Origin of the sequence: Kitasatospora sp. NPDC049285, assembly GCF_040678815.1 — a bacterium.
Lineage (GTDB): Bacteria > Actinomycetota > Actinomycetes > Streptomycetales > Streptomycetaceae > Kitasatospora.
Genome location: NZ_JBFAQR010000016.1, coordinates 1 through 56,838, shown reverse-complemented (window position 1 = coordinate 56,838; position 56,838 = coordinate 1). Strand labels below are relative to the sequence as shown.

The 56,838-nt window shown below is 72.9% G+C and carries 51 protein-coding genes and 1 riboswitch (1 of these 52 only partly in view); of the genes, 13 read left to right on the top strand and 38 right to left on the bottom strand.

All coding sequences use genetic code 11. The annotated features are described in order from the left end of the window. The 13 genes from AB0K51_RS13645 to argC form a co-directional block, all read right to left on the bottom strand. Nucleotides 1-609, bottom strand: the 5' portion of a protein-coding gene (locus AB0K51_RS13645) for a GNAT family protein (protein WP_363453943.1). Its footprint begins 18 nt before the window's first position; 609 of the gene's 627 nt are visible here — the first part of the coding sequence; the start codon lies at nt 607-609; its stop codon lies beyond the left edge, outside the window. Between the two features lie 147 nt (nt 610-756). Beyond that, nucleotides 757-1,593 (bottom strand): MetQ/NlpA family ABC transporter substrate-binding protein, encoded by an 837-nt coding sequence (locus AB0K51_RS13640; RefSeq protein ID WP_363453941.1) that lies wholly within the window; start codon nt 1,591-1,593, stop codon nt 757-759. A gap of 73 nt (nt 1,594-1,666) precedes the next feature. Then, the gene (locus tag AB0K51_RS13635; protein ID WP_363453939.1) at nt 1,667-2,407 is read right to left on the bottom strand and encodes a methionine ABC transporter permease; all 741 of its coding nucleotides are present in this window, start codon (nt 2,405-2,407) and stop codon (nt 1,667-1,669) included. After that, nucleotides 2,404-3,429: an ATP-binding cassette domain-containing protein gene (locus tag AB0K51_RS13630; protein WP_363453937.1), complete on the bottom strand. Its 1,026-nt coding sequence runs from the start codon at nt 3,427-3,429 to the stop codon at nt 2,404-2,406. The genes AB0K51_RS13635 and AB0K51_RS13630 overlap by 4 nt, the downstream gene beginning before the upstream one ends. A gap of 417 nt (nt 3,430-3,846) precedes the next feature. Continuing rightward, on the bottom strand, nt 3,847-4,341 hold the full coding sequence (locus tag AB0K51_RS13625) for a GNAT family N-acetyltransferase (RefSeq protein ID WP_363453935.1): 495 nt from the start codon (nt 4,339-4,341) through the stop codon (nt 3,847-3,849). A 294-nt stretch (nt 4,342-4,635) separates the two neighbouring features. After that, the gene (locus AB0K51_RS13620; RefSeq protein ID WP_363453933.1) at nt 4,636-6,012 is read right to left on the bottom strand and encodes an FAD-binding oxidoreductase; all 1,377 of its coding nucleotides are present in this window, start codon (nt 6,010-6,012) and stop codon (nt 4,636-4,638) included. Nucleotides 6,013-6,345: 333 nt separating this feature from the next. Next, nucleotides 6,346-7,767, bottom strand: a complete 1,422-nt coding sequence (gene argH, locus AB0K51_RS13615) for an argininosuccinate lyase (RefSeq protein ID WP_363453931.1) — start codon at nt 7,765-7,767, stop codon at nt 6,346-6,348. Nucleotides 7,768-7,847: 80 nt separating this feature from the next. Then, nucleotides 7,848-9,041, bottom strand: a complete 1,194-nt coding sequence (locus AB0K51_RS13610) for an argininosuccinate synthase (RefSeq protein ID WP_363453929.1) — start codon at nt 9,039-9,041, stop codon at nt 7,848-7,850. A gap of 106 nt (nt 9,042-9,147) precedes the next feature. After that, a complete protein-coding gene (locus AB0K51_RS13605; protein ID WP_363453927.1) occupies nt 9,148-9,699 on the bottom strand; it encodes an arginine repressor in 552 nt (183 codons plus the stop codon). A gap of 25 nt (nt 9,700-9,724) precedes the next feature. Further along, nucleotides 9,725-10,924, bottom strand: a complete 1,200-nt coding sequence (locus AB0K51_RS13600) for an acetylornithine transaminase (protein ID WP_363453925.1) — start codon at nt 10,922-10,924, stop codon at nt 9,725-9,727. Then, on the bottom strand, nt 10,921-11,853 hold the full coding sequence (gene argB / locus AB0K51_RS13595; RefSeq protein WP_363453923.1) for an acetylglutamate kinase: 933 nt from the start codon (nt 11,851-11,853) through the stop codon (nt 10,921-10,923). Before argB ends, AB0K51_RS13600 begins: the two co-directional genes overlap by 4 nt. A gap of 19 nt (nt 11,854-11,872) precedes the next feature. Next, the gene (gene argJ, locus AB0K51_RS13590) at nt 11,873-13,027 is read right to left on the bottom strand and encodes a bifunctional glutamate N-acetyltransferase/amino-acid acetyltransferase ArgJ (protein WP_363454051.1); all 1,155 of its coding nucleotides are present in this window, start codon (nt 13,025-13,027) and stop codon (nt 11,873-11,875) included. Nucleotides 13,028-13,047: 20 nt separating this feature from the next. After that, nucleotides 13,048-14,076 carry an N-acetyl-gamma-glutamyl-phosphate reductase gene (gene argC, locus AB0K51_RS13585; protein ID WP_363453921.1) on the bottom strand — a complete coding sequence of 343 codons (1,029 nt, stop codon included), beginning with the start codon at nt 14,074-14,076 and terminating at the stop codon, nt 13,048-13,050. Nucleotides 14,077-14,180: 104 nt separating this feature from the next. Between argC and AB0K51_RS13580 the strand changes: the two genes are divergently transcribed. Next, nucleotides 14,181-14,960 (top strand): class I SAM-dependent methyltransferase, encoded by a 780-nt coding sequence (locus AB0K51_RS13580; protein ID WP_363453919.1) that lies wholly within the window; start codon nt 14,181-14,183, stop codon nt 14,958-14,960. 35 nt (nt 14,961-14,995) lie between these two features. Here AB0K51_RS13580 and AB0K51_RS13575 read toward each other — a convergent pair whose 3' ends face one another. Then, complete coding sequence (locus AB0K51_RS13575; protein ID WP_363453917.1) at nt 14,996-16,498, bottom strand: hypothetical protein; 1,503 nt, start codon at nt 16,496-16,498, stop codon at nt 14,996-14,998. 84 nt (nt 16,499-16,582) lie between these two features. Further along, nucleotides 16,583-17,002, bottom strand: a complete 420-nt coding sequence (locus AB0K51_RS13570; RefSeq protein ID WP_363453915.1) for a hypothetical protein — start codon at nt 17,000-17,002, stop codon at nt 16,583-16,585. Nucleotides 17,003-17,157: 155 nt separating this feature from the next. Here AB0K51_RS13570 and AB0K51_RS13565 point away from each other — a divergent pair, with 155 nt between their 5' ends. Then, nucleotides 17,158-18,378 carry a beta-ketoacyl-[acyl-carrier-protein] synthase family protein gene (locus tag AB0K51_RS13565; protein WP_363453913.1) on the top strand — a complete coding sequence of 407 codons (1,221 nt, stop codon included), beginning with the start codon at nt 17,158-17,160 and terminating at the stop codon, nt 18,376-18,378. 148 nt (nt 18,379-18,526) lie between these two features. Here AB0K51_RS13565 and AB0K51_RS13560 read toward each other — a convergent pair whose 3' ends face one another. Then, nucleotides 18,527-19,495: an ADP-ribosylglycohydrolase family protein gene (locus AB0K51_RS13560; protein ID WP_363453911.1), complete on the bottom strand. Its 969-nt coding sequence runs from the start codon at nt 19,493-19,495 to the stop codon at nt 18,527-18,529. 490 nt (nt 19,496-19,985) lie between these two features. Between AB0K51_RS13560 and AB0K51_RS13555 the strand changes: the two genes are divergently transcribed. Together AB0K51_RS13555 and AB0K51_RS13550 are read left to right on the top strand one after the other, a co-directional pair. Continuing rightward, nucleotides 19,986-21,197 (top strand): methyltransferase, encoded by a 1,212-nt coding sequence (locus tag AB0K51_RS13555; protein WP_363453909.1) that lies wholly within the window; start codon nt 19,986-19,988, stop codon nt 21,195-21,197. Between the two features lie 208 nt (nt 21,198-21,405). Next, nucleotides 21,406-22,350, top strand: a complete 945-nt coding sequence (locus AB0K51_RS13550) for a rhomboid family intramembrane serine protease (protein ID WP_363453907.1) — start codon at nt 21,406-21,408, stop codon at nt 22,348-22,350. Nucleotides 22,351-22,439: 89 nt separating this feature from the next. Here the strand turns inward: AB0K51_RS13550 and AB0K51_RS13545 are convergent, their stop codons facing one another. Further along, nucleotides 22,440-23,819, bottom strand: a complete 1,380-nt coding sequence (locus AB0K51_RS13545; RefSeq protein ID WP_363453905.1) for a PLP-dependent aminotransferase family protein — start codon at nt 23,817-23,819, stop codon at nt 22,440-22,442. A gap of 113 nt (nt 23,820-23,932) precedes the next feature. On the opposite strand from AB0K51_RS13545, the gene AB0K51_RS13540 reads away from it, so the two are divergent. From AB0K51_RS13540 to AB0K51_RS13525, 4 genes are all read left to right on the top strand, one after another. Continuing rightward, complete coding sequence (locus tag AB0K51_RS13540) at nt 23,933-24,370, top strand: EamA family transporter (RefSeq protein WP_363453903.1); 438 nt, start codon at nt 23,933-23,935, stop codon at nt 24,368-24,370. Continuing rightward, nucleotides 24,319-24,873 (top strand): EamA family transporter, encoded by a 555-nt coding sequence (locus tag AB0K51_RS13535; RefSeq protein ID WP_363453901.1) that lies wholly within the window; start codon nt 24,319-24,321, stop codon nt 24,871-24,873. Before AB0K51_RS13540 ends, AB0K51_RS13535 begins: the two co-directional genes overlap by 52 nt. Before the next feature lie 64 nt (nt 24,874-24,937). Next, nucleotides 24,938-25,771, top strand: coding sequence for a polysaccharide deacetylase family protein (locus tag AB0K51_RS13530; RefSeq protein ID WP_363453899.1), 834 nt, complete (start codon nt 24,938-24,940; stop codon nt 25,769-25,771). A gap of 79 nt (nt 25,772-25,850) precedes the next feature. Next, nucleotides 25,851-26,846 (top strand): 2-dehydropantoate 2-reductase N-terminal domain-containing protein, encoded by a 996-nt coding sequence (locus AB0K51_RS13525; protein ID WP_363453897.1) that lies wholly within the window; start codon nt 25,851-25,853, stop codon nt 26,844-26,846. Between the two features lie 29 nt (nt 26,847-26,875). Here the strand turns inward: AB0K51_RS13525 and AB0K51_RS13520 are convergent, their stop codons facing one another. Next, the gene (locus AB0K51_RS13520) at nt 26,876-27,691 is read right to left on the bottom strand and encodes an SDR family oxidoreductase (protein ID WP_363453895.1); all 816 of its coding nucleotides are present in this window, start codon (nt 27,689-27,691) and stop codon (nt 26,876-26,878) included. Nucleotides 27,692-27,947: 256 nt separating this feature from the next. Here AB0K51_RS13520 and AB0K51_RS13515 point away from each other — a divergent pair, with 256 nt between their 5' ends. Further along, on the top strand, nt 27,948-28,811 hold the full coding sequence (locus AB0K51_RS13515; protein ID WP_363453893.1) for a 3-hydroxybutyryl-CoA dehydrogenase: 864 nt from the start codon (nt 27,948-27,950) through the stop codon (nt 28,809-28,811). Between the two features lie 114 nt (nt 28,812-28,925). Here the strand turns inward: AB0K51_RS13515 and AB0K51_RS13510 are convergent, their stop codons facing one another. Then, complete coding sequence (locus AB0K51_RS13510; RefSeq protein ID WP_363453891.1) at nt 28,926-29,762, bottom strand: chitosanase; 837 nt, start codon at nt 29,760-29,762, stop codon at nt 28,926-28,928. A gap of 220 nt (nt 29,763-29,982) precedes the next feature. On the opposite strand from AB0K51_RS13510, the gene AB0K51_RS13505 reads away from it, so the two are divergent. Next, the gene (locus AB0K51_RS13505) at nt 29,983-30,471 is read left to right on the top strand and encodes a GNAT family N-acetyltransferase (protein WP_363453889.1); all 489 of its coding nucleotides are present in this window, start codon (nt 29,983-29,985) and stop codon (nt 30,469-30,471) included. Between the two features lie 212 nt (nt 30,472-30,683). Here the strand turns inward: AB0K51_RS13505 and pheT are convergent, their stop codons facing one another. The 7 genes from pheT to infC form a co-directional block, all read right to left on the bottom strand. Further along, nucleotides 30,684-33,191: a phenylalanine--tRNA ligase subunit beta gene (pheT, locus tag AB0K51_RS13500; RefSeq protein ID WP_363453887.1), complete on the bottom strand. Its 2,508-nt coding sequence runs from the start codon at nt 33,189-33,191 to the stop codon at nt 30,684-30,686. Beyond that, entirely contained in the window at nt 33,191-34,312 is a 1,122-nt protein-coding gene (gene pheS / locus AB0K51_RS13495) for a phenylalanine--tRNA ligase subunit alpha (RefSeq protein WP_363453885.1), read from the bottom strand. Before pheS ends, pheT begins: the two co-directional genes overlap by 1 nt. A gap of 127 nt (nt 34,313-34,439) precedes the next feature. Continuing rightward, nucleotides 34,440-35,546 carry an ATP-binding protein gene (locus AB0K51_RS13490; protein ID WP_363453883.1) on the bottom strand — a complete coding sequence of 369 codons (1,107 nt, stop codon included), beginning with the start codon at nt 35,544-35,546 and terminating at the stop codon, nt 34,440-34,442. A gap of 50 nt (nt 35,547-35,596) precedes the next feature. Next, a complete protein-coding gene (locus tag AB0K51_RS13485; RefSeq protein ID WP_363454049.1) occupies nt 35,597-36,457 on the bottom strand; it encodes an RNA methyltransferase in 861 nt (286 codons plus the stop codon). Between the two features lie 109 nt (nt 36,458-36,566). Continuing rightward, on the bottom strand, nt 36,567-36,953 hold the full coding sequence (gene rplT, locus AB0K51_RS13480) for a 50S ribosomal protein L20 (RefSeq protein ID WP_363453881.1): 387 nt from the start codon (nt 36,951-36,953) through the stop codon (nt 36,567-36,569). Between the two features lie 104 nt (nt 36,954-37,057). Further along, nucleotides 37,058-37,252 carry a 50S ribosomal protein L35 gene (rpmI, locus tag AB0K51_RS13475; RefSeq protein WP_030268653.1) on the bottom strand — a complete coding sequence of 65 codons (195 nt, stop codon included), beginning with the start codon at nt 37,250-37,252 and terminating at the stop codon, nt 37,058-37,060. 131 nt (nt 37,253-37,383) lie between these two features. After that, nucleotides 37,384-38,115, bottom strand: coding sequence for a translation initiation factor IF-3 (gene infC, locus AB0K51_RS13470; protein ID WP_363454047.1), 732 nt, complete (start codon nt 38,113-38,115; stop codon nt 37,384-37,386). Between the two features lie 461 nt (nt 38,116-38,576). Between infC and AB0K51_RS13465 the strand changes: the two genes are divergently transcribed. Next, on the top strand, nt 38,577-38,966 hold the full coding sequence (locus AB0K51_RS13465; RefSeq protein ID WP_363453878.1) for a DUF1844 domain-containing protein: 390 nt from the start codon (nt 38,577-38,579) through the stop codon (nt 38,964-38,966). Nucleotides 38,967-39,081: 115 nt separating this feature from the next. On the opposite strand, the gene gcvP is transcribed toward AB0K51_RS13465, so the two are convergent. Continuing rightward, nucleotides 39,082-41,952: an aminomethyl-transferring glycine dehydrogenase gene (gene gcvP, locus AB0K51_RS13460; protein ID WP_363453876.1), complete on the bottom strand. Its 2,871-nt coding sequence runs from the start codon at nt 41,950-41,952 to the stop codon at nt 39,082-39,084. A 217-nt stretch (nt 41,953-42,169) separates the two neighbouring features. Next, nucleotides 42,170-42,274, bottom strand: a riboswitch (glycine riboswitch). A gap of 189 nt (nt 42,275-42,463) precedes the next feature. Here gcvP and AB0K51_RS13455 point away from each other — a divergent pair. Both AB0K51_RS13455 and AB0K51_RS13450 read left to right on the top strand, forming a co-directional pair. Next, complete coding sequence (locus AB0K51_RS13455; RefSeq protein ID WP_363453874.1) at nt 42,464-43,570, top strand: PRC and DUF2382 domain-containing protein; 1,107 nt, start codon at nt 42,464-42,466, stop codon at nt 43,568-43,570. A 161-nt stretch (nt 43,571-43,731) separates the two neighbouring features. Continuing rightward, nucleotides 43,732-45,207: an MFS transporter gene (locus tag AB0K51_RS13450; protein ID WP_363453872.1), complete on the top strand. Its 1,476-nt coding sequence runs from the start codon at nt 43,732-43,734 to the stop codon at nt 45,205-45,207. A 142-nt stretch (nt 45,208-45,349) separates the two neighbouring features. Here AB0K51_RS13450 and AB0K51_RS13445 read toward each other — a convergent pair whose 3' ends face one another. The 11 genes from AB0K51_RS13445 to AB0K51_RS13395 form a co-directional block, all read right to left on the bottom strand. Next, nucleotides 45,350-46,720 (bottom strand): DNA polymerase IV, encoded by a 1,371-nt coding sequence (locus AB0K51_RS13445; protein ID WP_363453870.1) that lies wholly within the window; start codon nt 46,718-46,720, stop codon nt 45,350-45,352. A gap of 35 nt (nt 46,721-46,755) precedes the next feature. Further along, nucleotides 46,756-47,502 (bottom strand): ElyC/SanA/YdcF family protein, encoded by a 747-nt coding sequence (locus tag AB0K51_RS13440; RefSeq protein WP_363453868.1) that lies wholly within the window; start codon nt 47,500-47,502, stop codon nt 46,756-46,758. 60 nt (nt 47,503-47,562) lie between these two features. After that, nucleotides 47,563-48,240: a MerR family transcriptional regulator gene (locus tag AB0K51_RS13435; RefSeq protein ID WP_363453866.1), complete on the bottom strand. Its 678-nt coding sequence runs from the start codon at nt 48,238-48,240 to the stop codon at nt 47,563-47,565. Between the two features lie 259 nt (nt 48,241-48,499). Further along, a complete protein-coding gene (locus tag AB0K51_RS13430) occupies nt 48,500-48,973 on the bottom strand; it encodes a bifunctional nuclease family protein (RefSeq protein ID WP_363453864.1) in 474 nt (157 codons plus the stop codon). Nucleotides 48,974-49,058: 85 nt separating this feature from the next. Further along, entirely contained in the window at nt 49,059-49,799 is a 741-nt protein-coding gene (locus AB0K51_RS13425; protein WP_363454045.1) for a MerR family transcriptional regulator, read from the bottom strand. A 62-nt stretch (nt 49,800-49,861) separates the two neighbouring features. Continuing rightward, nucleotides 49,862-50,404, bottom strand: coding sequence for an FHA domain-containing protein (locus AB0K51_RS13420; RefSeq protein ID WP_363453862.1), 543 nt, complete (start codon nt 50,402-50,404; stop codon nt 49,862-49,864). Between the two features lie 511 nt (nt 50,405-50,915). Further along, complete coding sequence (locus AB0K51_RS13415; protein WP_363453860.1) at nt 50,916-51,896, bottom strand: DUF881 domain-containing protein; 981 nt, start codon at nt 51,894-51,896, stop codon at nt 50,916-50,918. A 9-nt stretch (nt 51,897-51,905) separates the two neighbouring features. Further along, the gene (locus tag AB0K51_RS13410) at nt 51,906-52,238 is read right to left on the bottom strand and encodes a small basic family protein (RefSeq protein ID WP_043908904.1); all 333 of its coding nucleotides are present in this window, start codon (nt 52,236-52,238) and stop codon (nt 51,906-51,908) included. Further along, complete coding sequence (locus AB0K51_RS13405; RefSeq protein WP_363453858.1) at nt 52,235-53,290, bottom strand: DUF881 domain-containing protein; 1,056 nt, start codon at nt 53,288-53,290, stop codon at nt 52,235-52,237. The genes AB0K51_RS13410 and AB0K51_RS13405 overlap by 4 nt, the downstream gene beginning before the upstream one ends. A gap of 166 nt (nt 53,291-53,456) precedes the next feature. After that, a complete protein-coding gene (locus AB0K51_RS13400) occupies nt 53,457-55,952 on the bottom strand; it encodes a mannose-1-phosphate guanyltransferase (protein WP_363454043.1) in 2,496 nt (831 codons plus the stop codon). A 125-nt stretch (nt 55,953-56,077) separates the two neighbouring features. Then, on the bottom strand, nt 56,078-56,689 hold the full coding sequence (locus AB0K51_RS13395) for a CDP-alcohol phosphatidyltransferase family protein (protein ID WP_363453856.1): 612 nt from the start codon (nt 56,687-56,689) through the stop codon (nt 56,078-56,080). Between the last annotated feature and the right edge of the window lie 149 nt (nt 56,690-56,838).

The following is a 56,838-nucleotide window of genomic DNA, read 5'->3' as shown; positions in this document are numbered from 1 at the left end:
GCGGCGGTCGCCGGGGTGGGTGCGGGCGGGCGGGTCGAGGTCCTCGGGGAGCAGGCTCCAGAGGATCAGGTCGGTGCGTTCCGCCGGTCCGGGGCCCCATTCGCCGCCGTGGACTATGCCGGCGCTGCGCAGCACGCCCTCGCTGATCGCGCCGGTCTTCTGGGCGACCTGCTGGGCGGCGGTGTTGCCGGCCGCGGTGCGCATCTCCAGGCGGAGGAAGCCGCGGTCCTCGAACAGCCACTGGGCGGTGCCGGAGACGGCTTCGGGGGCGTAGCCCTCGCCGCGGGCCCAGGGGGCGGTGACGATCTGGAGTTCGGTGCTGCGCAGTTGCCAGTCGGTGCGGTCGAGTTCGAGCAGGCCGACCATCCGCTGGGTGAGGTGCTCGGTGACGGCGAAAACGATTCCGCGGCCCTCGGTGCGCCGGGCGGGAGCCTGACGGGTGATCAGTTCCCGGGCGCGGGCCTCGGGGTCGGGGCCGTGGTGGGCGGTCCAGGTCTGGACGAGTTCGTCGGCCAGCAGCGCGGCCAGGCTGGCGGCGTCGTGGTCCTCAAGGGCGCGCAGCAGCAGCCGTTCGGTGCTGATGGCTGTCTCGGGGAAGCTCGCAACCATGCCGTCTCTCCTCGCCGGGTCGTGGACACACCGTACGCCCCGCCCTCCCTCGGGCGTGCCAGCGTACCGGCATTACACCCGACGGCTCGTCAGGACAGCGCCCCCGGCGGTCTGCCGGGGGCGCTGCGGGGCGGTGCTGAGGGCGGGTCAGAACGCCGGGATGACCGAGCCCTGGAAGGTGTCGTCGATGTACTTCTTCACCTCGGCGGAGTGCAGCAGCTCGGCGAGCTTCTGCACCCGCGGGTCGTTCTCGTGGCCCTTCTTGACGGCCAGGATGTTGGCGTAGGGGTTGCCCTCGGCCTTCTCCAGGGCGATCGCGTCGGTGGCGGGCTTGAGGTTGGCCTCGAGCGCGTAGTTGCCGTTGATGACGGCGGCGTCGACGTCGGCCAGGGCGCGCGGCAGCTGGGCCGCCTCCAGCTCCTTGAACTTGAGGTTCTTCGGGTTGGAGGCGATGTCCTGGACGGTGGCGGTGGTGCCGGCGCCGGACTTGAGGGTGATGACGTTGTTGTCGGCGAGCAGCTTGAGCGCCCGGCCCTCGTTGGTGGCGTCGTTGGGGACGGCGACCTGGGCGCCGTTGGCGAGCTCGCCGAGCGACTTGACCTTCTTGGAGTACAGGCCGAGCGGCTCCAGGTGCACCGGCTCGACGGCGACGATGCTGGTGCCCTGCTTCTTGTTGAAGTCGTCGAGGTAGGGCTGGTGCTGGAAGTAGTTGGCGTCCGCGGAGCCGTCCTGGACCGAGGTGTTGGGGGTCACGTAGTCGGTGACCACCTTGATGTCGAGGTTGAGCCCGGCCTTCGCCGCCAGATTGTCCTTCACGTACTGGAGGATCTGGGCGTGCGGGGTGGGGCTGGCGACGACGGTCAGCGCCTTGTTGGGGTCGGCGGAGGCCCCGGAGCCGGAGGATCCGGACGAGCAGGCGGCGAGCGCCAGGGCGAGTCCGGCGGCGGTGGCGGTGACGGCGGTGGTCTTCAGAACGTTACGCACGAAAAGTGCCTTTCTGCGGGTTGCGTACGGCCCTGGTGGGGCCGGGGTGCCCGTCCCTGGTGGGGGCGGGAAGTCAGTGCGAGGAGAGCAGGTCTTCCTCGGTGTCGTCCGGCTTGGCGGTGGCGCTGCGGAACATCGCCAGCGGGCTGCGGTAGTCGCCGCGGTGGGAGAGCCGGCGGGCGGTGAAGTCGCCGACGGTCTGCAGGACCGTCACGATGATCACGATCTCGGCGACGATCACCCACATGAAGGCGGTCTCGAACCGCAGGTAGCCGTAGGTGACGGCGAGGTTGCCGAGCCCGCCGCCGCCGACCGCGCCGGCCATCGCGGAGTAGCCGATCAGCGCGATGACGGTGGTGGTGAGGGAGGCGACCAGCGAGGACAGCGCCTCGGGCAGCAGGGCCTTGCGGACGATGGTGGCGGTGCCGGCGCCCATCGCCTTGAGCGCCTCGACCAGTCCGGGGTCGACCTCGCGGACGGAGGTCTCCACCAGCCGGGCGAAGAACGGGATCGCGCCGATGGCGAGCGGCACGCTGGCGGCCTGCCAGCCGAGCGTGGTGCCGACCAGCCACCGGGTGAACGGGATCAGCGCGATGATCAGGATGATGAACGGGATCGACCGTCCGACGTTGACGATCACGCCGAGCACCCGGCTGACCGCGAGGTTCTGCAGCAGCCCGCCCCGGTCGGTGAGCACCAGCAGCAGGCCGAGCGGCAGCCCGATCACGATGGTGGCGACGGTGGCGATGCCGACCATCCCGAGGGTCTCCCAGGTGGCGGGCCACATCAGTTCCCACATCTGGTCCCAGGTCATGCCGCCGCTCCGTTCGCCGGGTCGAGGACGTCCACCTGCAGGCCCTGCTCGCGCAGGTAGCCGATCGGCACCACGTTGTCGGTGTGGCTGCCGGGCAGTTCGACCCGCATCCGGCCGACCATCCGGCCTGCGATGGTCTCCACCGCGGCGCCGAGGATGTTGATGTCGATCTGGTAGGTGCGGGCGAGCTGGGAGACGAACGGCTGGGCCGGGGCGTCGCCCTGGAAGGTGATCTCCAGGACGGTGCGGCCGACGTGGCCGGAGGCGAAGTCGCCGAGCGGGAACAGGTCCCGGGCGATCTGCGAGCGGCCGTCCGCGAGCAGATCGGTGAGCCGGCCGGACTCGACGACCCTGCCGCCGCGCATCAGCGCCGCGGAGTCGCAGACCGACTTGATCACCTCCATCTCGTGGGTGATCAGCAGCACGGTCAGGCCGAGCCGCTCGTTGAGCTCGCGCAGCAGCTTGAGGATCGAGCGGGTGGTCTCCGGGTCGAGGGCGCTGGTGGCCTCGTCGGAGAGCAGCACCTTGGGGTCGCCGGCCAGCGCACGGGCGATGCCGACGCGCTGCTTCTGGCCGCCGGAGAGCTGGCTGGGGTAGCTGCGGCCCTTGTCGGCGAGGCCGACCAGGTCGAGCAGTTCGGCGGCCTTGCGGCGGCGCTCGCGGCGGTCCAGGCCGATGATCTCCAGCGGCAGTTCGACGTTCTGCTGGACGGTGCGCGAGGCGAGCAGGTTGAAGTGCTGGAAGACCATGCCGATCCGGCGGCGGGCCTCGCGCAGTTCGCGCCCGGCCCGCTCCTCGCCGCCGGAGAGCGCGGTCAGCTCCACGCCGTCCACGGTGACGCTGCCCGCGGTGGGGCGCTCCAGCAGGTTGACGCACCGGATCAGGGTGGACTTGCCGGCGCCGCTGGTGCCGACGACGCCGTAGACCTCGCCCGGTTGAACGTGCAGGTCCACGTCGTCCAGCGCGCGGACCTCGCGGCCGCGGGAGCGGTAGACCTTGGTCAGGCCCTTGGTGGTGATCACAGCTGCTTCCGTTTGTCCTCGGCGGACCGCCGGTGGGGCGTCCGCGGCAATGGCGGGGTCGGGCACCCGCGGGGCCCGGGGAAGAGGTGGTTCCTGCCGTCGTGTCGATCATGGCCGCCGGTCGGGCGGGCCGCGCGTGGGCGTGGCCCTAACGAGTCATCAGCGGACGGGACGTCAGCAGGCGCTGGGCGAAGGCTCTCAGCGACAACACATTCGACGGCACATGCGTCGCTCACCTGCCGGCGTCGCGCCGGTCGGGGTGCATGTCATCGTCGAGGTCATGGAAGCAAGTAAATCAGACAATTGGTCCACGTCCCAGTTTCCGGGAAACGGCGTCCGGATAGTGGACACGGCCCTTGCAGGACAAGCACTGCGGCGCCCGACCCCTCGTTCGGGTCGGGCGCCGCAGTCACGGTTTCAGGCCGCCAGTGAGGCCGCCACGGGCTTGGCCATCGTCACGATCGACAGCCGCCGGGACACCTCGCGCACCTCGGTCTCGCGGTAGCCCAGGCGCTGGTACAGCCGCAGGTTGCCGAGGCTGCGGTGGCCGGTGAACAGCTCGAAGCCGCCGCTCGCGCCGTCCTCGGTCAGTAGCGCCTCCATCGCGGCCAGCAGGCGCCGGCCCAGGCCGTGCCGCTGCATCCGCGGATGCACCACCAGCCGGCCGATCTGCCCGACGCCGGCCTCGTCCACCCAGCCGCGTACGGTGCCGACCACCTCGTCGCCGAGCCGGGCCACCAGCACCCGGTGCTCGGCCAGTTCCACCTGGAGGCTCTCCAGGGTCTGGGTCAGCGGGTCCAGGGTCCAGTCGCTGTACAGCTCCGCCTCGCTCTGGTAGCCGAGGTACTGGAGCTTGAGAATCTGCTCCGCTTCATCCGGTCGTGCCGCTGCGATGATCACACTCATGCCCATGTGCGGGGGCCTCCCCATCGTTAAGTGCCCGGCGCGCGCGAGTGAGGGTCTCGCACCGGTCTCCTGTCCGAGGTGTGCCCGGGCGGGGATCGGCCCGGCCCGGGGCTAGCGCGACGCGTCCCGCCCGACGGTGGTCCGGCGTCCGGGGACTGTCACGCTCAGTATCCGGGCAGCCGGGCGACCGTCAAGGAGACGTTCGCCACCGCTCTACCCAGGAGACCACTGTTCTCAATCTTCCGGACGCCCCAACGTGGCGAGCGCCACACCCGGCCGGCGCAGAACCTCCACACACCGTCAGGCGCTCGGCCGGATGTTCTGGTTGACCCGGAAGAGATTCCCCGGATCGTACCGGTCCTTCAAGGCGACCAGCCGCTCGTACTTCGCCAGCCCGTACGCCTCCACCACCCGCGGCTGCCCCTCCTGCCCCAGCAGGTTCACGTACACCCCGCCCGAGGAGAACTGACGCATCGCCTGCCAGAACCGCCGCGCCCACGCCACCTCCCGCTCCCCCGACCCGCGCTCCCAGCGCGCCAGCACGTTCAGCAGGTACGGCGCCGTCCGGTAGGTGTACGCGGTGTCCTCCGGCCCGACCCGGGCGATCGCCCCGCCCAGGAACGCCAACTGCACGTCCGAGTACGGCGAGCCCATCGCCGCCACGTGCTCCGCCAGCCGGTCGATCGCCGCCCCGTCCAGCACCGACAGGAACTCGCTGCGCCCGTAGTTCCCCGCGCCAGGGCCGCGCCCCGGATCCAGCATCTGCTGCCACAGCGTGTACGGCCGGGTCTGCACGGTGTCCGCCACCACGCCCGGCAGCGCCCGCAGCGGCGCCACCACCTCCCGCCCGCGGTCCGCCCGGCCCGCCCAGCACATCCCCACCCGCACCAGCGTCCGCTCCCGGTACCTCTCCGGCAGGTGCGCCGCGGCCCGGGCGCGCCCGAACTCGCAACACACCGTCAGCCCGTCCGGCGCCGTCGCCATGAAGTCCCGCACCGCCGCCACCGTCGGCGCCAGCACCTCGGCCGGCAGGTACACCGCCCCGCACAGCACGTGCGGCCCCACCTTGTGCAGCCGGTACGTGAACGAGGTGACCACCCCGAAGTTGCCGCCGCCCCCGCGAATTCCCCAGAACAGGTCCGGATGTGACGCCGAGTTCACCGTCAGCAGCCGCCCCTCGGCGGTCACCACGTCCGCCTCCAGCAGGTTGTCGCAGGTCAGCCCGTACGCCCGGGCCAGCCAGCCCAGCCCCCCGCCGAGCGTCACCCCCGCGATCCCCGCCGCCGACCACGGCGCCCCCGGCGTCGCCAGCCCGAACGCCTGCGTCTCGTGGTCGAACCCGCCCCACACCACCCCCGGCTGCGCCCGCGCGATCCGCCGCGACGGATCCACCCGGACGCCGCGCAACTGCGACAGGTCGATCACCATCCCCCCGTCGCAGACCCCCAGCCCCGCGACACTGTGCCCCCCGCCCCGCACGGCCGCCAGCAACCCGTGCTCCCGGGCCACCGCCACCGCCTGCAGCACGTCCGCGACCCCGGTGCACCGCGCCACCACCTCCGGTCGCCGGTCCACCGCCCCGTTCCACACCGCCCGCGCCGCGTCGTACCCCGCGTCCCCGGGCACCACGATCTCGCCCCGGAACCCTTCGGCTAGCGCCATGGCTGCTTTGGCCATGCCACCAGGCTAGGCCGAACCGCCCCACCCGGCTCGGGGAACCTCAAGCCCGGGCGAAGCCAGGCGCCCGGGCGAGCCCAGGGGCCCGGGGAACGGCGGGGGTGCGTGGCGGACAGGGCCACAGGGCGCGACAGGTCCGGTCGCGCGGAGGTCTCCCCGGCGCCCGGCCGCCGCCTCGCAGTTCCGCCCCTCGGAGCCCCTGCCAGTCCTCCCGTCCGCGAGGTCCCGCAGAGTCGCGACACCGGTCGTATCCAGGCGGGGCGCCGGCCACACGCACATCACCGGACCGGCTGACGGTGTGTCAACCGGTCCGGCGTGCAGCGAAGTCGGCGTTCAGCCCACCCAGTCCTGCTGGGTCGCCAGGTCGGCCTTGATCTCGGCGAGCTGCACCGCGACGGCGGACGGTGCGGTGCCGCCGCGGCCGTTGCGGGAGGCGATGGCGCCGTGGACGGAGAGGACCGAGCGGACCTCCGGGGTCAGGTGCGGGGAGACCGCGGCGAACTGGGCGTCCGTCAGGTCGGACAGCTCGATGCCCTCGGCCTCGCAGACCTTGACGCAGGCGCCGGCCACCTCGTGGGCGACGCGGAACGGGACGCCCTGCTTGACCAGCCATTCGGCGATGTCGGTGGCGAGCGAGAAGCCGGCCGGGGCGAGTTCTTCGAGGCGCTCGCGGTGGACGGTCAGGGTGGCGACCATGCCGGTGAAGGCGGGGAGCAGGACTTCGAGCGTGTCGCAGGAGTCGAAGACCGGCTCCTTGTCCTCCTGGAGGTCGCGGTTGTAGGCGAGGGGGAGCGCCTTCAGGGTCGCCAGCAGGCCGGTCAGGTTGCCGATCAGGCGGCCGGACTTGCCGCGGGCGAGCTCCGCGATGTCGGGGTTCTTCTTCTGCGGCATGATCGACGACCCGGTGGAGAAGGCGTCGTGCAGCGTGATGAAGCCGAACTCCTTGGTGTTCCAGATGATGATCTCCTCCGCGATCCGCGAGAGGTTGATGCCGATCATCGCGGTGACGAAGGCGAACTCGGCGACGAAGTCGCGCGAGGCGGTGCCGTCGATGGAGTTGCCGACCGAACCGCGCTCGAAGCCGAGGTCCGCGGCGACGGCCTGCGGGTCGAGGCCGAGCGAGGAGCCGGCCAGCGCGCCGGAGCCGTACGGCGAGACGGCGGTGCGGGTGTCCCACTGGCGCAGCCGCTCGGCGTCCCGGCCGAGGGCCTGGACGTGGGCGAGGACGTGGTGGGCGAAGAGCACCGGCTGGGCGTGCTGCAGGTGGGTGCGGCCGGGCATCGCCGTGTCGGGGTGCGCCTCGGCGAGGCCGACCAGGGCGTGCTGGAGGTCGAGGATCAGGCCGCCGATGGTCTTCGCGTGGTCGCGCAGGTACATCCGGAACAGGGTGGCGATCTGGTCGTTGCGCGAGCGCCCGGCCCGCAGCTTGCCACCGAGGTCGGCGCCGAGCCGCTCCAGCAGGCCCCGCTCCAGGGCGGTGTGCACGTCCTCGTCGGCGACCGTGCCGACGAACGCGCCGGACTCCACGTCGGCCAGCAGCTGGTCCAGCCCGGCCAGCATGCCGGCCAGTTCCTCGTCGCTGAGCAGGCCGGCCTTGTGCAGGACGCGCGCGTGGGCCTTGGAGCCGGCGATGTCGTAGGGGGCGAGCCGCCAGTCGAAGTGGACCGAGGCGGAGAGCTTGGCGAGGGCCTCGGAGGGGCCGTCGGCGAAGCGCGCGCCCCAGAGGCGGACGTCTGCGGGCTGTTCGGCGGTCATCGCGTGGGGCTCCTTCAAGTGCTGTAAGTGTGGCGGCGCCCCGGCCACCGCGGGTGGCCGGGGCGGGTGGTGACGGTGGATCAGGCCAGGTCGCGGCGGGCGGCGATCTTCGAGGACATGCCGAAGATCTCGATGAAGCCCTTGGACATGGACTGGTCGAAGGTGTCGCCGGTGTCGTAGGTGGCGAGGTTGAAGTCGTACAGCGACTGGTCGGACTTGCGGCCGTTGACCACCGCGCGGCCGCCGTGCAGGACCATCCGGATCTCGCCGGAGACGTGCTGGTTGGCCTCGTTGACGAAGCCGTCCAGGGCGCGCTTGAGCGGGGAGAACCACAGGCCGTCGTAGACCAGTTCGGCCCAGCGCTGCTCGACCTGCCGCTTGTAGCGGGCGAGTTCGCGCTCGACGGTGACGTTCTCCAGGGCCTGGTGGGCGGTGATCAGGGCGATCGCGCCGGGGGCCTCGTAGATCTCGCGGGACTTGATGCCGACCAGGCGGTCCTCGACCATGTCGAGCCGGCCGATGCCCTGGGCGCCGGCGCGCTTGTTGAGCTCCTCGATGGCCTGCAGGACGGTCACCTTGCGGCCGTCGATCGCGACCGGGACGCCGGCCTCGAAGGTGATGACGACCTCGTCGGCCTCGCGGGGGGTGGCCGGGTTCTGGGTGTACTCGTAGACGTCCTCGATCGGGGCGTTCCAGATGTCCTCGAGGAAGCCGGTCTCGACGGCGCGGCCGAAGACGTTCTGGTCGATCGAGTACGGGTTCTTCTTGGTGGTCACGATCGGGAGGTTCTTGGCCTCCGCGAAGGCGATCGCCTTGTCGCGGGTCATCGCGTAGTCGCGGACCGGGGCGATGCACTTCAGGCTCGGGGCCAGCGACTGGATTCCGACCTCGAAGCGGACCTGGTCGTTGCCCTTGCCGGTGCAGCCGTGCGCGACCGTGGTGGCGCCGTGCTTCTGCGCGGCGGCGACCAGGTGCTTGACGATCACCGGGCGGGACAGCGCGGAGACCAGCGGGTACTGGCCCTGGTACAGGGCGTTGGCCTTGAGGGCCGGCAGGCAGTACTCGTTGGCGAACTCGTCGCGGGCGTCGGCGACCTCGGCCTCGACGGCGCCGCAGTCGAGGGCGCGCTGGCGGATCACCTCGAGGTCCTCGCCGCCCTGGCCGACGTCGACCGCGACGGCGATGACCTCGGCGCCGGTCTCCTCGGCGATCCAGCCGATGCAGACGGACGTGTCCAGACCGCCCGAGTAGGCGAGTACGACGCGCTCGGTCACGGCTATCTCCCATTCACTACAAAGGTTCCATGCGGCGTTAGGCATAAGTATGCACGACCGCGTATGAGTTTCACAAACCGGTGCCGGCGGGCGCGCGGCGGACGCGCTACCCGGACTTGGCCTGGGCCAGTTGCATCAGGTGGTCGGCGAGCGCCTGCCCGCCGGCCGCGTCGCGGCTGATCAGCAGCACGGTGTCGTCGCCGGCGATGGTGCCGATGACCTCGAAGACCTCGGCGGCGTCGATCGCGGACGCCAGGAACTGCGCCGCGCCCGGCGGGGTGCGCAGCACCACCAGGTTGCCGGAGGCGGTGGCGGAGACCATCAGCTCGCCCGCCAGCCGGGCCATCCGGGCCTCGCTGGCGGACTCGCCCATCGGGGCGCGCGGGGTGCGGTCGCCGCCCTCGGCCGGGACGGCGTAGATCAGGGCGCCGTCCCGGTTGCGGATCTTCACCGCGCCGAGTTCGTCCAGGTCCCGGGAGAGCGTGGCCTGGGTGACCACCAGTCCGTCGTCGGCGAGCAGCTTGGCGAGCTGGCTCTGCGAGCGGACGGCCTGGCGGGTCAGCAGGTCCACGATCCGCCGGTGGCGCGCGGTGCGGGTCTGCGGGACCTGCTGCGACGGGCCGGCGGGCGGCGTGGGCTCAGGACGAGGTGCGGTCATAACTGATGATTCTCCTGAAAGACGCTCAGCTGTTCGCGCCGGGGGCGGATTCGCGGACCGTTCGGAGGATCGCGGGCAGCGCGGCGACGAAGGCGTCGGCCTGTTCCTCGGTGAGGATCATCGGCGGGACCAGCCGCACCGCGTCCGCCACGGCCGCGTTGACCAGGAACCCGGCGTCCTGCGCGGCGGCCTGCACCTGGGCGGCGACCGACGCGGTCAGCACGATGCCGAGCAGCAGCCCCTTGCCGCGGACGTGGTCGACCAGCGGGTCGCCGATCGCCTCGACGCCCACGCGCAGCCGCTCGCCGAGCTTGGCGGCGTGCTCCAGCAGGCCCTGCTCCTCGATGGTGCGCAGCACGGCGAGTCCGGCGGCGGCGACCACCGGGTTGCCGCCGAAGGTGGTGCCGTGCTGACCCGGGCTCAGCAGTTCGGCGGCGTCGCCGAAGGCGAGCACGGCGCCGATCGGCAGGCCGCCGCCGAGGCCCTTGGCGAGGGTCACGACGTCCGGGTCGACGCCGTCGTACGCCTGGTGCGCGAACCAGTGGCCGGTGCGGCCGACGCCGGTCTGGATCTCGTCCAGGACCAGCAGGGTGCCGGTGGCGCGGGTGATCTCGCGGGCCGCCCGCAGGTAGCCGTCGGGCAGCGGAATGGCGCCGTTCTCGCCCTGGATGGGCTCCAGGAAGACCGCGGCGGTGTCGGTGGTGACGGCCTGCCGCAGCGCCTCGACGTCGCCGAACGGGACGTGCGTGACGTCGCCGGGCAGCGGGCGGAACGGGTCCTGCTTGGCGGGCTGGGCGGTCAGCGAGAGCGCGCCCATGGTGCGGCCGTGGAACGCGCCCTCGACCGAGACCAGGTGGGTGCGGCCGGTCAGCCGGGAGATCTTGAAGGCGGCCTCGTTGGCCTCGGCGCCGGAGTTGCAGAAGAACACCCGGCCCGGGCGGCCCGCCAACTCGACCAGTTTCTCGGCGAGTCGGACGGTCGGCTCGGCCATGAACAGGTTGGAGACGTGGCCCAGGGTGGAGATCTGCGCGGTGACCGCCTCGACGATCGCCGGGTGGGCGGTGCCCAGCGCGTTGACCGCGATGCCGCCGACCAGGTCCAGGTACTCCTTGCCGTCGGCGTCCCAGAGCAGCGCGCCCTCGCCGCGCACCAGCGGGATCCGCGGCGTGCCGTAGTTGTGCATCAGCGTGTGCTGGTACCGCTCGGTGATCGATGCGTTGCTCATGCCAGGCCCCCCAGTACGGTCGCCTCGTCGTCGGGCACCACCATGGTGCCGATGCCCTCGTCGGTGAAGATCTCCAGCAGCAGGCTGTGCTGCACCCGGCCGTCCAGCACGCGCGCGGTGCCGACGCCGGAGCGGACGGCGCGCAGGCAGCCCTCCATCTTGGGGAGCATGCCGGTGGCCAGGCCGGGCAGCATCTCGTCCAGCTCACTGGCCGTCAGCTGGCTGATCACGTCGTCGGAGTTCGGCCAGTCCTTGTACAGGCCCTCGACGTCGGTGAGCACCACCAGCATCTCGGCGCCGAGCGCGACCGCCATGGCGGAGGCGGCGGTGTCGGCGTTGATGTTGTAGACGTGGCCGTCGGCGCCGCGGGCGATCGAGGAGATCACCGGGATGCGGCCGTCGGCGATCAGCGCCTTCACCGCGCCGGCCTCGATGTTGACGATGTCGCCGACCAGGCCGATGTCGACCTGCTCGCCGTCGACCACGGCGTAGCGCTTGACCGCGGTCATGGTGTGCGCGTCCTCGCCGGTCATGCCGACCGCGAACGGGCCGTGCTCGTTGAGCAGGCCGACCAGTTCGCGCTGGACCTGCCCGGCGAGCACCATCCGGACCACGTCCATGGTCTCGGGGGTGGTGACCCGCAGGCCCGCGGTGAACGAGGACTCCAGGCCGAGCTTGTCGAGCTGGGCGCTGATCTGCGGGCCGCCGCCGTGCACCACCACGGGGTGCAGGCCGGCATAGCGGAGGAAGACCACGTCCTGGGCGAAGGCGGCCTTCAGCTCCTCGTCGACCATGGCGTTGCCGCCGAACTTGATCACCACGGTCTTGCCGTGGAAACGCTCCAGCCAGGGGAGCGCCTCGATCAGGGTGCGCGCCTTGGGCAGCGCGGCGTTGCTGCGGGCCTGTTCGCCCTTGGGTGCGATCTGCACTGGTCCCTCGTCCCCCGGGTCAGCTGGAGTAGGCGCTGTTCTCGTGCACGTAGTCGGCGGTCAGGTCGTTGGTCCACACGGTGGCGGCGGCCTGACCGGCCTTCAGGTCGGCGGTGATGACGACCTCGCGGTCCTTCATGCTCACCAGCTCGCGGTCCTCGCCGACGCCGCCGTCCTTGCACACCCAGACGCCGTTGATCGCGACGTCGAGGCGGTCCGGGTCGAAGGCGGCGGCGGTGGTGCCGATGGCGGACAGCACGCGGCCCCAGTTGGGGTCCTCGCCGTGGATGGCGCACTTGAGCAGGTTGTTGCGGGAGATGGTGCGGGCCACCTCGACCGCCTCGTCCTCGGTGGCGGCGTTCAGCACGTCGATCCGGATGTCCTTGGACGCGCCCTCGGCGTCGCCGATCAGCTGCCGTGCCAGGTCGGCGCAGACGGTGCGCACGGCCTCGGCGAACTCGGCCTGCCCGGGCGCGACTTCGGAGGCGCCGGAGGCCAGCAGCAGCACCGTGTCGTTGGTGGACATGCAGCCGTCGGAGTCGACCCGGTCGAAGGTGGTGCGGGTGGCGGCGCGCAGCGCGGCGTCCAGGCCCGCGGCGTCGACCACGGCGTCGGTGGTGACCACGACCAGCATGGTGGCCAGGCCCGGGGCGAGCATGCCCGCACCCTTGGCCATGCCGCCGACCGTCCACCCGGCCGGGCTGGTGACCTGGGCGGTCTTGTGCACGGTGTCGGTGGTCTTGATGGCGATCGCGGCCCCGGCGCCGCCGGTCGGCGACAGCGCGGCCACGGCCTGCTCGACGCCGGGCAGCAGCTTGTCCATCGGCAGCCGGACGCCGATCAGGCCGGTCGAGCAGACCGCCACCTCGATCGCCCCGACGCCCAGCTCGGCGGCGACCTTCTCCGCGGTGGCGTGCGTGTCCTGGAACCCCTCGGGGCCGGTGCAGGCGTTGGCGCCACCGGAGTTGAGGACGACGGCGGCCAGCTCGCCGGTCTTCAGCACCTGCTCGGACCACTTCACCGGCGCGGCCTTGACCCGGTTGGAGGTGAAGACGCCCGCCGCGGCGCGCTGCGGCCCGTCGTTGACCACCAGCGCGAGGTCCGGGGTGCCGGACGCCTTGATCCCGGCCGTGACGCCGGCCGCGCGGAAGCCCTTCGCCGCGGTGACGCCGATGTTCTCGTTCCGACCGTTCGTCACGGTGCGACTCCGTTCAGCGGAAGACCCAGCTCCTCGGGCAGCCCGAGGGCGATGTTCATGCTCTGCACCGCGCCGCCCGCGGTGCCCTTCACCAGGTTGTCGATCGCGCTGATCGCGATCACCCGCCCGGCGTGCTCGTCCAGCACCACCTGGACCAGGGCGGCGTTCGAGCCGTACACCGAGCTGGTGTGCGGCCACTGCCCCGCCGGCAGCAGGCGGACGAACGGCTCGTCCCCGTAGGCGCTCTCGTACGCGGCGCGCAGCGACTCCTGCGTGGTCCCCGGCTTCGCCTTCGCCGAGCAGGTGGCCAGGATGCCGCGCGGCATCGGCGCCAGCGTCGGCGTGAACGACACGGTCACGATCTCGCCGGCCAGGGGGGTCAGGTTCTGCGCCATCTCCGGGGTGTGCCGGTGCCCGCCGCCCACGCCGTACGGGCTCATCGAGCCCATCACCTCGCTGCCCAGCAGGTGCGGCTTGGCGGCCTTGCCCGCGCCGGAGGTCCCGGACGCCGCGACCACCACCGCCTCCGGCTCCACCAGGGCGTTCGCGTACATCGGGTACATCGCCAGCGACACCGCGGTCGGGTAGCAGCCCGGCACGGCGATCCGCTTCGCGCCCTTCAGCGCCTGCCGGTGGCCCGGCAGCTCGGGCAGCCCGTACGGCCAGGTGCCGGCGTGCGCGGAGCCGTAGAACTGCTCCCAGTCCGCCGCCGACTTCAGCCGGTGGTCCGCGCCCAGATCCACCACCAGGACGTCCTCGCCCAGCTGTGCCGCCACCTCCGCCGACTGCCCGTGCGGCAGACCGAGGAAGACGATGTCGTGCCCGCCCAGCGTCTCCGCGTTGGTCGGCTCCAGCACCCGGTCGGCCAGGCCCACCAAGTGCGGCTGCAGCGCCCCGAACCCCGTCCCGGCGTTCGATCCGCCGGTCAGCGCCCCGATCTCGACCTCCGGATGCCCCAGCAGCAGCCGCAGCACCTCGCCGCCCGCGTACCCGCTCGCCCCGGCGACGGCAACTCGCAAAGCCATGACATTCCCTCCTGAATCCCAGCATGAATATACGCACCACGGAACATTCATGCAAGGTACCCAAACGTTCGTCCACGCCCGGCTCTGCGGCCTAGCGTGTCCGCATGGAACATGACGAACAGTCAGCCCACGCCTCGTCCTTCGGGTCCGCCGCCCTCGCCTACGCCGAGCACCGCCCGGACTACGCCCGGGCGGCCGTGCGCTGGGCGCTCGACCCCGCGCCGGGCCCGCGGGTGCTCGACCTGGGCGCCGGGACGGGCAAGCTCACCGCCACGCTCGCCGCCCTCGGCATCGAGGTGACCGCCGTCGAACCCGACCCCGCGATGCTCGCCGAGCTGCGCCGCGCGCTGCCGGCCGTCCGCGCCCTGCCGGCCAGTGCGGAGGCGATCCCGCTGCCGGACGGCTCGGTGGACGCCGTGCTGGCGGGCAACGCGATGCACTGGTTCGACATGGCCGTCGCGGGCCCCGAGATCGCCCGGGTCCTCTCCCCCGGCGGCGTCCTGGCCGGGTTGTGGAACCTCCTCGACGACGAGGTCGACTGGGTCGCCGGCCTCGCCCGGGTCAGCGGCCCCGCGGCCGTCGGCCCCCGCGACACCCCGGCGGCCTGGCGTGCCGCGACCGCCGCCATGCACCTCCCGAAGACCGCCGCACCCGCCCTCTTCGGCTCCCCCGAGCAGTCCGCGTTCCCGCACGGCCAGCGCCGCACCGCCGACTCCCTCACCGCCACCCTCGCCACCCGCGCCGGCATGCTCGTCCTCCCGGAACCGGACCGCGCGGCCGCGCTGGGCCGGATCCGCGCCTACCTCGCCGGCCGCCCCGAGACCGCCCACGGCGAGTTCGCCCTGCCGATGCAGACCGGCGTCCTGCGCGTACGGCGGCTCTGACCCGCCGTCGAGTGGCACCGAAAGCGGGAGCCGGCTCACGGCATCAGGCGTTCGCGGTCCTCCTCCGGCAGTGCCGGGTTGGCTGCGGCGGCTTCGGCGACCGCCTCGTCGGGGTCGTCGAGGAGCCAGGCGAGGATCTGCGGGGGGAGGGCGGGGTGCCGGGCGGCGATCAGCTTGGCCTTGGGGTCGGAGAGACAGATCGTCAGGCTGGCCCCGTCGGCGTGCGGGTGCACGGCGACGGCCCGAAGCGCGCGGACGTTCGGGCTCTCGGCGCGGACGATCTCGGCGAGCAGTGCGGCCGTCGCCTCGGGGTTGGCCGCGATCGAGGTGGCCACCTGGCGGCCGAACCGGGCGAGCAGGTCCCGCAGCCGGGCCTCCTCCAGGCCGGGGTGCCCGGCGATGGCGCCGGCGACCTTCGCGTCCCGGTCGGCGAGCAGGGCGTCGCGGACGTCCGCCGGCAGGTCGCGCCGCTGGGCGAGCAGCACCCGCAGCCCGGGGTTGGGCGAGGCGGCCAGCTGCCGGACCTCCTCCTCGGTGGCGGCGGCGATCCGCTGCACCAGGTTCGGCCCGAGCTTGACGGTGCCGGCGAGCCGGTCCAGGACGTCCAGCGGCACGCGCGGATGGCGGGCGACCCGGCGGCGCACGTCGTCGCTGTCGTCCTCGGCGAGGACGCGCAGCAGCGGCTCGCCGACCGCCGGGTTCTCCGCGATCGTCCACCGCAGCCACGGGACGGGGTCGACGGCGAGGTGCGCGTACGCGGCGGCGTCGAGGTCGGTCCGCCGGGCGAGCTCGATCCGCAGCAGCAGGCTGGGTTCGTCCAGGTGCCGGGCGACGGCCTCGGTCGGCGCGGCGGGGTTGCCGAGCACCAGCAACCGGATGTCCTGCCGCGCCCACGCGTGGGTGCCGTCGCAGTACGCGCCGGGCGGCAGGCCGCAGTCCACGTCCTGGCAGTCGGGTGCGTGCGCCCACGGGACGGGGTGCCGCTCGCACACCGGACAGCTGCCCGCGGGCGGGCGGTCGGCCAGCAGATCGGCGAGCACGGCCGGCGGCGTGGCCTCGTTCGCGGCGGCGCCGCGCCTGACCTGCGTGGACGGGTGCGCGGCGAGCCGCGTGAGGACCGACGGGTCGACGGTGTACCAGCCGAGGTCGGCGACCACCTCCGGGTCGGCGTCCTCGGCGAGGCGCGCGGTGACGTCCGCGGGCAGCCCGGGGCAGGCGACGAGGGCCGCCCGGAGCTCCGGCAGGTCCGCGAGCCGCCGCGCCCATTCGACCGGCGCCCGGCCTTCCTCCAGCAGGGCGAGGGCCGCGCGGGGCCGGCGCTGCGGATCGACGTCCTGCGCGAGCAGCGCACCCGCGCGCGCGAGCTTCACGGCCACGTCCTCGCCGAGGGCGGCCAGCGCAGCCACCTGACCGCGCGTCAGGTCCGGCCGACCGGCCAGCTCACCGGCGAGCTCCGGATCGGCGTACTCGATCAGCCGGTCGACCGCCCGGGGCGGCAGTGCGGGGTTGACGGCCAGCCCGGCCCACAGATGGCGCACGGTTTGCATCCTGCCCCACCCGCGCCGGGTCGGCCAGGGGGTATCGCCCGTCCCGCGGCCGCCGACCGGCCCGCGGTGCGGGCGTCAGGTCCACCACTGCCGCGGCGCGGGGATCTCGCGCACGAAGACCACCGCGTCCAGCCGGTCGAGCGTCGCCGGGTCGAGGCCGAAGTAGGTGTGGTCGGCGGGCACGCGCGGGCTCAACTCCCGCGCCAGTGCGGGCACATCGAGGCGGCGCGGGTCGATGACGGTGCGCGGCTCGGGCCGGGTGGCGAGCACGCCCTCGACGGTGTCGGGGCCGGGGCGGTCCGTCTCGGCGCGGATGCCGAAGGCGGTGGCCGCGAAGGCGTAGCCGCTGCCGAGCCGGTTCTCCAGCAGCGAGCCTGCGCTCGCCCAGCGCAGGTCGTGTTCCCCGAGCGCGATCGCCGAACAACTTCGCCGCCGCGCTGCACGCCTACCTGGCCGCCGGCTGACCGGCTGCTCCCCTGACGACCGGTCAGCCAAACCTGTCAGGTCTCCACAGACCTTCCCGGCGCGACATGGTGTCGCCCGGTACCAGGCCTGGCCGGATTGCCCTGGCAGAGTCGGTATCGCCGCGCACCCCGGGCATCCGCCGGGAAGTGGATCATTGTGCGGCCACCACAAAGGGAGTGACGCCAGTGCAGCAGCAGACCGCCCCCGTCCTGGTCACCGGACTCGGGGCCACCACCCCGCTCGGCGGGACCGCCGAGGCCACCTGGGCGGCGATGCTGGCCGGGGCGAACGGCATCCGGCCGCTCGAACGGGACTGGGCCGAGGCCCTGCCGATCCGGATCGCCGGGCAGCTCGCCGTCGAACCCGCCGAGGTGCTGGACCGGGTCGAGGCCCGCCGGCTGGACCGCTGCGAGCAGCTCGCCCTGATCGCCGCCCGCGAGGCGTGGGCGGACGCCGGCGCGCCCGCCGTCGACGGGGAGCGGCTGGCGGTGGTGATCGGCACGGGGACGGGCGGGGCACTCACCCTGCTCGGGCAGAACGACGTGCTGGAGCGTTCCGGGGTGCGCAAGGTCTCGCCGCACACCGTCCCGATGCTGATGGCCAACGGGCCCGCCGCGTGGGTCTCCATCGACCTCGGCGCCCGGGCCGGCGCCCACACCCCCGTCAGCGCCTGCGCCTCGGGCGCGGAGGCGATCGCCCTCGGCCTCGACCTGATCCGCCTCGGCCGGGCCGACGTGGTGATCGCCGGCGGCACCGAGGCGTGCCTGCACCCGCTGCCGCTGGCCGGGTTCGCCCAGGCCCGCGCGCACTCGCTGCGCAACGACGACCCGGCCCACGCCTCCCGCCCGTTCGACCTGGACCGGGACGGCTTCGTGATCGGCGAGGGCGCCGCCGTCCTGGTGCTGGAACGCGCCTCCCACGCGGCGGGCCGCCGCGCCTACGCCGCGCTCGCCGGAGCCGCCGTCACCTCGGACGCGCACCACATCACCGCCGGCCACCCCGACGGCCAGGCCCGGGCGATGCGCCGCGCCCTCGCCGACGCCGCGCTGCCCGCCGAGGCGATCGGGCTGGTCCACGCCCACGCCACCTCGACCCCCAAGGGCGACCTCACCGAGGCCGACAGCCTCGGCCGCGTCTTCGGCCCCCACCGCCCCGCCGTCACCGCCACCAAGTCCATGACCGGCCACCTCTTCGGCGCCGCCGGCTCGTTGGCCGCCCTGGCCACCGTCCGCGCCCTCCACGACGGCCTCGCCCCCGCCATCCGCAACCTCGCCCACCCCGACCCCGCAGCCGCGCTCGACCTCATCACCACCACCCCCCGCCCCCTCACCACCCGCGCCGCCCTCACCAACGCCTTCGGCTTCGGCGGCCACAACGCCAGCCTGGTCTTCACCACCGCCGACTGACGCCCCACCACATCCGACGCGGCCCTCCCCTCACACCGCGCCCGCCGAACGGTGGTACGTGATCGCCCTCAGCCTCAGCGCCTGGTCCGCTCCTCGCCGCCCACTACCACCGCCGCCGCACCCCTGCAGCACCAGTACTGACGATGCGTCAGTTCACCCGCCCGGCTTCCGGATCCAGCGCCGCAGCGAGCCGGGTCAACTCCCCGACCCGCAGCACGCGCCCGGTCGGCGGCAGCGGAACGTGCAACGGCGCCAACCAGCGCGCCGGAATCGCCGCCCGGCCGTACCGCGCACCGGCCAGACCGCCCGTCACCGCAGCGGTGGTGTCGGTGTCACCGCCGAGGTCGATGACCGCGCGCAGGGCGTCGGCGAAGTTGCCGGTGGTGCGCAGCGCCCAGACGGCGGAGCCGAGGCAGGGCCAGACCGCCCCGTTCGCCTCGGTGGCCCGGCTGGGATCCCAGTCCGACGCGAGCACCCGCGCGTAGCGCTCGCGGTGTTCGTCCCGGACGGCGGCGAGCGCGGCGGGCAGGGCGTCGACCGGATCCTCGCCGTCGAGGGCGACCCGGACCAGCTCGTGGTAGATCGCCGTGCCCTCCCACGCGGCGCCGTCCCCGTGGGTGAGCGCGGTGATCTGCCGGGCCGCCGCCATGGTCTTCTCACGGCCCTCCGGCGCGAACCGGACGGCGGCGGTGGTGGCCCGCATCAGCGCACCGTTTCCGGCGGCGCGCAGTTCGTTGTTGAAGTGGACGGCGGCGGCGAGGTCCCAGGGCAGTCCGCTGGTGAGGACGTACTCGGTCTGGATGCCGATGTCCTTGGGCTCACCGGCCGCCCACGCCCGGAATCGCGCGAAGACGTCCGGCAGGTCGAGCCCGCCCGCGTCGACGAGTGACTCGCCGAGGTGCACGGCCATCTGCGTGTCGTCCGTGGCCTCTCCGGGTTCCCACCCGCCGCCCCCGCACATCTCCGACTCACCCGGACCGTCCGCGTCCGCCGGGTCCGCCACCGGCGGGAACCGCGCGCCGAACATCCCGGCCGGCCCGAACTCGAAGGGTGCCCCCAACGCGTCACCGACGGCGGAACCGAGCACCGCACCGGCCACCCGTTCGAACCTGTCCATCCGCCCGCTCCCTCCGGTGTCCGGGCCACGATGATCCACCACCGCCCGGGGCAACCAGGCGGGAGGGTGTCCGGCTCAGGGGGCTGGCTGACGGGCCGTCCGCAGGCGGGGCGACGCCAGGCCCGCGCTTGCGGTCGCGCAGCCGAGGGCGGCGCACAGGGCGGTGGCGGGGCCGGTCGTCGCGGTCAGCCGGCCGAGGGTCACGCCAGCGCCGCGTCGCCCACCAGCGACACCCGCGTCCCGGCCAGCCAGTACACATAGCGGCGGGCCAGCCGCCCGGGCTCGCCTGCCCCCGCGACGACCTCATCGACGACAGGTGATCTCGTGGCGGCCGACCCCGGGACCCCCGACCTGGTCGAGGTCCACCGCCGAGGTCAGCCGCTGGCGTCCAGTGCCGCGGCCCGGTGACGGACCGTCAGCTGCCCGCGGGGCCTCGCATGCCCCGCCACCAGCCCTTCTCGCCGCCGCGCTCCGCTAGCCTGGAGGCACGATGAACCTCTTCACCACCGCCTGGGGCGAGCTCGAGCTGGCCCGGTTCCCCGTGAGTCCGCGCGAGCAACTGCGCGCCTGGGACGCCGCCGACGAGTACCTGCTCCGCCACCTGCACGGGCCGGACGGCGCCGCCCCCGTGCCGCTGGACGGGACGGTGGTGGTGCTAGGCGACCGCTGGGGCACCCTCACCACCGCGCTCACCATCGCCCTGACCAGCGCAGACGCCGCTGACGCCGCAGACGCCGCAGGCACCCGCACGGACGCCACGGTGACGCTGGTCACCGACTCCTACCTGGCGACCCGCGCCACCGCCGCCAACCTGGAGCGCAACAAGGCGGACACGGACCGGGTCCGGCTGCTCACCACCCAGGACGCGCCGCCGCCGCGGATCGACGTCCTGCTGGTCCGGGTGCCGAAGAGCCTGGCGCTGTTGGAGGACCAGCTGCACCGCCTCGCGCCGTCGCTGCACGCGGGCACGGTGGTGGTCGGCGCCGGCATGGTGACGGAGATCCACACCTCCACGCTCCAGCTGTTCGAGCGGCTGCTCGGCCCGACCCGCACCTCCCTGGCGGTGCGCAAGGCCCGGCTGATCCACACCACGCCGGACCCGGAGCTCGTGCGGGCCGCCAACCCGTGGCCGCTGCGCTACCGGCTGCCGGACGGCATCGGCGTGTTGTCGGACCGTCAGGTCGCCAACCAGGCGGGCGTGTTCTGCGCCGACCGGCTCGACATCGGCACCCGGTTCTTCCTCCAGCACCTGCCCGAACTGCGCGCCGGGCAGCGGGTGGTGGACCTCGGCTGCGGCAACGGCATCGTCGGCACGGCCGCCGCGCTGGCCGAGCCGCAGGCCGAACTCCTCTTCCTCGACGAGTCGTTCCAGGCCGTGGCGTCCGCCGAGGAGACCTTCCGCGGCAACCTCGGGCCGGACGCGAAGGCCGACTTCCAGGTCGGCGACGGCCTCGCCGACGTGCCCTCCGCCTCGGCGGACGTGGTGCTCCTCAACCCGCCGTTCCACTCCCACCAGGCCACCACCGACGCGATCGCCTGGCGGATGTTCACCGGCGCCCGCCGCGTGCTGCGCCCGGGCGGCGAGCTCCGGGTGGTCGGCAACCGCCACCTCGCCTACCACGTGAAGCTCCGCCGGATCTTCGGCAACTCCCGCCTGGTGGCGGGCAACCCGAAGTTCGTGGTGCTCAGCGCCGTCCGCTGACCGCCCCCGAGAAGCGCCCCGGGACGAGCTGCCCAAGGAGCGCGGCCCATAGCGCAGAGGCGCTGAGCTGCACGTCGATCGGCCACCCCGCCGTTCACCCGTCCGCGCGATGCCCTAGGGTGAGCGCCGTTTCGCCGCGGACCTCCGGTCGGTGGCCGGTCCGGCGTCGGACCTGGCCTGGCGGCGCCGTCAAGGGGAGGGCCTTGCCATGGACGCCACGCACGCCGCCGAGGGGGCACCCGCTCCCGAGGCGCAGCCGCAGACCTGTTTCCGGCACCCGGACCGCGAGTCGTACGTGCGGTGCACCCGCTGCGACCGCAACGTCTGCCCGGACTGCCGCAAGGACGCCGCGGTCGGATACCAGTGCGTGGAGTGCGTGAAGTCCGGGCACCAGAGCGTGCGGCAGGCCCGGACGGCGTTCGGCGGGCGGATCAGCGCGACGCCGTGGGCGACCATCGTACTGATCGCGCTGAACGTGATCGCCTACCTGCTGGAGCTGGCCCGCCCGGAGATCGTCGACCACTTCGACGTGCTGGGCACCGCGCTGCTCGGTCCGGACGGGCAGCACTACGTCAACAACCTCCCGTACACCCCGTCGGGCTTCACCGCCATCGGCGTGGCGCACGGCGAGTGGTACCGGCTGATCACCGGCACCTTCCTGCACCTGCAGCCCACCTCCGGGCTGTTCGGGATCACCCACATCCTGTTCAACATGTACTGGCTGTGGATACTCGGCCGGGTGGTGGAGGAGCGCCTCGGCGTGCTCCGTTTCAGCGCGCTGTACCTGCTCTCCGGTCTCGGCGGCTCGGTCTTCGCCTACCTGGTCGCGCCCACCCAGCCCTCGCTGGGCGCGTCCGGCGCGATCTTCGGCCTGGCCGGCGGCTACTTCGTGCTGAGCCGCCGGATGCACTACGACCCGCTCGGCGGAAGCCAGTTGATGGTCACCTTCGTGATCTGGATGGTCATCTCGGCGGGCTTCACCTCCTGGGAGGGCCACCTCGGCGGCCTGGTCACCGGCCTGACCACCGGCTACGCGCTGGCCTACGCGCCGCGGCAGCAGCGCAACGCGGTCCAACTGGTCGGCGTCGTCCTGGTGTTCGCCTTCCTGGCCGCCCTGGCCGTACTCAAGACCACGGCCCTGAACAGCCCCTGACACACCCACCCTCAGCCGGGCACAGCCGCACGCACCATCAGCCGGGCACGGCCGCACGCACCGTCAGCCGAGCACAGCCGCAAGCACCCTCAGCCGAGCACGGCGGCGGCCGCCGCCCCGAGCAGCGCCGCCGCCTGTGCCAGCCGCTGCTCGGCGACGCCCGCGTAGCCGAGGGCGATCGCCCCGGGCCCGGGGGTGATCCGGCTCGGCGCGACCGCGGCGACCCGCACCCCGCGGCGCAGCGCGGCGGCCACCAGCGCGGCTTCGTCGAGCCCGTCGGGGAGCTCCGCGTACAGGTGCAACCCGGCGGCGACGCCGCGTAGTTCGACCTGCGGCAGGTGGACGCCGAGGGCGGTGACCAGCGCGTCGCGACGGGCCCGGTAGCGGGGGCGGACGGCGCGCAGGTGCCGGTCGTAGCCGCCGCTCTCCAGCAGTGCGGCGAAGGCGAGTTGGTCGACCGCCCCGGTGCCGAGGTCGGCGTACCGCTTGGCCTCCCGGAACTCCGCGGCGAGCCGGCCCGGCAGGACCGCCCAGCCGAGCCGCAGCCCGGGCGCCAGGGTCTTGCTGAGCGAGCCGAGGTAGACGGTCCGCTCCACCGCCAACCCCTGGACGGCGCCCACGGGTTCGCGGTCGTAGCGGAACTCGGCGTCGTAGTCGTCCTCGATCACCAGCCCGCCGGCCCGCGCCCAGGCGGCGAGTTCGGTGCGCCGCCGCGCGGACAGCACCACCCCGGTCGGATACTGGTGCGCCGGGGTGACCAGCACCGCGTCCGCGCCGCTCGCCGCCAACTCGCGCACCATCAGGCCCTCTTCGTCGACCGGCACACCGATCGGGTCGACCCCGTGGGCGCGCAGCAGCTCCACCGCGCCGGGCGAACCGGGGTCCTCCACCGCGATCCGCCGGTACCCGTGCCCGGCCAGCACCCCGACCAACAGCGACAGGCTCTGCCCGACACCCGCCACCACCATCGTCCGCTCCACCCCGGCGGCCACCGCCCGCACCCGGCCCAGGTAGGACGCCAACTCCCCGCGCAGCCGCGGCAGTCCGGCCGGGTCCCCGTACCCGAGATCCCGGTGGGGCGCCGTCTGCAGCGCCCGCCGCACCGCCGCCGCCCACGCCGCCCGCGGGAACAGCCCGAGGTCGGGCGTCCCCGGCATCAGGTCGTACGCGGGCACCGCCGCCTCCGGGGCCACCGGCCCGTCCGCCCGCGCACCGCCGACCCCCGCCGCGACCCGGGTCCCGGAACCCTGGCGCCCCACCAGGTAGCCCTCCGCGGCCAGTTGCTCGTACGCCTCGACCACCACGCCGCGCGAGACGCCGAGTTCGGCGGCGAGCACCCGCGTCGCCGGCAGCCGCGCCCCGGCCGCCAACCGCCCGTCCCGGACCGCCTCCCGCAGCGCCCGGGTGAGCTGCCCGGTGAGCTCACCGCGCCCGTGGTCCAGCACGATCAGCAGCTCACGCACCCGCATCCACCCGCCCTCTCCACCGACCGCGGACCGTCCGGGCCCCGCCGAATTGGTCCTCTCCACCGGACGCCGACTGGTCCTGGGAACCGGACCACCCGTTGCCTAGCGTGACAGACATGCCGCCCACCCCCATCCCCTCCCCGGCCCCCGCGACGGCCGGCGCGCTGCGTGCCGCCGCCGCGATGACCCTGCTCGGCTGCTCGACCGGCGTCACCGCCGCCTTCAGCGCGTACCCGGTCGCCGCCGGTCAGGCCCTGCGCTACACGCTGGCCGCCGCGGTGCTGCTCCCGCTGGCCCGCCGCCAGGGCCCGCTGCCCGGCCGGCTGACGGGCCGGGAACTCGGCCTGCTGCTCGCGCTGGCCGCGACCGGGCTGCTCGCCTTCAACCTGCTGCTGGTGACCGCCCTGCGGCACACGGACGCCGCGGTGGTCGGCAGCGTCGTCGGCTGCACCCCGCTGCTGCTCGGCGTGCTCGGCCCGCTGCTGGCCCGCCGTCGGCCGCGGTGGTCGTGGTCGGCGCCGCGCTCACCCAGGGCTACGGCTCCGGCGACCTGACCGGCCTGCTCTGCGCCACCGGCACCCTGCTCTGCGAGGCCGCCTTCTCGCTGCTCGCCGTCCCGCTGCTGCCCCGCCTCGGCCCGGTCCGGGTCTCCGCCTACACCACCGCCCTCGCCGTCCCGCTGTTCGCCGTCGCCGCCCTGCTCTCCCCCGGCCCGCTGCGCGCACCCACCACCGCCGAGGTCCTCGCGCTGCTCTACCTCGCCCTCCCGCTGACCTGCGGCGCGTTCCTGCTCTGGTACTCCGCGCTGACCCGCCTCACCCCGGACCACGCGGGCCTGTACGGCGGTCTGCTCCCGCTCACCGCCACCCTGTCCGGTGCCCTCCTCACCTCCGTCACGCCCACACCCGTCCAGTTCCTCGGCGCCGCCCTGGTCACCCTGGCCCTGCTGGCCGGGCCCACCCGGACGCCGCCCGCACCGGCCGCGCCCCGCCCCGCTCCCGTGCCGCCCGACACCCCGTCAGCCGCGTCAGCCGAACCCGCGGCGCCCGTCGCCTGAACGCCACTCGTCCGGGGGCGGGCGTTTGTATGCGGGTCGACAACTGCGCATAGGGTGGGCGGCGATGACTGTCGACCGGCGCAGCGTGCTGCGTTCCACCGCCCGGCTCGCCGCGCTCACCGCGGCGGGCGGCCTCGTCGCGGCCTGCGGCGACGCCTCCGACCACGCGACCGCCGAGGCCTCCTCGATGGCGGCCCGCCCGCAGCCGACGCACCTGGCCGAATCGCCGGAGCCGGTCACGCCGAGCCCCAGCCCGACGCCGACGGCGACCTTCGCGCTGCCGCCGCTCGCGGCGGGCACCCCGGAGGAGGTGGTGACGGGGCCGCGCACCCGGCCGAACGTCGCGCTGACCTTCCACGGCCAGGGCGACCCGGCGATCGCCACCGCGCTGCTGACCGCCGCCGAGCAGCGCGGAGCCCGGCTGACCGTCCTCGCGGTCGGCAGCTGGCTGGACCAGCAGCCGCAGATGGCGGAGCGGATCCTGTCCGGCGGCCACGAGCTCGGCAACCACACCCAGAACCACCTGGACATCTCCTCGATGCGCCCGCAGCAGGCGCACGACGAGATAGCGCAGTGCGCGGAGCGCCTGAACCGGCTGACCGGTTCGATCGGCCGCTGGTTCCGCCCCTCGGCGACCCAGTTCGCCAACGCGATGATCCGCGAGCAGGCCCGGCAGGTCGGCTACCAGCACGTCCTGTCCTTCGACATCGACCCGCACGACTACGCCGACCCCGGCGCCGAGGCGGTGCAGAACCGGGTGCTGAAGGCGGCCGGCCCCGGCTCGGTGGTCGCCCTGCACATGGGCCACCCGGGCACCGTCACCGCCCTCCCGGTGATCCTGGACGCCCTGGCCGCCAAGGGCCTGCACGCCGTCACCGCCTCCGAGCTCTGCGCCTGACCACCCCGCCGGCGCCGCCCGCCCGCCCCCGCCTGACCCGCCGTCACCTGCCGACCGGGCCGCATGCCATGCTCACCCCATGCGCTATGTGATCCTCGGCGCCGGCGCGGTCGGCGGCACCATCGGCGGACGGCTCCACCAGAGCGGCCGCGACGTCGTCCTGGTCGCCCGCGGCGCCCACCTGGCCACGCTGCGCGCGGACGGTCTGCGGCTGACCACGCCCGACGGCGCGCACCGGCTGCCCGTCCCGGCGGTCGGCGGGCCGGACGAGCTCGACCTGACGCCCGAGGACGTGCTGGTCCTCGCCGTGAAGACCCAGCACACCACCGCCCTGCTGGACCAGTGGGCGCCCCGACCGGTGGCCGGTGGCGGCACCGCGGCCGAGCGGCTGCCGGTGGTCTGCGCGCAGAACGGCGTCGCCAACGAGCGCCTGGCGCTGCGCCGCTTCGCCCGGGTGTACGGGATGTGCGTGTGGCTGCCGTCCACCCACCTGGAGACGGGCCGGGTCTCCGCGGCGGGCACCCCGTGCTCCGGCGTGCTGCACGTGGGCCGGTACCCGCAGGGGCGGGACGCCACCGCCGAGCGGATCGCGGCGGACCTGGCCGACTCGTACTTCGACGCGCCGGTCAGCGGGCGGGTGATGGAGTGGAAGTACGCCAAGCTGCTCGGCAACCTCGGCAACGCGCTGGAGGCGGTGGCCGGGCCGATCGACGGCGAGCTGCGCGAGGCCGTGTGGCAGCGGGTGCAGGCCGAGGGCCGGGCGGTGCTGGCCGCCGCGGGCATCGACCACACGTCCGCGGAGGAGCAGCGCCGGGTGCGCGGGGAGCGGATCGTCCTGCAGCCGCTGGCGGGCGAGGAGCGCGGCGGCGGCTCGTCCTGGCAGAGCCTGAAGCGCGGCACCGGTGACATCGAGGCGGACTACCTGAACGGCGAGGTGGTCCTGCTCGGGCGCCTGCACGGCGTCCCGACCCCGTTGAACGCGGCCCTGCAGCAGCTGGCCGGCGCCTTCGCCCGCGAGGGCCGCGCCCCCGGCACCCTCCCCGAGTCCGAGCTCGCCGCGCTGCTGCGGCCCTGACGGGCCGCCACCGCCGCGCCGACGCCCCGTCACGCCATCGGGTCGTCCGGACCGTACGGGCGCAGCCGCAGCGTCCGGGCGTCGGCGGCGCGGATCTCGGCGGCGGAGGCCACCAGCGTCTCCAGGTTGTCGCGTCCGGCGTGCAGGAAGCGCCCGTGCAGCCCGTCGAACCGGCCGCGGGCGGCGTCCACGGTGACCGCGACCATGTACGGGATGGAGCCCCAGGCCTTCATGTCGCGGAACATCGGCATGCCGGCGGTCATGTCGGTGGCGACCGCGCCGGGGCTGATGTCGAGCACCACGACGCCGTGCCGGCCGACCGAGTCGGCGATGTTGTCGGTGAGCTTCAGCAGTGCGCCCTTGGAGGTGGCGTACGCGGTGTAGTTGCCGTCGGGGCGCAGCGCGAAGCCGCTGTTGAGGTTGATCACCCGGCCGCGGCGGCGTTCGACCATGCCGGGCAGCACGTGCCGCAGCAGGTTGTACGGGCCGCGCAGGTTGGTCTCCACCACCTGCCACCACTGGGCGGGGTCGGTCTCCCAGATCGGGGTCTCGTCGCGGTCGACCTGCCCGGCGTTGTTGATCAGCAGGTCGACCGGGCCGAGGTCGCGTTCGACGGCGCGGACGGCCTCCCGGACGGCGCCCGGGCGGGTGACGTCGGCGGTGACGGCGACGCCGCGGGCGCCGTGCCGGACGCACTGCTTCAGGGTGTCGATCAGCCTGTCGTGGGTGCGGCCGACCAGTCCGACGGACATCCCCTCGGCGGCCAGTCCGATGGCGATCTCCCGGCCGATGCCGCGCCCCGCACCCGTGATCAGCCCCACCTGCCCGGCCAGCGATCCCGTCATCTGCGTGCTCCCTCCTCGGCGGAACCCTCGCATTCTGTCCGCTGGCCGGGGGCGCACGGGGAGCGCGCGCGGCGTACGGGGCACCGTCACCCGTTCGGCGCAGTGGCCGACCTGCCGCGGCCGGGAGCGAGGCGGCGTGAACGGGCGTTAAGCGGAGTAGTACCGTCGTCCGGGCGACTGCTCGGCCGCACCAGGCCGAACGGTTCGCCGACACACCCGGCTGGGCCACCCCCAGCACCACGTGAAGGGCAACTGAGTGAGTGACATCGCGCGCGTCGGAGTAGTCGGCTGCGGCCTCATGGGGTCGGGCATCGCCGAGGTCTTCGCCCGTTCCGGGCTGGAGGTGCTGGTCTCCGAGGCCAGCGGCGAGGCGCTGGAGCTGGGCCGGACCCGGCTGACCAACTCCCTGGAGACCGCTGTCAGGCGCGGCAAGCTGTCCGAGGAGGAGCGCGACGAGGCGCTGTCCCGACTGTCCTTCACCACCGAGCTCTCCGACTTCCACGACCGCGACCTGGTGGTCGAGGCCGTCGCCGAGCGCGAGGACATCAAGGTCAAGATCTTCGAGACCCTGGACCAGGTGATCACCCGCCGGGACGCGCTGCTCGCCTCCAACACCTCCTCCATCCCGATCGTGAAGCTGGCCGCCGCCACCACCCGCCCCGAGCAGGTGATCGGCCTGCACTTCTTCAACCCGGCGCCGGTGCAGAAGCTGGTCGAGGTGATCCCCACCCTGACCACCTCCGCCGAGACCACCTCCCGGGCCGAGCAGTTCGCGATCCAGGTGCTCGGCAAGGAGCCGATCCGCGCCCGCGACCGGGCCGGCTTCGTGGTCAACGCCCTGCTGGTCCCGTACCTGCTCTCCGCGGTCCGGATGTTCGAGACGGGCGTCGCCACCGCCGCCGACATCGACAAGGGCATGGAGGCCGGCTGCGCCCACCCGATGGGTCCGCTGCGCCTGTGCGACCTGATCGGCCTGGACACCATCGTCTCCATCGCCGACTCGATGTACGAGGAGTACAAGGAGCAGCTGTACGCCGCCCCGCCGCTGCTGTCCCGGATGGTCGACGCGGGCCTGCTCGGCCGCAAGTCCGGCCGCGGCTTCTACGACTACACCGCCTGACGGACCGTCAACGCACTGCGGCCGCCCCCACGCGTCGTGGGAGGCGGCCGCAGTGCGTCCGTGCCCGGCCCGGCGTCACCCGCGAGCACCGGGCCGGACGTTCCGGGGGGGTGACTAGCTGTTGATCTGGTACGGGTCGCCGTAGACCTTCCACTTCAGCGGCGGGTTCAGGTCGAAGTTCTTGGCGTTGACGAACACCAGCTGCTCGGTGTCGACGCGGCTGGTGTCCGCGTGCGCCTCCTCCTTCTTCATGACGACCTTGCGGGCGTCCATGAACGCCTTCAGGTAGGTCGCCTCGTCGCCACCCTGGGCGGGGGTCTTGGCCTTCTTCATCGCCGCCGCGCGGATGCCGCCGAAGCTGTCCGAGTCGGTGCCCGGGCCGTGCATCACGATCGCGTCGTAGTAGATGAACTGGCCGAGCGCCCGCAGGCCGTCCGACTTGCCCTGGCGCACCGCCGGGTTGAAGTACACCCGGTCGCGCTCGTCGTTCTGCGCCTGCTGGAAGACGGTGTCCTTCGCGGCGGTCGCCCAGTCCTTGGTGAACGCCGAGCCCAGGCCGCTGTGCGAGGCGGAGCCGTTCACCTTCTTCAGGGCCGGCAGGTACTTGGCCAGGATGTTGCCCGGCTTCAGGTCCGTGTAGTGCTGCACCAGTTCCAGCATGTCGCCGGTCCCGGAGCAGAAGCCGATGATGCCGGCGGTGTAGCCGCGGCCGTCACCGATGTCCTCGATGTACTTGTACTGCGCCTTCCAGTCCAGCGAGGAGTTCTCGGCCGAGGAGACCAGCTCCATGGCGATCTCCTTCTTGTGCGCGTCGTCCAGGCCGACGCCGGCCACCGCGCTCACCGGGGCGGCGTTCGCGACGCCGACACCGGCGACCGTGACCGGGAGGGCGGCGATCAGGACCGCGAGAGCGGCCCGGGTGGTGCGGGAGGTACGGTGCTTGCTGCCCATCTGACGCTCCGTCTGCCGGGCTGCGGGCATGGGGGTGCCCGCAGGGAGTGGGGGTGGGAAAGCTTGCGTTAGGAAACTTTCCTAACCAGGATTGAACCGTCAGTTCCCCGCCACCGCAAGGCCCTTGGCCCGATCTGTCAGGTACTCAACATACGTCGGCGGTCGCCGCCGCCACGCAAATCGCTCGCCCCACGGGCCGTTCGCAGGCATCCTGGGCCGAATGCAGATCCGCACCGCCACCGCCGCCGACTGGCCCGCCGTCTGGCCGTTCTTCCACCGCATCACCGCCGCCGGGGAGACCTTCACCTACCCCGCCGACCTCACCGCCGACACCGCCCGCGACTGGTGGATGCTCCCCGCCCCCCACCGCACCGTCGTCGCCACCCTCGACGACGGCACCCTCGTCGGCACCGCCAAGATGAACAACAACCAGTGGGGCAACGGCAACCACGTCGCCAGCGCCAGCTTCATGGTCGACCCCGACCACGCCGGCCGCGGCATCGGCCGCGCCCTCTGCGAACACACCCTCGACTGGGCCCGCGAAGCCGGCTACCGCGCCATCCAGTTCAACGCCGTCGTCGCCACCAACACCCCCGCGATCCGCCTCTACCAGTCCCTCGGCTTCACCATCCTCGGCACCGTCCCCGAAGGCTTCCACCACCCCCGCCACGGCTACGTCGGCCTCCACATCATGCACCGCCCCCTGTAACGCCCCACCAGACCGCTCCCCGCGAGACCACGCCCCGCCAAGACGCGCCCCGCCAGGGGCGCGAGGAACTGCGCGAGCAACCCCTCCCCCACCGCCAGATCGCGCCCACCAGCAACTCCCCCACCCCCGTAGCGCCCACCCCCAAACCGAAAGGGCCCCGCCAGACGGAAGAACCGTCCACCGGGGCCCCAGGCGCATCGCCTGACGTCGCGTCAGCCTCGCAGCACCGCACCCGTACGCTCGGCCGCCACCGCCACCGCGGCCTCGCGGGCCGCACTCGCCTCGTCCGCCGTCAGCGTCCGGTCGGTGGCGCGGAAGCGCAGCGTGTACGCCAGCGACTTCTTGCCCGCGCCCGCCTGCTCGCCCGTGAAGACGTCGAACAGCCGCAGCGACTCCAGCAGTTCGCCCGCACCGTCGCGCAGCGCCGCCTCCACGTCCGCGGTGTGCACCGCCGCGTCGACGATCAGCGCCACGTCCTGCGTCGCCACGGGGTACGCGGAGACCGGCGGGCCGGAGACCCGGCGGCCGTCCTCGAAGAGCAGGTCGAGGTCGAGCTCCATCGCGCTGGTGCGCTCCGGCAGGTGCAGCGCCTTGATCACCCGCGGGTGCAGCTCACCGGCGTGGCCGATCACCTCGTCGCCGACCAGCAGCTCCGCGCAGCGGCCCGGGTGCCACGGCGCGTACTGCGCCTGGCGGACCGTCAGCTCCACGCCCGCCGCCGCGGCGACGGTGCGGGCGGCCTCGACGGCGTCGGCCCAACCGGCCGGCGCGCCCTTGCCCCACCAGCCGGAGGGGATCCGCTCGCCGGTCAGCGCGACGGCGACCCGGCGCGGCTGGTGCGGCAGCGCGGCGTTCAGCTCGGCGAGCTGCTCCTCGCTGGGGCGGCGGTCGACGGGCAGCCGCGGCGCGACCTTGTGCTCGTCCTTCGGCAGGAACACCGTCCCGGTCTCGAACAGCGCGAGGTCGGTGTTGCCCCGGCCGACGTTGCGGCGCAGCGCGCCGAGCAGCCCCGGCAGCAGGGTGGTGCGCAGCGCCGGCTCGGCGTCGTTCAGCGGGTTGACCAGCTTGACGGTGCGTCGGCGGGCGTCGTCCGCGTCCAGGCCGAGCCCGTCGAACGCGGCCTCGCCGACGAACGGGTAGGCGTTGATCTCGACGTAGCCCGCGCCGGCCAGCGCCACGCCGACCCGGCGGTGGAAGCGCTGCGCCTCGGTCAGGCCGCGGCCCGGCGGGACGGTGGGCATCCGGGCGGGGACGTTGTCGTAGCCCTCCAGCCGGATGACCTCCTCGGCGAGGTCGTACGGGTCGGTGAGGTCGGGGCGCCAGGACGGCGGGGTGACCTCCAGGACGTCCGCGCCGGCGACCGTGCAGCCGACCTCCTGCAGGCGGCGGGCGACGGTCTCGCGGCCGTACACGGCGCCGGCCACCCGGTCGGGCAGGTCGGCGTCGATGGTGATGGTGCGCACCGGGTGCGGGGCGGCGATGTCGGTCACCCCGGCCTCGGCGGTGCCGCCGGCGATCAGCACCAGCAGGTCGACGGCGCGCTGCGCGGCGGCGCGGGCGGCCTCCGGGTCGACGCCGCGCTCGAAGCGCTTGGACGCCTCGGAGGGCAGCTTGTGCCGCTTGGCGGTGCGGGCGATCGCGACCGGCTCGAAGTGCGCCGCCTCGATGATCACCTCGGTGGTGCCGGTGACGGCGCCGGTCTCGGCGTCGACGACCGGGTCGAGGATCTCGGTGGAGGCCCCGCCCATCACGCCGGCCAGACCGATCGGACCGGTGTTGTCGCAGATCAGCAGGTCCTCGGCGGACAGCTTGCGCTTGACGCCGTCCAGCGTGGTGAGGGTCTCGCCCTCGGTGGCGCGGCGGACCTGGATCGGGCCGTCGACGCGGCCGCGGTCGTAGGCGTGCAGCGGCTGGCCGACCTCCAGCATCACGTAGTTGGTGATGTCGACGGTCAGCGAGATCGGCCGGATGCCGGCCTTCTGCAGGCGGCGCTGCAGCCAGATCGGCGACTTGGCGGCCGGGTCGACGCCGGTGACGGTGCGCGCCACGAAGCGGTCGCAGCCCACCGGGTCGGCGACCTTGACCAGGTAGCCGTACGCGTTCGCCGGCGGGACGTCCAGCAGCGCCGGGTCGGCCAGCGGCAGGCCGTACGCGGCGGCCGCCTCGCGGGCCACGCCGCGCATCGACAGGCAGTAGCCGCGGTCCGGGGTGACCGCGATGTCGAGCACCTCGTCGGCCAGCTGGAGCAGCTCGATCGCGTCGGTGCCGGGCTCGAACTCGGGCGGCAGCACGATGATGCCGTTGTGGTCGTCGCCCATGCCGAGCTCGCGGGCCGAGCAGATCATGCCCGCCGAGGTGTGGCCGTAGGTCTGCCGGGCGGAGATCGGGAACGGGCCGGGCAGCACGCCGCCGGGCAGGATCACCACGACCTTGTCGCCGACCTGGAAGTTGGTCGCGCCGCAGACGATCTCCTGCGGCTCGCCGGTGCCGTTGGCGGCGCCGACGTTGACGAAGCAGTGCCGGATCGGCTTCTTGAAGCCGCTCAGCTCCTCGATCGACAGCACCTCGCCGACCACCAGCGGGCCCTTGATGTCGGTGCCGAGCTGCTCGACGGTCTCCACCTCGAGACCCGCGCGGACCAGCCGGGCCGCGACGTCGCGTCCGGTCTCACCCGCCGGCAGGTCGACGTACTCGCGCAGCCAGGAAAGCGGGACGCGCATCAGATCTCCATCCCGAACGGGAGGGTGAAGCGCACGTCACCCTCGACCATGTCGCGCATGTCGGCGACGTTGTGACGGTTCATCAGGATCCGCTCCAGGCCCAGGCCGAACGCGAACCCGCTGTAGCGCTGCGGGTCGACGCCCGCGGCGACCAGCACGCGGGGGTTGACCACGCCGCAGCCGCCGAGCTCGATCCAGCCCTCCGAGGAGCAGGTCCGGCACGGGCGGTCCGGGTTGCCGACGGACGCGCCGCGGCAGACGAAGCACTGGAGGTCGATCTCCGCGCTCGGCTCGGTGAACGGGAAGTACGAGGGGCGCCAGCGCAGCTCCAGGCCGCCGCCGATCAGCTTCTCCACCAGCACCTCGATGGTGCCCTTGAGGTCGGCGAAGGTGATGCCCTCGTCCACCGCGAGGCCCTCGACCTGGCGGAACACGGGTGTGTGGGTGGCGTCCAGCTCGTCGGTGCGGTACACCCGGCCCGGGCTCACCGCGTACAGCGGCGGCTGGCGGTCCAGCATGGTGCGGATCTGCACCGGCGAGGTCTGGGTGCGCATCACCACGCCGGAGTCGGCGGTGCCGTCGGGGCCCTCGACGAAGAAGGTGTCCTGCATCGAGCGGGCCGGGTGGTCGGCGTGCAGGTTGAGGGCGTCGAAGTTCAGCCACTCCGCCTCGACCTCGGGGCCGGAGGCCACCTGGTAGCCCATGGCGATGAAGGTGTCCTCGATCCGCTCCGCCAGCGTGGTCAGCGGGTGGCGGGCGCCGCGCGGGGTGCGGCCGTAGGGCAGCGTGACGTCCACCGCCTCCTCGACCAGCACCCGGGCGTCGCGCTCGGCCTCCAGCTCGACCTGGCGCTTGGCCAGGGCCTGGTTGACCGCGCCGCGGGCCTGGCCGATCAGCTTGCCGGCGGCGGCCTTCGCCTGCGGGGGCAGCGCACCGATCTCGCGGTTGGCGAGCGAGAGCGGGGAACGGTCGCCGGTGTGGGCGACCTTCGCCTGCTTGAGCGCCTCGAGGTCGGCGGCGGCGGCGAACGCGGCGATCGCCTCGTCCCGGGCCTGCTCCACCACCTCGGGCTTGAGGGCCTCGACCTCGACCGGGTCGTACGACTTGTTGGGTGCCGACATCTCTATAGTTCCCGTGCTCCTGCTCGTGATCAGGTCTGCTGCCTCGCCGGGCGTCCCAGAACGCCAAAGGTCGAGTGTAGTCGCAGCGCGCTACCGCATACGGCGGGTGACCGTGGCCGTGCGGTGCTCAGAGCATGAAGTCCGGGATGCCGGCGGGCAGCACGAAACGGAACCGGGCACCCCCGCCGGGCGCCCGGCTGATCCGGATCACCCCGCCGTGCGCCTCGACCACACCCTTGACGATGTACAGGCCCAGGCCGGTGCCGCCGCGCCTGGACCCCCGCCAGAACTTGGTGAACACCCGCGGCATCGCGTCCTCCGGGATGCCGCCGCCCTGGTCGCTGACGGTCACCGCAGTGCCTTCCAGCACCCGCGGCGGCGTCCCGGCCGGCTCCCAGCCCGCCGCCTCCACCACTTCCTTGGCCGTCGCGACCTCGATGGTGACCGTGCCCTCGCCGTGCCGCACCGCGTTCTCCAGCAGGTTCGCCAGCACCTGGTCGATCTTGTCCGGGTCGCCCCACTGCTCGTTCAGCGGCTCCGCCACCCGGATGTCGAACCGGTCGGCCGGGATGCCCGCCGCGACCTTGCCCGCCACGTGCCGGTGCACCGCCGCCGCCAGGTCGATCCGCTGCCGGCGGATCTCCAGCCGGCCGGCGTCGATCCGGGAGATGTCCAGCAGCTCGGCGATCAGCCGGGTCACCCGGTCCGCGTCCGCGTCGACGGTCTCCAGCATCACCCGCTTCTGGCCGTCGTTGAACCGCTCCCACTTCGCCAGCAGCGTCGCCGTGAAGCCCTTCACGCTGGTCAGCGGCGAGCGCAGCTCGTGGGCGACGGTGGCGATCAGCTCCGCGTGGCTGCGCTCCGTCCGGCGCCGCGCCTCGGTGCCGCGCAGCGTCACCACCACCCGCACCGGCGGGCTGCCCGGGTCCTCCCGCACGTACCGGGCGCAGACCAGTACCTCCCGCCCGCCGGGCAGCAGCAGGTTCCGCTCCGGCTGCCCGCTGCGCACCGCGAGGCCCCCGTACGGGTCGGTCAGCTGCCACCAGCGCCGCCCGTCCAGGTCCTCCAGCGGCAGCGCCTGATCCAGCGTCAGACCGAGCGCACCCGCCGCCGACCGCCCGGTGATCCGCTCGGCGGCGCGGTTGAACACCACCACCCGCCCGTGCGCGTCCGCGACCACCAGCCCGTCCGGCAGGTCGTCAGGTTCCAGGGTCGCCGAGCTCCCGCCGCCCATGGGTGTCCTCCCCCGCCCCTTGTCGGCCTTGAGCCCCGACCCTAGCGCGGTCAGGCGTCGGCGCGACACCCTCCGGGGGAGCGCTGGGCGCGCGCGGAGGCGTACAGGCACACGGCGGCGGCCGTGGCGAGGTTCAGGCTCTCCGCGTGCCCGTGGATGGGCACCCGTACCACCTCGTCGGCCAGCGCCCGGGTCTCCTCCGGCAGGCCCCACGCCTCGTTGCCGAACACCCAGGCGTGCGCGGAGCCCAGCGAGCCCTCGTCCAGCTCCTGGTCCAGGTCCCGCTCCCCCGCGCCGTCCGCCGCCAGCACCCGCACCCCGGCCGCCCGCAGCCGCGCCACCGCCTCCTCGATCGGCACCCCGGTGGCGACCGGCAGGTGGAACAGACTGCCCACCGACGCCCGCACCGCCTTCGGGTTGTACGGGTCGACCGACGCGTCGGTCAGCACCACCGCGTCAGCCCCGGCCGCGTCCGCGGTGCGCAGCACGGTGCCGGCGTTCCCGGGGTCGCGGACGTGCGCCAGCACCGCGACCAGCTTCGGCCGGGCCTGCAGCACCTGCTCGAACGGCGTGTCGATGAACCGGCACAGCGCCACGATGCCCTGCGGGGTGACGGTGTCGCAGATGTCCGCGATCACCTCCTCGGTGGCGGTCAGCACCGGCAGCCCGGCCGCCCGCGCCGCCCCGGCGATCTCCGCGTGCCGCTCGGCGGCCTCCCGGGTCAGGTAGATCTCCACCACGGCGTGCTCCCCGCCAGGCAGCCGCCCGTACGCCACCGCCTCCCGCACGGCCTGCGGGCCCTCGGCCAGGAAGCGCCGCTCCTTGCTCCGCTGGTTGCGCTTGGCCAGCCGGCGGGCGAAGACGACGCGCGGGGAGCGCAGGGAGGTCAGCAGGGGGATGTCGGTGCTCATGCTCACGATCTTCGTCATGAAGGGGCGGATGGCGCGCGATACGCGACGGACCCGCAGGCACGAGAGGCCTGCGGGTCCGGGAAGCTCAGCTCAAGGCGAGGGGCCTCGATCAGGCGGCGACCTTGGGGGCGTTGACGTCCTCCGGCAGCGCCTTCTGGGCGACCTCGACCAGGGCGGCGAACGCGACGGTGTCGTTGACCGCGAGGTCCGCGAGCATCTTGCGGTCGATCTCGACGCCGGCGGCCTTCAGGCCCTGCACGAAGCGGTTGTAGGTCATGCCGTTGGCACGGGCAGCGGCGTTGATGCGCTGGATCCACAGCTGACGGAAGTCGCCCTTGCGCTTCTTGCGGTCGTTGAAGTTGTAGACCAGCGAGTGGGTGACCTGCTCCTTGGCCTTGCGGTACAGGCGCGAGCGCTGACCGCGGTAGCCGGAGGCCCGCTCGAGGATGACCCGGCGCTTCTTGTGGGCGTTGACTGCCCGCTTGACGCGTGCCACTTGATTACTCCTTGGTTCCGGACCCCGGATCGTGCCGCCGGTCCGTTATTCGATTCGGTCGGAAAGGATCAGCTGGTGCCCACGGCCGAGCCGCGGGCGGGCGATCACTTGCCGAGAAGCTTCTTGATCTTCTTGGCGTCGCCGGGGGCCATCTCGGCGTTGCCGGCCAGCTTGCGGGTCAGCGTCGAGGGCTTGTGCTCAAGCAGGTGGCGACGGCCGGCACGCTCGCGCAGCACCTTCCCGGAGCCAGTGATCTTGAAGCGCTTGCTGGCGCCGCTGTGCGTCTTCTGCTTCGGCATGTCGCCGTTTCTCCTCGTCGGTCCGTTCACGGCCCGCGCCGTACGGCACGGGCCGGAACTGGATGGATCTCGTCTCCGGGGCGGGTGCCCCGGAACCGATGCCGATCCCGCCCGGATCTGAACCCGAAGGCTCAGGCGTCCTGGGCGGCGTCGGCGGGCTGCTCGACCTCGGCGGCCTCGACCTCGGTGGTCTCGGCGTCGTCGGCCTCGACCTCGTCGGCCTCGACGGCCTCGTCCTCGACGAACTCGGCCTCATCGACCTCGTCCGCCCCGTCGGCGGCCGGACCGCGACCCAGCCGCTCCGCCTTGCGGGCGTCGGCGAGCGCGCGGGCCTCGGCCATCGCCTCGGTCTTCTTCTTGTGCGGGCCGAGAACCATGATCATGTTTCGGCCGTCCTGCTTCGGAGCGGACTCCACGAAGCCCAGCTCCTGGACGTCGTCCGCAAGCCGCTGCAGCAGTCGGAAGCCCAGCTCGGGCCGGGACTGCTCACGACCGCGGAACATGATCGTGATCTTGACCTTGTCGCCCTGCTTGAGGAACCGAACGACGTGACCCTTCTTGGTGTCATAGTCGTGCGGGTCGATCTTCGGCCGGAGCTTCATCTCCTTGATGACCGTGTGCGCCTGGTTCTTGCGCGCCTCACGGGCCTTCATCGCCGACTCGTACTTGAACTTGCCGTAGTCCATGAGCTTGCACACCGGCGGGCGGGCCGTCGCGGCCACCTCGACCAGGTCCAGGTCGTACTCCTGGGCAAGCTCCAGCGCCTTCGCGAGCGGGACGATGCCGACCTGCTCGCCGCTGGGACCGACGAGTCGCACCTCGGGGACGCGAATCCGGTCGTTGATGCGGGGCTCGGTGCTGATGGGGCCTCCTCGGTTGCACCTTCTTCGATGCGGCCGTCGGACGGCGGTCGCACGTAGTGGTTTCGACCACTGGGCGGGGCTTCATTCATGCTCCGCTGCTCCTGCCGCCTGGCAGAGGCACCGAACGCACGAAAAAAGCCCCGCACGGTACAGGCGGGGCTCCACACGTTCCGGATGTCCTCGCGGACACCACTGGCGACGGGCAATCCTCACGGGCGCCCTTCGCGGACCGTACCCGTCGGCCCTTCGGCCGATCAGGTGGGAGACTGTCGCGGTTGCCCTCTCGGGCCTCCTGAGGTGGAGCCTCCACTTGCTGGCCGGGCACCCCGAAGGGACTACCTGGCCGGTCAGTCTCGAAGCATACCAGCGTTCGGGGGCCGACCGGTATTCCGACCCCTCGCCGCCCGCCTTGTACGCTCCCTTTGTACTGCGCTTTCGCACCAGCATCCCGGAGTGACACCGTGACCAGCCAGCCCGACCACGACCACACGCCCGAGTCCGCGGCGTCCGACGAGGCGATCGGCTTCGACGACCTGACCCGCGACATCGCCGAGGTCCCGGCCGTCGAGGTGATCACCACCGTCGCCGTCCACCTGATGAGCGCCGCCGCCGTCAAGTGCGGGCTGGCCGAGGGCGGCGAGGCCGACAAGGACCTCGACGAGGCCCGCAAGCTGATCACCGCCCTGGCCGGCCTGGTCACCGCCGGGGCCCCCGAGATCTCCAACTTCCACGCCGCCCCGCTGCGCGACGGCCTGCGCTCCCTGCAGCTGGCCTTCCGCGAGGCCTCCCTCATCCCCGACGCCCCGGGCTCCGGCCCCGGCGAGAAGTTCACGGGCCCGGTCTACTCCTGACCCGCGCAGCGCTCTGCGCCCCGACAGGGGCGCGGGAAACCGCGCGAGGCGGAAGACGCCCAGCAGAAAGCCGCCCGCCGAGGGAAGTCCCCCGGCGGGCGGCTCACTTGTCGGATCAGGCGTCGTACTCGTCCAGCGGCGGGCACGAGCAGACCAGGTTCCGGTCGCCGTACGCGCCGTCGATCCGCCGCACCGCCGGCCAGTACTTGTCCGCCGGGTTCACGCCCGCCGGGAAGACCGCGGTCTCCCGCGAGTACGCGTGCTCCCACTCGCCCGCCAGCATCGACGCGGTGTGCGGGGCGTTGCGCAGCGGGTTGTCGTCGGCCGGCCACACGCCCGCGCCGACCTGCTCGATCTCGCCGCGGATCGCGATCATCGCCTCGCAGAACCGGTCGATCTCGTGCAGGTCCTCGGACTCGGTGGGCTCGATCATCAGCGTGCCGGCCACCGGGAACGACATGGTCGGCGCGTGGAAGCCGTAGTCGATCAGGCGCTTGGCGATGTCGTCGACGCTGACGCCGGTCTCCTTGCTGAGCGGGCGCAGGTCGATGATGCACTCGTGCGCGACCAGCCCGCCGGGGCCGGTGTACAGCACGGGGTAGTGCGGGGCGAGCCGCTTGGCGATGTAGTTGGCGTTCAGCACGGCCACCTGGGTGGCGCGCTTGAGGCCCTCGCCGCCCATCAGCCGGACGTACGCCCAGGAGATCGGCAGGATCGCCGCGGAGCCCCACGGCGCGGCCGAGATCGGGCCGACACCGGTCGCGGGGCCGGCCTCGGCCTGCAGCGGGTGGTTGGGCAGGTACGGCGCGAGGTGCGAGCGCACCGCGACCGGGCCGACGCCGGGGCCGCCGCCGCCGTGCGGGATGCAGAAGGTCTTGTGCAGGTTCAGGTGCGAGACGTCCGCGCCGAACTTGCCCGGCTTGGCGAGGCCGACCAGCGCGTTCAGGTTGGCGCCGTCGACGTACACCTGGCCGCCGGCCTCGTGGACGAGCGCGCAGATGTCGGTGATCTGGGTCTCGAACACGCCGTGGGTGGACGGGTAGGTGACCATCAGCACGGACAGCTGGTCGCGGTGCAGCGCGATCTTGGCCTTGAGGTCCTCGACGTCCACGTCGCCGTCGGCGAGCGTCTTGACGACCACGACCCGCATGCCGGCCATCGCCGCGGAGGCCGCGTTGGTGCCGTGCGCGGAGGACGGGATCAGGCACACGTCGCGCTGGAGGTCGCCGTTGGCCCGGTGGTAGGCGCGCACCGCGAGCAGACCGGCGAGCTCGCCCTGCGAGCCGGCGTTCGGCTGGATCGAGACGGCGTCGTAGCCGGTGACCTCGACCAGCTGCTGCTCCAGCTCGCGGATCAGGGTCAGGTAGCCGGCGGCCTGCTCGACCGGGGCGAACGGGTGCAGCTGGCCGAACTCGGGCCAGGTGACCGGCTCCATCTCGGTGGTCGCGTTGAGCTTCATGGTGCAGGAGCCAAGCGGGATCATGCCGCGGTCGAGCGCGTAGTCGCGGTCGGAGAGCCGGCGCAGGTAGCGCAGCATGGCGGTCTCCGAGCGGTGGCTGTGGAAGACCGGGTGGGTGAGGTACTCGTCCTCGCGCAGCAGCGCGGCGGGCAGCGCCTCGGCGTCCTCGGCCACGGCGGCCTCGATGCCGAACGCGCCGAACACGGCGGCCAGGTGCTCGCGGGTGGTGGTCTCGTCGCAGGAGACCGACACCCGGTCCGCGTCGACCCGGTGCACGTTGACGCCCTGCGCCAGCGCGGCGGCGGCCACGGCGTCCGCCCGGCCCGGCACGACGGCCGTGACGGTGTCGAAGAACGCGTCGTGGGCGAGCTGCACGCCGCCCGCGCGCAGGCCGGCCGCGAGGGCGGCGGCGTAGCGGTGGGTGCGGCGGGCGATCGCGGCGAGGCCGTCGGGGCCGTGGTAGACGGCGTACATGGAGGCCATCACCGCGAGCAGCACCTGGGCGGTGCAGATGTTGGAGGTGGCCTTCTCGCGGCGGATGTGCTGCTCGCGGGTCTGCAGGGCCAGCCGGTAGGCGCGGTGGCCGTCGGCGTCGACGGAGACGCCGACCAGGCGGCCGGGCAGGTTGCGGGCGTACTCGGCGCGCACCGCGAGGTAGCCGGCGTGCGGGCCGCCGAAGCCCATCGGGACGCCGAAGCGCTGCGAGGTGCCGCAGGCGATGTCGGCACCGAGCTCGCCGGGCGAGCGCAGCAGGGTGAGGGCGAGCAGGTCGGCGGCGACGGCGACGATCGCGCCGAGGCCGTGGGCCTGGTCGATGACCGGCTTGATCGCGCGCACCGCGCCGGAGGCGCCCGGGTACTGCAGCAGCACGCCGAAGACGCCGCGCTCGGCGATCTCGGCGGGGATGCCCTCGGACAGGTCGGCGACGACGACCTCGACGCCGGTCGGCTCGGCGCGGGTCTCGATGACGGCGACGGTCTGCGGCAGGGTGTCGGCGTCGACCAGGAAGACACCGCCCTTGACCTTGGTGACGCGCCGGGCGAGGGCCATCGCCTCGGCGGCGGCGGTGCCCTCGTCGAGCAGCGAGGAGCCGGAGGTGGCCAGGCCGGTGAGGTCGGCGACCATGGTCTGGAAGTTGAGCAGCGCCTCCAGGCGGCCCTGCGAGATCTCCGGCTGGTACGGCGTGTAGGCGGTGTACCAGGCCGGGTTCTCCAGCACGTTGCGCAGGATGACCGGCGGGGTGAAGGTGCCGTAGTAGCCGAGGCCGATCATCGAGGTGAGGACCTGGTTGCGGCCGGCCAGCTCGCGCAGTTCGGCGAGCACCTGGGCCTCGCTGCGGCCCTCCGGCAGGCCGAGCGCGGTGAGGCTGCGGATGGCGGCGGGGACGGCGGCGTCCGACAGCTCGTCCAGGGAGGCGAACCCGACGTGGGCCAGCATCTTTTCCTGGGCGTCGGCGTCGGGACCGATGTGGCGCTGCTCGAAGGGGCTGGCCTGCTCAAGCTCACGGAGCGTCGGCTGGGCGTTCATGGGGGTCGGGCCTCCTGGTCGCGGACCGGCGGGGGTACGCACGCCGGTCGCGCCGTGGGGCGCCCGGGATGTACGAACCCGTCAGCCTCCCCCTCTGTCATCGGTACCTGAGAGCTTCGCACGGCCGCCCGTGGGGCGCGGCGTGCTTGCACCGTCGGTGAGGGTGGGTGCCGACGGCATCGGTGCCGACGGTCCTGCCCTGCTTTCCAGAGTGACCTGATCTCGCCCGGTACGGATGCCTGAGAGATTCCGGGGAGGGGTTGCTCCTTCGGCGTCCCCGCAGCCCCTCGTACGGGGCCGGGGACTCTCCCGAGCGTGCTCGGCGGTCGCCGCCCAGGTTACCAGCGCGGGCCCGGCCGATCACCGGTGCGGCCCTGTGATCTGCCCCGGACGGCGGCGTCCGGAATGCCACCGTCCGTTACGTGCCGTTTGGTGTGAAGTGGCGGGCCGGCCAGCTCCTCCTCCCGCCCCTCTGACGGACCCTCAAGGAGCAGCAGGACTGGAGGACAGCGTGCAGACCGATATCGATCCGCGCGACCTGATCGGACACAAGGCGGTCGACCGGAACGGTGACAAGATCGGCACTGTCGACGAGGTGTACCTGGACGACGCCACCGGCGAACCGGAGTGGGCGGCGGTCCGTACCGGGATCTTCGGCCGGGACGCCTTCGTCCCGCTGACCACCAGCGAGTTCGCGGGGGACGAGCTGCGCGTCCCGTACGACAAGTCGCTGATCAAGGAGTCGCCGGACTTCGGGGTGGGCCAGCACCTCTCCCCCGCCCAGGAGCTCCAGCTGTACCGCTACTACGGCCTGGACACCGTCGCCGGCACGCTCGCCGGGGAGTCCGGCTCGGCGCCGGCCGCGAAGGAGCGTCCGCGCCCGACGGCCGGCGGCGACCGGGACTTCGGCGCGCTCGCCCCGAGCGTCCCGCCCACGCCGTCTCCGACGAACGGCACGAACGGCACGAACGGCACGAGCCCCGTGAACGCGGCCCCGCCGGCTTCGGCGTCGTACGCCTCCGCGAAGAGCAGCCCGCGGCACGCCTCCGAGCAGCGGCCGGGTGCGGAGCGGGCCGCGTCGGTGGAGCCGACCGCGCCGGTGGAGATCACCTGCCGGGAGGAGCGGCTGGACATCACCACCGAGTGGCACGCGGTGGGCACCACCCGGCTGCGCAAGTACGTGACCACTGAGCCGGTCGAGCGCCGGGTGCCGGTGGTGCGCGAGCGGGTGCGGGTGGAGCGGATCCCGGTGTCGGACGCGGAGCGGGCGGGGCTGACCGAGCAGGAGATCGCCGAGGCGGTCGAGGAGGTCACGCTGCGCGAGGAGCGTCCGGTGGTGCGCAAGTACCTGGCGCCGATCGAGCGGGTGCGGCTGGTGGTGGAGCGGTACACCGAGGAGGAGGTGGTCCGCGACGAGCTGCGCCGCGAGCAGGTGGAGGTGCACGACGCGGCGGTCGGCGCGGACGGCGCGGCCCCGCACCGGACGCAGCAGCAGCCGTGGCACGCGAAGCCGCAGCAGCCGGCGGCCGCCGGGGGCGGCGTGAACGCGGTGCCGCTGTCCGGGCTGAACGGCGGCGGTCTGGAGCACGCCCGTCCGGAGCCGCTGCGCTCGGTCTGACGGCGGGTCAAGGTCCGGCCCCGGTCCGCTTCGGCGGGCCGGGGCCGGGCGCTTTGCCAAAGCTTCACTATTCGATATTTGACACAGTGAAGCATCTCCGGGATGGTTACTTCAGTTCATGCACTATCGCCATCCTGAAGAAAACTTCCCGGAGGATCCCCGTGAGTGAGGCACCACAGCCCACCGCCGCGGCCGACAAGCCCACCAGCGCCCGGGTCCTGCCCGCCCTGATCCTGGCCATGCTGGCGTTCAGTGTGGTGCAGACCGCGGTCGTCCCGATCCTGCCGGGCCTGGCCCGCGAGCTCGGCGTCTCGGGCTCGAGCATCACCTGGCTGATGACCGCCAACCTGCTGTCCGCCGCGGTCCTGACCCCGCTGCTCGGCCGCTTCGGCGACCTGCGCGGCCGCAAGCCGATGCTGCTGGTCTCGCTGGCCGGCCTGGTGCTCGGCTCCGGCCTCGCCGTCACCACCCACTCGTTCACCTGGCTCGTGGTCGCCCGCGTGCTGCAGGGCGCGGGCGGCGGCGTGCTGCCGCTGGCGATCAGCATCGTCCGCGACGAGCTGCCCAAGCAGAAGGTCACCGGCGGCGTCGCCGCGATCTCCGCCTCGATGGGCGTCGGCTCCGGCCTCGGCCTGGTCGCCACCGGCCTGCTGCTGGAGCACTGGAGCTACAAGTCGATCTTCTGGATGGGCCTGGTCTTCGGCCTGCTCGCCGTCGTGCTGGTCGTCGTCCGGGTGCCCAGCGACCCGGTGATCGACAAGGAGGGCGGCGCCGACCCGCTCGGCGCGCTCACCCTGGCCGGCTGGCTGTCCGCACTGCTGATCGCGGTCAGCCAGGGCAACCACTGGGGCTGGACCTCCAACCGCACCCTCGGTCTGTTCGCCGTCGCCGCCGTGGTCGCGCTGCTCTGGCTGCTGGTCGAGTCCAAGGTCAGCCACCCGCTGGTCGACCTGAAGATGATGTCCCGCCCCGCGGTCGCCTTCACCAACATCTCCGGCCTGCTGATCGGCTTCGGCATGTACGGCTCGTTCATGGTGATCAGCAACTTCGCCCAGACCCCGGAGAAGTTCGCCCACTACGGCTTCACCGCCACCGTGCTGCACGCCGGCATCATGCTGCTGCCGTCCGCGATCGGCTCGATGGTGGCCGCCCCGCTCGGTGCGATGCTGATCGCCCGCCGCGGCCCGCGCCTGCCGCTGGTCCTCGGCGGCCTGCTGGGCGCGGTCTCGATGGCCTACCTGGCCGTCCGCCACGGCGCCGAGTTCGACATCTACCTCTCCTCCGCGGTCTTCGGCCTCGGCGTGGGCCTGGCCTACGCGGCGATGCCCGCGTACATCAACGGCGCCGTCCCGGCCGAGCAGTCCGGCATCGCCAACGGCATGAACGCGGTGCTGCGCACCGTCGGCGGCGCCGTCGGCACCGCGGTGATGGCCGCGATCCTCACCGGGGACACCCTGAAGCTGCCGATCCCGGTGCAGCTGCCCACCGAGAACGCCTACCAGCACGCCTTCTGGGTGGCCGCCGCGATGTGCCTGGTCGCCGGCGCCGTGCCGTTCGCGATCCGCCGGATCCGCTCCGCCGCCACCACCCCCGCCGAGCGCCCGGCCGACCTGGCGCTCGCCAAGACCGACGCCTAGCCCCGACAGGCCCTGACGGCGTCCCCCTCGCGTACTGGACACACGCGAGCGGCTCCCGGGCCCGCCGCCACGGGCATCGGCGGCGCGGCCCAGGACCGGCCGACGGCCCCGCACCCCTCCCGGGTGCGGGGCCGTCGCCGTCTCACTCCCCCGCGGACTCACGCAGCGGCAGCGCCCCGGACGGCTCCAGCTCCTCGTCGTCGACCGCGAAGGTGCGCACCCGGCCGGGCGCCGAGTACGGCGTCTCGAACCGGACGGTGACCCGGCCGACGCCGCTGCCCTGCACCCACCCAGGACCGAACTGACGGTGCGTCACGTCCTGCCCGGGCCACCAGCGGCGCACCGCCGGCGGCTGCTCGGGCTGCACCGGCTCCGGCTCGGGCTGCTCCTCCGCCGCCGCCTCCCGTTCCTCCCGCTCCAGCTGGGCGAACAGGTCCTCCTGCGTGTAGTCGGCGAGCTGGGCGACGCCGACACCCAGCAGCCGCACCCCGCCGGTGACGTCGACCTGCATCGCCAGGCGGCGGGCGGTCGAGGCGATCACCTCCTCGTCGTCGGTGGGGCCGCGCAGCGTCTCCGAGCGGGTCAGCGTGGAGAAGTCGAAGCGGCGGACCTTCAGCACCACCGTCCGCCCGGAGCGGCCGGTCGCCCGCAGCCGGCGCACGCAGCGGCCGGCCAACTGCTCGATCTCGCGCAGGATGCGGTCCCGGTCGGCGAGGTCGACCTCGAAGGTGTCCTCCACCGACACCGACTTGGCGTCCCGGTCCGGCACCACCGGCCGCTCGTCCCAGCCGAGCGCCATCTGGAAGACCCCCGCGCCGTGCGCCTTGCCGAGCAGCGCCACCAGCTCCTCGTACCCGGCCTCCGCCAGGTCCGCGACCGCGGTCAGCCCGGCCCGGCGCAGCGCCTGCTCGGTGGCCGGACCGATCCCCGGCAGCGCCCGCACCGGCATCGGCGCCAGCACCGAGCGCTCCGAGCCCGGCTCGATCAGCACCAGCCCGTCCGGCTTGGCCTGCTCCGAGGCGATCTTGGCCATCAGCTTGGACGCCGCCGCACCGACCGACGCGGTCAGCCCCGTACGCTCCACGATGTCCGCCCGCAGGTCCTCGGCCAGCGCCAGCACCAGCTGCGCGCCCTCCTCGGGCGTCGCGTCGGCGAGCGCCGGACCGTACGGCCCCGCCTCCAGATCGACGAACGCCTCGTCCAGGCTGAGCGGCTCCACCAGCGGCGAGCGCTCGCGCAGCAGGCCCATCACGATCTCGCTGTTGGCGCGGTACGCCTCGAACCGGCCGGTCAGGAACGCCGCGTTCGGGCAGAGCCGGCGGGCCTGCGCCATCGGCATCGCCGAGTGGACGCCGAACTTCCGCGCCTCGTACGAGGCCGTCGACACCACCCCGCGCCCGCCCAGCCCGCCGACGATCACCGGCTTCCCGCGCAGGCTCGGCTTGGACGCCTGCTCCACCGCCGCGAAGAAGGCGTCCATGTCGAGGTGGATCACGCTCGGCACGCTGCGCACGCGCCGATCATCCCGCGTGCCACCGACAATCGCCGTCAGCCGCGGTCGGAATCGCTCAACGCCCTGGCCACGCCGTCCTCCCGCGGGCCCAGGAAGTACGGATCCGGCTGGAACAGCGCGTTCAGCAGCGCCTTCCCCGCACCCGGCACCTCCCGCAGCCCGCCGTACCACCAGGTGGCGTCGTGCCACTCCTCCACGCCCACCGCGTACGCGTCGATCCCGGCCGCCCGGCACAGCGCCAACGCCCGCCGCACGTGGAAGGTCTGACTGACCAGCACCGCCTTCTCCACCCCGAAGATCCGGCGCGCCCGGGCGCAGGAGTCCCAGGTGTCGAAGCCCGCGTAGTCGCCGACCACCCGCACCCCGGGCACCCCGCGCTCGATCAGGTAGCCGCGCATCGCGTCGGTCTCGTCGTACGCCACCGTGCCGTTGTCGCCGGTCACCAGGATCGCCCGCACCTTGTGCCGCCGGTACAGCTCCAGCGCCGCGTCGAGCCGGTGCGCCAGGTACGGCGAGGGCTTGCCGTCGAACAGCCCGGCGCCGAACACCACCGCCACCGGCGCCTCGGGCGCGCTGTCCACCGTGCCCACCCGCGAGGACTGCGACGCCCACAGCCAGGCACTCGGCGCCAGCGCCAGCACCGCGCACAGCACCAGCGCCTGGAACCACCGCCGCTGACCGCGCCTGCTCCCCCAGCCCGGCGGCCGCCACGCCGCCAACGCCCGCCCGCTCCGGCCCAGCCGGCGGACCAGCGCGCGGCAGCGCCGCCCCAGCCATCTCATGATCGACACACCGGTGCGGACGACTCCCGCCCGCCCCGCGGTTCCCGCGCCGACGGACCGTCAGACCGCGCGATTGCGGCGCTGCGCCAGCTCGTCGGCCGGATCCTGGCCCACCAGCGTCTCCCCGGTGTCGGTGCGCTCCGCGTGCAGCCGCCCGAGCGTACCCTCCAGCTCCAGCCAGACCGCGCCCACCGCGATGCCGAACACGCCCTGACCACCGTTCAGCAGATCGACCACCTGCTGCGGCGACGTGCACTCGTACACCGTCGCGCCGTCGCACATCAACGTCAGCCCGGCCAGGTCCTGCTGGTCCGCGGACTGCAGGTGGGTCACCGCCACCCGGATGTTCTGCAGCGAGACGCCCGCGTCCAGCAGCCGCTTGACGATCTTCAGCATCAGGATGTCGCGGAAGCCGTACAGCCGCTGCGCCCCCGCCGGGTACGCCGAGCGCACCGAGGGCTCCAGCAGCCCGGTCCGGGCCCAGTAGTCCAGCTGCCGGTAGGTGATCCCGGCGGCGGCGCACGCGGTCGGACCGCGGTAGCCGACCAGCGCCGAGGTCGGGGCGAGCCGTTCGATGGCCGGCTGTCCGGCCTGCACGGCGGGGAAGCGGCCGACCCGCGGCAGCTCCTCGCCCTCCGGCTCGGGGCTCCAGGGCCGCCCGATCAGGCCGCGACCGGCACGCGGCACGTGCACCGCGCACAGCGCTCCGGTGCGCGTCTCCTCGCCGGTGCCGCTCATCGCCAACCTCCGTCCAGATCCCCGGGAACCGCCGCGGCCGCCACGGGCCCCGGGTTTCCGGGTGGCCCGCCGGGCGGGGCCATCACCTGACGGTAGGCAGTCGCCCGAGCACCGTCAACGATCGCCACGCCGGGGCCTTCCGCAAACTTCACTCCATCGAGTGGTTATTCGTGCCCCAAGCACGGGTACCGGAACGGATTTCCCCCACAGCCGAGTTGCATCGCCCGCCCGACCCCGGTAGCGGCCCGGACCAGGACCGCTACTGCTGGCCGCCGCCGAAGTCCTCCGGTGAGACCTGGTCCAGGAACTCCCGGAACTTCTCGACCTCGTCCTCCTGCTCGTCCGGAATCGAGATGCCCGCCTCCGCCAGGACCTCCTCGGCCCCGTAGATCGGCGTACCGGTGCGCAGCGCCAGCGCTATCGCGTCCGAAGGGCGCGCACTCACCTCGACGCCACCCGCGAACACCAACTCCGCGTAGAAGACGCCGTCGCGCAGATCGTTGATCCGCACCTCGGTCAGCCGGTGGCCCAGCGCCTCCAGCACGTCCTTGAACAGGTCGTGCGTCAGCGGCCGCGCCGGCGTCATGCCCTGCTGGGCGAACGCGATCGCGGTCGCCTCACCCGGGCCGATCCAGATCGGCAGGTACCGGTCGCCGCCCACCTCCCGGAGCAGCACGATCGGCTGGTTGGACGGCATCTCCACCCGGACACCCACGACGTCGAGCTCATTCACACTGGCAACCCTATGGCGCGGGCTGCCGATAGGAAAGCGCAGCAGGCAGCGGCCACCCTGATCCGGCCGCCCGCACCACCCCGGCTCAACTCCGCGCCCGCAGCCCCGCCTGCACCATCGCCGCGTGCAACCGCACCGACAGGGTGGCCAGTTCCCGCGCGGTCGCCTCCGCGTGCGCCCGGGTCTGCGGATTGCGGTGCCGCCTCAGCGGCGCCACCACCTGCTCCACCAGCGCCACCTCGCGCTCCGCCGCCGCCTTCATCGCCCGCAGGTGCCGCGGCTCCAGGCCGAACCGGCCGAGCTCCGCCACCAGCCGCGCGATCTGCAGCGTCTCCCCGTCGTACCCGCCGTCCGGCCCGGGCTGCACCAGCCCGTACGCCTCCCACTCGACGAGCTCGCGCTCCTGCGCCTCCGCCGCCGCGATCAGCTCCGCCCGGCCCAGCCGCACCCCGCTCGGCCCGGCGGCCGCCACCAGCTCCCGGTCCGCCTCCTCCAGCGGCCCCGGCCGGCTGTCCGCCGCCGGCAGCGCCGGCGGCTGCTCGCCGCGCTCGATCGCGTCCAGGTGCTCGCGGATCACCCGCAGCGGCAGGTAGTGGTCACGCTGCATCCGCAGCACGTACGCCAGCCGCTCCACGTCCGCCGCCGAGAACTTCCGGTAGCCGGACGGCGTGCGCTGCGGCTCGACCAGGCCCTCCGCCTCCAGGAAGCGGATCTTCGAGATCGTCACCTCCGGGAAGTCGTCCCGCAGGAAGGCCAGCACCGCGCCGATGGACAGCAGGTCGTCACCGCGCCGCCGCGCCTCGCCCGTGCGGCGCGAGGCCGGCACGGGCGAGGGACCGACGGAGCTGGGAGTCTGTGGGGTCACTCGGGCTCCAAACGGAGAAGTGGTCAGTACCCCCGGTGGTGGCTGGCGAAGAACACCAGCCGGTACTTCCCGATCTGCACCTCGTCACCGTTGGTCAGCAGGACCTCGTCGATCCGCTCCCGGTTGACGTAGGTGCCGTTCAGGCTGCCCACGTCGGCGACCGAGAAGCCCCCGTCGGGCTGCCGGCGGAACTCCACGTGCCGACGCGAGACCGTCACGTCGTCGAGGAAGATGTCGCCCTGCGGGTGGCGACCCGCCGTGGTCACGTTCGAGTCCAGGAGGAACCGGCTGCCCGAGTTCGGGCCGCGCTGCACGATCAGCAACGCCGAACCCGGCGGCAGCGCGTCGATCGCCGCCATCACCTCGGCCGACAGCGCCGGAGTGGCACCGGTGGACGTGGCGCTCGGGTCGTACGACTCGATGCCGGAGATCGAGATGGTCGAGGTGGTCTCCGCCGCGCCCTCCGGGAACCCGCCGCCGCGCAGCTGGGTCCCGCAGTTCGAGCAGAACCGGGCACCCGCCGGGTTCTGGTTCCCGCACCGCGGGCACGGGCTGGTGCCAGCCATGTTCACAGCCTCCTGGCGCGGCACACCCGACTGGACGTGCCCGGCGTAGGGATCCGGGGCAAACCCTCCACCGGAGGTTGAGGGTCCTGACGCGAAACCTATGCGCGCCCCGCCGGGCGAATCAACCGACGCGCCGTAGTCCGTGTCGAACTGCCCGGTCGGGATGCCCGCGCCCTGGGTCACGTCGTCCCGGTACATCGGCCGCTGCCCGTCCGGAGCCGGACGCATCGGAGGAACCGCCGGCTCCTCGTCCCGCCGGTGCCGCGCGGTCGGCGCCTCGGCCGCCGTCTGCCGGTTGCTACGGCCGAAAAGCTTCGAGAAAAAACTCACGGGCGAATCCCCTTGCGTGTGACAGAACCGCCCGCGGGGCAGGGTTCAAGGCTCGGTGTGGCGGTGGGCCCGGCATCGGACCGGGGACTGACGATCGGTAAGACCCAGTGTCGCCGACGCTCCACGGACGCCCACCACCGGGGGCGGTCCGCAGCTGACGAACCGTACGGAGCGCGCCCCGTCACTTCGTCGCCGGCTTGCCGTACTGCAACGGCTTCGGCGCGGCCAGCGCGTCGACCACGACCTTCTGCTGCTGGACGATGGTCGCCCGCGCCTGCTGCTTCTCCAGGCTGCGCACCACCCCGCCCGGAATGTTCAGGGCCGGAGTCAGATCCTGCGGGTTCCCCACCACGGTGAAACGGAACGGCTGGGAGACGCTCTTCCCGTCGATCTGCACGCCGCCGCCCGACTGGTTGTCGGTGAAGTACGTCCCGGCCACCACGCGCACGTCGTTGATCTGAATCGCCTCCGCCCCCGCTGCTCGGAGTTCCTGCAGGGTGTCCAGCAGCATATCGGCCTTCACCTGCCCTTGGGGATCATCGATGGTCAGCACGATCCCCGGCCCCGTCGCCTTCTCCGTCCCGGCCAGCACGCCCAGTTCGGCCGCCTTCTTCCGGGTCTGCTCCTGCGCCTCCTTGGCCTGGTTGGACGAGTTCTCCAACTGCGCCAAGGACTGCTCCAGCTGCGTCTTCTCCTGCTGCAGACGCTGCTGGCGGCTGTCCAGTTCGTCGAGGATCCGCACCAGGTCCTCCTGCCGCGCCCCGCGCAGCTGGCTGTGGTCGTTGGTCGACCGCACCTGGATCGCCAGTGCCAGCCCCAGCGCGAACAGCAGCAGCGCCACCACCAGCTGCCCCCGCGACACCCGCAGCGGCCACACCGCCGCCTTCAAGCGGGTCCGCCCGTCCGACGGCAACGCCACCGGCTGACGACTCGTCACCCCGGCCGCGGCCTCCCGCTCCGGCACCTCGGGCTCGGCCCGGTCCGCAGTCTCGACCTCGGCCTCGGGCTCGCTCTCCGTTGCGGCCTCAGGCTCCGCAGCCGTGTCCGGCTCGGCAGGCTCCGCCTCGGCGGGCTGCTCGACCTCCGCCGCCTCCGGCTGCGTAGAACCCTTCGGCTGCTCGTCCGGCGACTCCGGGCCCCGCTCCTCCTGCTCCTTGCCCACCGTCGCTCCCTACGCCCTGAACACATGCCGGCGGATCGCCGCGGCATTCGAGAAGATCCGGATGCCCAGCACCACCACCACGCCGGTGGACAGCTGCGAACCCACGCCGAGCTGGTCGCCCAGGAACACGATCAGCGCCGCCACCACCACGTTCGACAGGAACGACACCACGAAGACCTTGTCGTCGAAGATCCCGTCCAGCATCGCACGCACGCCACCGAACACCGCGTCCAGCGCCGCCACCACCGCGATCGGCAGATACGGCACCACCGCGTTCGGCACCTCCGGCTGCACGAACACGCCGACGACCACGCCGATCACGAGACCCAGTACGGCAATCACGGTGTAGCAGCTCCTGTTCCGGTGGGGGTGGACTTCACGGTCGAACGCGCGGCCCCGGTCGGCGCCCTCGACGGCGACTTGGACCCGGAGGGACTCGACGACGGCGAGGCCGGGGCAGACGGCGAAGCGGACGCACTGGCCGACGCCGACGGCGACGGCGACGCGGACGGCGACGCCGAGTCCGGCCCGGCCACCCGCAGCGTCACGCCCAACGCGGCCGGCAGCGTCAGCGACTTCTGCACCGACACCGTCGACCGGATCCCGTACGAGTCCTGAATGATCTTCAGGTACCGGCCGCCCTCGTTGTCCTGGAACGCCTGCGCGAACCGCGCCCCGTCCCCGATCGCCAACACCGTGTACGGCGGCACCAGCGGACGGTTGTCGACCAGGATCGCATCACCCGCCGCCCGGATCGCCGACAGCGCGGTCAGCCGCTGCCCGTTCACCGACACCGCCTCCGCGCCCGCCAGCCACAGACCGTTCACCGCGTACTGCAGGTCGTGGTCCTTCACCCGGCCGCTGTTGCGGAAACCCTCCGTGTTGCGCGGATCACTCACGTTGCCGCCCGCCCCGGTGCCCGACGCGTCCTCTATCACCAGCTTCAGCCCCGGCCCGGTGATCTCCCCGGTCCCGGCCTGCGCCGCCAGCGAGGCCACACCGCCGTCGCCGGTCTGCAGCGCCTGCTGCTGCGCCTGGTCCACCTTGTCGCGATCCTGCTCGACCTGCCGCTGCAACGCGTCCGCCGCCTTGTTGGCGTCGTTCACCCGACTCACCAGGGCGTCGCGCTCCTTGGCCAGCGTCGGCGCCGCCTCGTGCGACTGCACCGCCCCGACCGTCACCACCGCCGCCGCCAGCGCCAGCCCGACGGCCAGCACCAGCCGACCGCGCGCCGTCGACGGCAACCGCGACGAACCCTCCGCCCCGCGCGCCCGGGCCGCCTCGGCGTACCCGTCGTCCAGCGAATGGTCCATCACCGTGGTCAGCAGGGACATCGAGGCATCCGGACGGCGGAACCGCCCGTCCCGGTCACTCGGCGTCGGCGTTGCTGGCATGCACCACATCGTTTCACGACCGCGGCACGCAGCACGACCAGTCCCCGGCCCCACCGGCCCCTTTCGGCACAGGATCGTGACAAACCCGCTGCTCACCCGAGCCCGTACGCGAGCGCGCACGCCGACGGGGGCGGACCGACCGGCCCGCCCCCGCTCAGCTACCGGCTCAGCGCCCGGCGCCGTCCACCACCGCGGCCCACTCGTCCAGCAGCCGCTCGGTCGCCTCGTCGTCCGGACCCTCCGCCCACAGGTGCGTCACGGCCTCCGCCGGGTCCGGCAGCACCAGCGTCCACCGGCCGTCCGCCTCGACCACCCGCACACCGTCCGTGGTGTCCAGCTTGCGGTTGCCCGCCGCCTCCACCACCGAGCGCATCACCATGCCCTTCGCGGCCCACGGCGTCGCGATGTCCCGCTTCTGGATGTGCGCCTGCGGAATCCGCGCGTCGATCTGACTCAACGTCAGCTGGGTCCGCGCCACCAGGCCCACCAGCCGCACGAACGCCGCCGCACCGTCCAGCACCCCGGAGAACTCCGGCACCACGAACCCGCCGCGCCCGTCGCCACCGAAGATGGTCCCGTCCGCCGCGGCCGCCTTCGCCAGATCGTCCGGCGAGGTCGTCGTCCAGATCACCTGCGTGCCGTGGTACGCCGCCACCTGCTCGGCGATCCGCGTCGTGGTCACCGGCAGCGCCACCTGACCACTGCGCCGCTCCGCCGCCACCAGGTCCAGCAGCACCAGCAGCGCCCGGTCGTCCTGGATCACCCGACCCAGCTCGTCGACGAAGGACACCCGCTCGCCGACCGGATCGAACCGCACCCCGAACGCCGCCCGCGAGGACGCCACCAGCTCACCCAGCCTGGCCAGCGCCGCCCGCCGCGACTCCGCGTCCTCGGTCGGCCGCGCCTCGTCCAGACCGCCGGCCACCGTCAGCGTCTCCACCCCGAGCCGGCCCAGGATGCTCGGCAGCACCAACCCGGCGCTCCCGTGCGCCGCGTCGACCACCACCTTCAGCCCGGCCTCCCGCACCCCCGAGGTGTCCACCGCCCGCAACAGGTTCGTCGCGTACGAGTCGAACACGCTCGCCGGATGCAGCAGGTCGCCGATCTCGCCCGGGAACGCCCGCCGGAACTCCTGCCGCGAGTACACCCGGTCCAGCTTCCGCTGCCCCGCCTGCGACAGGTCCGCACCGCGCTCGTCGAAGAACAGGATGTCCAGCGAGTCCGGCACCCCCGGCGTGGTCCGCAGGAAGATCCCGCCCGCACTCCCCCGCGCCGTCGCCTGCCGGGCCACCGGCATCGGCACGTTCTCGAGGTCGCGCACGTCGATCGCACTGGTCTGCAGCGCCGAGATCATCGCCCGCTTCAACGCCCGCGCACCACGCGAGTGGTCACGCGCGATCGTGACGGTCGCGCCCTTCTTCAACGTCGTCGCGTACGCCCCCGCCAGCCGCACGGCCAGCTCCGGCGTGATCTCCACGTTCAGGATGCCCGACACCCCGCGCACCCCGAACAGGTGCTCCTGGCCGCGGGACTCCCAGATCACCGAGGTGTTGACGAAGGCGCCGGCCTCGATCGTCTTGAACGGATAGACCCGGACGTTGCCAGCGATCGCCGACTCCTCGCCGATCAGGCACTCGTCGCCGATCACCGCGCCCTCGTCGATCCGCGCCGCCCGCATCACGTCGGTGTTCTTCCCGACCACGCACCCGCGCAGGTTGCACTGCGGCCCGATGTACACGTTGTCGTGCACCACCGCCTTGTGCAGGAACGCCCCGCGCTTCACGACCACGTTCGACCCCAGCACGGTGTGCTCCCGCAACTCCACGCCGGCTTCGACCTTCGCGTAGTCGCCGATGTACAGCGGCCCCCGCAACACCGCCTCCGGGTCCACCTCCGCGCCCTCGGCCACCCACACGCCCGGCGAGATCTCGAACCCGTCGAGCTCGACCTGGACCTTCCCCTCCAGGACGTCCGCCTGCGCCTTCAGGTAGCTCTCGTGGGTGCCCACGTCCTCCCAGTAGCCCTCGGCGACATAGCCGAACACCGGCTTGCCCTCCTTGAGCAACTGCGGGAACACGTCGCTCGACCAGTCGACCGACTCCCCGGCCGCCACGTAGTCGAAGACCTCCGGCTCCATCACGTAGATCCCGGTGTTGACCGTGTCGGAGAACACCTGCCCCCAGGTCGGCTTCTCGAGGAAGCGCTCGACCTTCCCCTCGTCGTCCGTGATGGTGATACCGAATTCCAACGGGTTCGGCACCCGGGTCAGACACACCGTCACCAGTGCGCCCTTCTCCCGGTGGAAGGCAATCAGCTGAGAAAGGTCGAAGTCCGTGAGCGCATCACCGGAGATCACCAGAAACGAATCGTCCCGCAGCGCGTCCTCGGCGTTCTTCACACTGCCGGCGGTCCCGAGCGGCGTTTCCTCGTTGGCATAGGTGAGGTGCATCCCCAGTTCCTCACCGTCACCGAAGTAGTTCTTGACCAGTGAGGCCAGGAACTGCACCGTGACCACGGTGTCGGTGAGGCCGTGCCGCCTCAGCAATCGCAGCACATGCTCCATGATCGGCCGATTGGCGACCGGAAGCAGTGGCTTGGGCATGCTGGAGGTCATGGGGCGGAGTCGAGTGCCCTCCCCGCCCGCCATCACAACGGCTTTCATTACGGGTGCGTCCTCCTTCGCGGTGGTGAACCCCTGCGGGTCCATCAAACCGGTCCGACGCATCTCTACCCGGATGAAAACGTCCGACTCACCGGAGAGGGCGTGTGAAACGTCTCAGGCTGATCTCAAACAGCAGCCGCGCGCTCCGCCTTCACGATCTGCCGAGCCTGCACCGCATACAGTGCACCGGCCCCCCAGTAGAGCGTCGTCCCCCACCAGATGAATGCCCAGCTGACCACTCCCGCAACCCGGTGCACCCAGCCGTCCCCCACGCCCAACAGCAGAAGCGGAAACGCGTACATCAGATTGAACGTGGCCGCCTTCCCCAGGAAACTCACGTTCAACGGCCCGTACCCCGCCCGGTTGAGCCGCAACAACACCACGCCGACGAACACCTCCCGGGCCACCAGCAGCGCCGTCACCCACCACGGCAGGATCTCCCGCCAGGTCAGCCCCACCAGCGTCGACACGATGTACAACCGGTCCGCCGCCGGATCCAACAACTGCCCCAGCCGGCTGATCTGCCCCCACCGCCGAGCCAGCTTCCCGTCCAGATAGTCACTGACGCCGCTCAGCATCAGGACGACGATCGCCCACCCGTCATTCGTCGGCCCCCCGAAGACCGGCCACAGCACCAACCACAGAAAGATCGGCACACCCACCAGCCGAGCCATACTCAGCAGATTGGGAATCGTCAGGACCCGGTCGGTCTGGACGCGCGTCTCCTGGACCTCCACCTTGAGGATCCTCCTGTGGTACCAACGACAAGTGTGCGGATTGACGATACAGCAAAGAAGCCCCCTGACATCCCGTCAGGGGGCTTCTTCTGAAAGATTGTTCGGCGGCGTCCTACTCTCCCACAGGGTCCCCCCTGCAGTACCATCGG

Bases quoted from the DNA above. Each gene is read 5' to 3' on its own strand.
- AB0K51_RS13625 (WP_363453935.1), bottom strand. From the start codon at position 4,341: ATGGGCATGAGTGTGATCATCGCAGCGGCACGACCGGATGAAGCGGAG.
- AB0K51_RS13555 (WP_363453909.1), top strand. From the start codon at position 19,986: ATGAACCTCTTCACCACCGCCTGGGGCGAGCTCGAGCTGGCCCGGTTC.
- AB0K51_RS13600 (WP_363453925.1), bottom strand. From the start codon at position 10,924: ATGAGCAACGCATCGATCACCGAGCGGTACCAGCACACGCTGATGCAC.
- AB0K51_RS13530 (WP_363453899.1), top strand. From the start codon at position 24,938: ATGACTGTCGACCGGCGCAGCGTGCTGCGTTCCACCGCCCGGCTCGCC.
- AB0K51_RS13405 (WP_363453858.1), bottom strand. From the start codon at position 53,290: ATGCCAGCAACGCCGACGCCGAGTGACCGGGACGGGCGGTTCCGCCGT.
- AB0K51_RS13420 (WP_363453862.1), bottom strand. From the start codon at position 50,404: ATGGCTGGCACCAGCCCGTGCCCGCGGTGCGGGAACCAGAACCCGGCG.
- AB0K51_RS13560 (WP_363453911.1), bottom strand. From the start codon at position 19,495: ATGGACAGGTTCGAACGGGTGGCCGGTGCGGTGCTCGGTTCCGCCGTC.
- rpmI (WP_030268653.1), bottom strand. From the start codon at position 37,252: ATGCCGAAGCAGAAGACGCACAGCGGCGCCAGCAAGCGCTTCAAGATC.
- pheS (WP_363453885.1), bottom strand. From the start codon at position 34,312: ATGTCGGCACCCAACAAGTCGTACGACCCGGTCGAGGTCGAGGCCCTC.
- argC (WP_363453921.1), bottom strand. From the start codon at position 14,076: ATGGCTTTGCGAGTTGCCGTCGCCGGGGCGAGCGGGTACGCGGGCGGC.
- AB0K51_RS13510 (WP_363453891.1), bottom strand. From the start codon at position 29,762: ATGGGCAGCAAGCACCGTACCTCCCGCACCACCCGGGCCGCTCTCGCG.
- pheT (WP_363453887.1), bottom strand. From the start codon at position 33,191: ATGCGCGTCCCGCTTTCCTGGCTGCGCGAGTACGTCGACCTGCCGGCG.
- gcvP (WP_363453876.1), bottom strand. From the start codon at position 41,952: ATGAACGCCCAGCCGACGCTCCGTGAGCTTGAGCAGGCCAGCCCCTTC.
- AB0K51_RS13435 (WP_363453866.1), bottom strand. From the start codon at position 48,240: ATGAGCGGCACCGGCGAGGAGACGCGCACCGGAGCGCTGTGCGCGGTG.
- AB0K51_RS13525 (WP_363453897.1), top strand. From the start codon at position 25,851: ATGCGCTATGTGATCCTCGGCGCCGGCGCGGTCGGCGGCACCATCGGC.
- AB0K51_RS13505 (WP_363453889.1), top strand. From the start codon at position 29,983: ATGCAGATCCGCACCGCCACCGCCGCCGACTGGCCCGCCGTCTGGCCG.
- AB0K51_RS13440 (WP_363453868.1), bottom strand. From the start codon at position 47,502: ATGAGATGGCTGGGGCGGCGCTGCCGCGCGCTGGTCCGCCGGCTGGGC.
- AB0K51_RS13605 (WP_363453927.1), bottom strand. From the start codon at position 9,699: ATGACCGCACCTCGTCCTGAGCCCACGCCGCCCGCCGGCCCGTCGCAG.
- AB0K51_RS13400 (WP_363454043.1), bottom strand. From the start codon at position 55,952: ATGAAAGCCGTTGTGATGGCGGGCGGGGAGGGCACTCGACTCCGCCCC.
- argH (WP_363453931.1), bottom strand. From the start codon at position 7,767: ATGACCGCCGAACAGCCCGCAGACGTCCGCCTCTGGGGCGCGCGCTTC.
- AB0K51_RS13550 (WP_363453907.1), top strand. From the start codon at position 21,406: ATGGACGCCACGCACGCCGCCGAGGGGGCACCCGCTCCCGAGGCGCAG.
- AB0K51_RS13490 (WP_363453883.1), bottom strand. From the start codon at position 35,546: ATGGGCGGCGGGAGCTCGGCGACCCTGGAACCTGACGACCTGCCGGAC.
- AB0K51_RS13540 (WP_363453903.1), top strand. From the start codon at position 23,933: ATGCCGCCCACCCCCATCCCCTCCCCGGCCCCCGCGACGGCCGGCGCG.
- AB0K51_RS13520 (WP_363453895.1), bottom strand. From the start codon at position 27,691: ATGACGGGATCGCTGGCCGGGCAGGTGGGGCTGATCACGGGTGCGGGG.
- AB0K51_RS13580 (WP_363453919.1), top strand. From the start codon at position 14,181: ATGGAACATGACGAACAGTCAGCCCACGCCTCGTCCTTCGGGTCCGCC.
- AB0K51_RS13635 (WP_363453939.1), bottom strand. From the start codon at position 2,407: ATGACCTGGGACCAGATGTGGGAACTGATGTGGCCCGCCACCTGGGAG.
- AB0K51_RS13620 (WP_363453933.1), bottom strand. From the start codon at position 6,012: ATGGCCAAAGCAGCCATGGCGCTAGCCGAAGGGTTCCGGGGCGAGATC.
- AB0K51_RS13545 (WP_363453905.1), bottom strand. From the start codon at position 23,819: ATGCGGGTGCGTGAGCTGCTGATCGTGCTGGACCACGGGCGCGGTGAG.
- AB0K51_RS13485 (WP_363454049.1), bottom strand. From the start codon at position 36,457: ATGAGCACCGACATCCCCCTGCTGACCTCCCTGCGCTCCCCGCGCGTC.